The following is a 42,353-nucleotide window of genomic DNA, read 5'->3' as shown; positions in this document are numbered from 1 at the left end:
GCCAGGGCACCGCCAACGGCACCCAGGTGATCATCTGGGACTGCAACGGCGGAACCAACCAGCAATGGAACGTCAACTCCAACGGCACCATCACCGGAGTGCAGTCCGGACGATGCCTCGACGCCAACGCCGCCGGCACGGCCAACGGCACCAAGCTCATCCTCTGGTCCTGCAACGGCCAGGCCAACCAGCAATGGACCCTGCGCAGCTGATCAACCGCGACTTATGGACTCGATCTCGATCTGGGATCAGAAACGCCATCGCCGACTTGTTCGACTGCTTCGAACGGGCGCTGCGTACCACATCCAGCCCGCCATGCGAAAGGATCGAATGAACGTGAAGAAAAGGCTGCGCCGCCTCATGGCCGCCACAGGGATCCCGTTGCTCCTCGCCGCCGCCAGTAGCTACGTGATCTTGGACGCGTCATCAGCCGGGGCCGCCACCACCGGCCCGTGCGACATCTACGCCGCGGGCGGCACGCCGTGCGTGGCGGCGCACAGCACCACCCGGGCGCTGTACGGCGCCTACAACGGGCCGATGTACCAGGTGCGCCGCTCCTCCGACAACACCACCCGCGACATCGGTGTGCTGGCCGCGGGCGGCGTGGCCGACGCCGCCGCCCAGGACGCGTTCTGCTCCGGCACCAACTGCGTCATCACCGTCATCTACGACCAGTCCGGACGGAACAACCGCCTCACCCAGGGCCCCGGCGGCGCCGTGCCCGGCCCCGGTCCCGGCGGATCGGACAACCTCGCCGACGCGAAGGCGGCCCCGATCACCCTCGGCGGCCAGAAGGCATACGGCGTCTACATCGCTCCCGGCACCGGCTACCGCAACAACACCACCAACGGCGTCGCGACCGGCGACCAGCCCGAGGGCATGTACGCCGTCCTCGACGGCACGCACTACAACGGCGGGTGCTGCTTCGACTACGGCAACGCGCAGACGAACGGCCAGGCCGACGACATCGGCATCATGGAGTCCATCTACTTCGGCAACAACAACTGGTGGGGCTACGGGGACGGCAGCGGCCCCTGGATCATGGCCGACATGGAGTGGGGCCTCTTCTCCGGGGTCAACGCGCGATACAACCCCATGCCGTCCATCAACCACCGCTTCGTGACCGCCATCGTCAAGGGCGAGCCGAACCACTGGGCGATCCGCGGCGGGAACGCCCAGTCCGGCGGCCTGACGAACTACTTCGACGGGCGGCGCCCCAACGGCTACCACCCGATGAAGAAGGAAGGCGCCATCCTGCTCGGCATCGGCGGCGACAACAGCAACGGCGCCCGCGGCACCTTCTACGAAGGCGTCATGACCTCCGGCTACCCGACGGCCGACACCGAGAACGCCGTACAAGCCAACATCACCGCCGCCGGCTACGCCCCGTCAGGCGGCGGCAACCCACAACAAGGCGTCCAGATCGTCGGCGGCCAATCCAGCCGATGCGTCGACGTACCCAACTCCAGCACCACCAACGGCACCCAAGTGCAGTTGTGGGACTGCGGCACCGGCACCAACCAGCGGTTCACCTCCACCTCAAGCAGGCAGCTCCAGGTGTACGGCAACAAGTGCCTGGACGCCTACGGCCAGGGCACCGCCAACGGCACCCAGGTGGTCATCTGGGACTGCAACGGCGGAGCCAACCAGCAATGGAACCTCAACTCCAACGGCACCATCACCGGAGTGCAGTCCGGACGATGCCTGGACGCCAACGCGGCCGGCACGGCCAACGGCACCAAGCTCATCCTCTGGTCGTGCAACGGCCAGGCCAACCAACGATGGACCACACGCAGCTGACCTGTCGGCAGCGAGAGCGCGGATCAGATGAGATCCGGCCGGGCGCCAGCCGTGGCGCCCGGCCGGGCTGACGCGAGCGACCGCTCACGGTGGTGAAATTTCAGCTGGCGGCCCGGCACCAGGTAGGCGGTCGGAATCTGTGCGGCACGATGCTTTCTGGTCTCTGCCTCCGCACGGGGGAGCCGATCGCTCGCTCAAGGGCGGACGGTCACTCTTTATCTGCGCCTCTTCTGATAGTTAGCGCTAACAAACAATGTCTCGAGGAGGCCCTATGTCACTCCCCCCGCTCAGCCGCCGCCAGCTTTTCCAAGCCACCGGCGTGGCCGTCGCCGTCTCGGCCGCGGGACCGGTGCTCGACGTCCCGGCAGCCGCGGGTGCGGCGGTCCGGCCCGATGTCGGGGTGGCGGCGTATGCGTTCGAGCTGGGACAGGTGCGGGTGACGACCGGCCGCTGGCTGGAGAACCAGAACCGTACGCTGTCCTACCTGCGGTATGTCGACGCGGACCGGTTGCTGCACACATTCCGCCTCAACGTCGGCCTCTCCAGTTCGGCCCAGCCGTGTGGAGGATGGGAGGGACCGGCCGTCGAGCTGCGCGGGCACTCGATCGGCCACGTGCTGACAGCCCTGGCGCAGGCATACGCCAACACCGGCGATTCGGCCTGCAAAGCCAAGGGAGACTACCTGGTCAACGCGCTGGCGGCCTGCCAGGCGGCCTCGCCGAACCGGGGATACCGCACCGGCTACCTCTCGGCGTTCCCGGAGAACTTCTTCGACCGGGTGGAGAGCGGCCAGCAGGTCTGGGCACCGTGGTACACCCTTCACAAGATCCTGGCCGGCCTGCTCGACCAGTACGTTCTGGCCGGCAACGGCCAGGCCCTCACCGTGGTCACCAACATGGCCGGCTGGGTGGACTGGCGCACGGGCAGACTCAGTTACTCACAGATGCAGTCCTCCCTGAACCAGGAGTTCGGCGGCATGAACGCCGTCCTGACCGACCTCTACCAGCAGACCGGCGACGCCCGGTGGCTCACGGCGGCGCAGCGGTTCGACCACGCCGCGGTGTTCAACCCCCTGGCGTCGGGCAGCGATCAGCTCAACGGCCTGCACGCCAACACCCAGGTGCCCAAGTGGATCGGAGCCATCCGGGAGTACAAGGCCACCGGAACCACCCGCTACCGCGACATCGCCACCAACGCCTGGAACATCACCATCGGCGCGCACACCTACGTCATCGGCGGCAACAGCCAGGCCGAGCACTTCCGGGCGCCCAACGCGATCGCCGCGTACCTCACCGCCGACACCAGCGAGAACTGCAACACCTACAACATGCTCAAGCTCACCAGGGAGTTGTTCGTCCTCACTCCCGACCGGGCCGAGTTGTTCGACTACTACGAGCGGGCGCTGATCAACCAGATGATCGGCCAGCAGAATCCCAACGACGGCCATGGCCACGTCTGTTACTTCACCCCGCTCAACCCCGGCGGCCGCCGCGGTGTCGGCGGTGTCAACAGTGGCTACAGCACGGACTACACCACGTTCTGGTGCTGCCAGGGCACCGGCCTGGAGACCCACACCAAGCTGGCGGACTCCATCTACTTCTACGCCGACACCACGCTGACCGTGAACCTGTTCGCACCGTCGGTGCTGAACTGGACCCAGCGCGGCATCACCGTCACCCAGACCACCTCCTACCCGGTCAGCGACACCACCACGCTGCAGGTCAGCGGGAACGCGGGCGGGTCGTGGTCCATGCGCGTCCGCATCCCCTCCTGGGCCACCGGGGCCACGATCGCCGTCAACGGCACCCAGCAGAACGTGGCCACCGCTCCTGGCACCTACGCCACCTTGACCCGCACCTGGGCCTCCGGCGACACCGTCACCGTCCGCCTGCCCATGCAGCCCGTCACCCGCCCGGCCAACGACAACGCAGGCATCGCGGCGATCACGTACGGCCCGGTCGTCCTCGCCGGCAACTACGGCAACACCACGCTCAGCTCCCCGCCGGTGCTAAGCCCCTCCTCCATCACCCGCACCAGCAGTACCGCACTCACGTTCACGGCCACCGCCGGCGGATCCACGGTCAACCTGATCCCGTTCTACGACGCCCACGGCGTGAACTACAACGTCTACTGGAACATCGGGGGCGGAAGCACCCCCACCGGCTGGGTGCGGATCAGCAACGTGACCACCGGCCTCGTCCTCGACAGCGGCGGCAACGTCGCCTCGGCATCGGCGCTCAAGCAGTGGAACTGGGACGGCAGCACCAACCTGCAGTGGCAGCTTGTGGACCTCGGCAGCGGCTGGTACCGCATCGTCAACCGCACCAACGGCATGGTCGCCGACAGCTGGGGCAACTCCGCCAACGGCGCCAACTGCCTGCAAGGGCCCTGGAACGGCGGCAACAACCAGCAGTGGCGCCTCAACAGCACGGGCAACGGCCGCTACCAGATCATCAACCGCGGCACCGGCACCGCCCTGGACGGCGCCGGCACCACCACCGTCGGCTCCACCGTGAAGCTGTGGACTCCCAACGCCAGCACCAACAACCAATGGACCATCACCTGACACAGCACGCTCCCACAACCGAGGAGTGGCGACGACCGATCGAAGCCGCCGTTGTCCGGGCTGGAACTTTCCGACATTCATCATCGGATTGGCCGTCGAATCGATTCGTATCAGAGCTTTACATAGCAGAACATCGCCGTGGCGTGCCCGCTCGGCCCGTGAGGAGACGAGCGGAAATCTCCTGTGCCACGAGCGATTGACGGCCGACGACGCCGCTTCACCGAGACTCGTTGACACATTGCGTTCTCCTGATGATTCTGACACCACGCAATCGAATCGGTTCGCTCAGTCCTCGTGTTGTGAGGACTGTCCGAGCGCCGGGCCCCGCCGCTGTCTCCCCGCCCCACCCCGCGGCCGCTTCGAACAACCGCACGTCCAGAAAGGACCGCACATGCGAAACGCAGATCGGCGTAGATCCGTGCCGTGGACGCGTGCCCGCGCCAGAAAGGCGCTGAGCGTGCTGTCTGTTCTAAGCCTGGTCACGGTCGCCCTGGCTCCGGCCGGTGCCGCCCTCGCCGCCACGGTCCAGGTCGCGCCCGTGTCGGCGTCGGACTCCCCTGCCACGATCATCGCGAAGGCCGCGGACGTCGTGCCGTCGTCGCGCCAGCTCGCCTGGCAGCGGCTGGAGCAGTACAACTTCATCCACTTCGGCGTCAACACCTTCGACGGCAGGGAGTGGGGCACCGGCACCGAGGACCCCGACATCTTCCAGCCCACCGGCTTGAACACCGACCAGTGGGCCTCCTCGCTGAAGCAGGCGGGGTTCAAGGGATCGATCCTCACCGCCAAGCACCACGACGGCTTCTTGCTCTTCCCCTCCAAGTACAGCAACTTCGGCGTGGCGTCGTCCTCGTGGTCCGGCGGCCGGGGCGACGTGGTGAAGAGCTTCACCGATTCCATGCACAAGTACGGGCTGAAGGCAGGCCTCTACGTGTCGCCCGCCGACCTGCGCGAGAACCAGCCCGGCGGGCGGTTCGCCAATGGCAGCGCCTCCCGGCAGGTGACGATCCCCTCCGACTCCTCGGAGATCGTCAACGGAGTGACGTTCCGCTTCAACTCCGACGACTACAACACCTACTTCGAGAACACCCTGTACGAACTGCTGACCCGCTACGGCGGCATCGACGAACTGTGGTGGGACGGCGCCAACCCGACCGGCCGCAACCAGCCCTACAACTTCAGGGACTGGGCCACCATGGTCCGCACGCTGCAACCCAACGCGGTCATGGAGAACGACGGCGGGCCGGACGTGCGCTGGGTAGGCAACGAGAACGGCTACGCGCGCGCCTCGGAGTGGTCGGTCGTGCCCGCCACCGGCGACCCCGCGACCGGCGCGGACTCGGTGCTGGGCGTGCCCGGTGGCAACGGCGCCGCCGACCTCGGCAGCGACAGCGTGCTGTCCCAGCGCAGATCGGACGGCACCAGCGCGTGGAACATGCTGCGCTGGTTCCCTGGGGAGTGCAACGGGACCCTGTCGGCACGCCACAACTGGTTCTGGCAACCCGGCGAGACCTGGAGACCCGCCTCCGAACTGATCGAGATGTACTACGGCTCGGTGGGACGCAACTGCAACATGCTGGTGAACGTCTCCCCGAACCGGCAGGGACTCCTGGACCAGTCGGCGGTGGACACCCTCAACCAGTTCGGCACCATCGTGTCGTCGACCTTCGCCACCAACCTCGCGAGCGGCGCCGTCCCGGCCAACGACAGCGGCACCTCCAACACCTCCGGCCACACCCCGGACCTCGCGGTGGATGGCGACCTCGACAGCTCCTGGCAGCCGACCGGCACCACCGGCGCGCTGGTGCTGACCCTGCCCGCGTCACGGACCTTCGACGTCATCTCCACCCAGGAGGACCTGCGCGTCGGCCAGCGCACGAGATCGTTCGCCGTCGACTCCTGGAACGGCAGCTCCTGGACCCAGATCGCCACCGACACCACGATCGGCCACAAGAAGCTGATCCGCCTCACCTCTCCCGTCACCACCAGCCGGGTCAGGCTGCGCATCACCAGTTCCCGCGCCGCTCCCGCCATCGCCGAGTTCGCCCTGCACTGTCGCCCCGCCGGCAGCACCTCGCCGGCATCCACGATCCGCGGCGTAGGTTCGGGCCGATGCCTGGACGTCAACGGCAACACCCAGACCAACGGCACCCAGCTGCAGATCTGGGACTGCAACAGCGGCACCAACCAGCAATGGTCGTCGACCAGCATGAACGAACTGCGCATCTACGGCACCAAATGCCTGGACGTCAACGGCTCCGGCACCGCCGACGGCACCCCGGTGATCATCTGGGACTGCAACGGCCAGAACAACCAGAAATGGCGCCTGAACACCGACGGCACCATCACCTCCGTCAGCGCCAGCAAGTGCCTGGACGTCTCCGCCGCCGCCACAGCCAACGGCACCAAGGTCCAAATCTGGTCCTGCAACGGCCAGAACAACCAAAAATGGACCCGCCCCTGACCCTCTGACCGCCATCCCGGCATGGCCGCGTTTCCGGGAATCAGCATCAAAGTGGTCCTACCTCGAAGTACGGGCAGCCGGCGGACTGGCCGGTTGATCTGATCGCTTGATGGGTGGTCCGGGAGGTGGCTTCCCCGGACCATCCGTTCGGGTTTAGATGATCTTCGTTTCGGCCCGTTCGATGATCGCCCCGAAGTCCGCACCGGGGGGAAGGCCGCCGTATGCCAGGCTCCGCTCCGGCCCGAGGCGAGAGGCGCAGAAGGCGTCCGCGACGGCCGGTGGGCTGTGTCTGACCAGCAGCGACGCCTGCAGCACGAGGGCCAGGCGTTCCACCACCTGGCGAGCGCGGTATTCGAGGGTGGCGGGGTCGGTGAGGGAGTCCTTGGCTTCGCGCACGGCGGTGTCCAGGTGGGTGTCGGCGCCCTTGGCTTGGTCGACCTCGCCGAAGAAGGCGTCCAGATTGTCTGGTTCCTTCGCGACGGATCTGAGCAGGTCCAGGGCGGCGACGTTTCCCGAGCCCTCCCAGATGCCGTTCAGGGGGGATTCGCGGAACAGGCGGGGCATCTGGGATTCCTCCACATAGCCGTTGCCGCCAAGGCATTCCAAGGACTCGGCGGCGTGGCCGGGGGCGCGTTTGCAGACCCAGTACTTGGCGGCGGCGAGGGCGGTGCGGCGTAGGGCGCCTTCGTTGGTCTGGCCGCGGAGGGCCTTGTCGGTGGCGCCCGCGAGGCGGATCATCACGGCGGTGGCGGCCTCGGATTCCAGGGCCAGGTCGGCCAGGACGTTGCGCATCAGAGGCTGGTCGACCAGGGGTCTGCCGAAGGCGGAGCGGTGGGTCGCGTGGTGGACGGCGCGGGTGACGCCGAGGCGCATGCCGCAGGCGGAGCCGATCACGCAGTCCAGGCGGGTCATGTTCACCATCTCGATGATGGTGCGGACGCCGCGGCCCTCCTCGCCGACGAGATGGGCCGTCGCGCCCTCGTACTCCACCTCGGCGGAGGCGTTGGAGCGGTTGCCGAGCTTGTCCTTCAGGCGCATGATCCGCATGGCGTTGCGGGTGCCGTCGGGGAGCACGCGGGGGAGCAGGAAGCACGACAGGCCCCGGGGGGCCTGCGCCAGCACCAGGAAGACGTCGCACATGGGGGCGGAGTTGAACCACTTGTGGCCGGTGATGGCGTAGGTGCCGTCGGCGAGCGGCTCGGCGACGGTGGTGTTCGCCCGGACGTCGGAGCCGCCCTGCTTCTCGGTCATGGCCATCCCGGCGAGCACGCCCCGCTTGGCGGACGCCGGGCGCAGGCCGAAGTCGTAGCTGCGCGACTCCAGCAGCGGCTCCCACTCGGCGGCCAGGGCGGGGGAGTGGCGCAGCGCCGCCACGCTGGCGTACGTCATCGACACCGGGCAGCCGTGGCCCGCCTCGACCTGGGACCACACGTAGAACTTGGCCGCCCGCGCCACATGGGCGCCCGGCCGCGCCGCGGCCCACGGCGCCGCGTGCAGGCCGTGCTCGACGGCGACCGCCATCAGGTCGTGCCAGGCCGGATGGAACTCCACCTCGTCGATGCGGTTCCCGTAGCGGTCGTGCGTGCGCAGCACCGGCGGGTTGTCGTTGGCGAGGCGGCCCCATTCCTGCGCGCGGGCCGACCCGGCGAGGGTGCCGAGGCCGCGCAGCTCCCCGAGTGCCCAGTCCGCGCACTCGCGCCGCAGTCCCTCCACCAGCGCCGGGTCGGCCGACACGTCGTGGCCGGTATGCGGGGGGACCTGGTTGAACACGTCGTGCGTCAAGGGAGCCTCCGGACATTCTGGTCATTAACCCACGCTTCGGTCGCTCATCCGATGCGTGCTTCGCCATCCATCTCAACATTTCCTGAGAACAATGAAATGCTCGGGTCGCTGACCGAAGGAGGGGGGAGGCCGTTGGAGGCGGTGGGAACGACCGATGACCGGTCGCTGCACCAGCGCGTCGTGGGCGGTGACGAGAGCGCGCTCGGGGAGTTGCACGAGCGGCTGTACCCCCTGGTGCTGGGGCTCGCCCTGCGGGTGACCCGCGACCGGCTCGTGGCCGAGGACATCGTGCAGGAGGTCTTCGTCACCTTCTGGGAGCGTCCGCTGGCCTTCGATCCCGACCGGGGATCCCTGCGGTCCTGGCTCGCCACCATCGCGCACCGCCGCGCCGTCGACCACGTCCGCGCCGAGGAGCGCCGCCGCGTCTCCACCATCGGCCCCCGCCTGGCGGACCCCGAGCCCAGCCCCCTGGAGGACTGGATCCTCGCCGCCGACGAGGCCGCCCGCGTCCGCGTCGCCGTCAGCCGCCTCCCGGGGGGGCTTCGCGAGGCCATCGAACTCGCTTACTACCGTGGCCGTACCTACCGCCAGACGGCCGAAGAACTAGGACTCCCCGAAGGAACCGTGAAGTCCCGCATCCGCCTGGGCCTGCGCAAGCTGGCCGACGCACTTGCCGACGAGGAGGTGTGACCATGGCCGCCCCCACCGACCCCCCGACACCCGGCCCCGGCACATCCCCCGGCGGGCCCCACCCGATCCCCGCCGATCCAGTGACGCGGCTGGTGCTGCACGCGTTCGCCGAGGTGGCGGCCGAGCCGCCCGCGGGGGCGCGGGAGCGGCTGCTGGCCGCCGCGAGGAGCAGGCGCAGGCCCGCGGTGACCGACGGGTTCGCCGCCCCGTACGCCGCGCGGGTCGCCGCGATGGACGCGCTGCTGGCCGGCGCCGGGCCCGCCGACTGGGCGAAGAAGATCGTGGAGGGCTGGACGCTGCAGGAACTGGTCGCCCACTTGGCCGCCACCGACAGCCTGGTGGCCGCCGCGATGGGCCTGCCGGTCGCCGGGCCGCCGCTCGCGGCCGACGAGGTGCTCAGCCGTACCGCGGACATGATCGCCTTCGAGCGGGAGCGGGCACCCGAGCTCACCCGTGCCGGGTGGCGCGCCCAGGCCGAGGCCATCTGCGCCCGCGCCGCCACGATGGACCCCGCCGGCCCGGTCGCCCCCGGCGGCTTCAGCCTGCCCGCCAAGGACCACCTGCTGGCCCGCATGCTCGAGACCTGGATCCACACCGACGACGCCGCCACCGTCATCGGCGTCCCCCTGCCCCGCCCCCTCCCGGCCCACATCCACCCCACGGCGGACCTCTGCGCCCGCCTCGTCCCCTGGACCATGGCCCTGTCCGGCATGACCCCCGGCCCCCGCGCCCTCCGCCTGGAACTCACCGGCAGCGGCGGCGGCACGTGGCACGTGCCGCTGGACCTCTCCGCCGAGGCCGCTCCCGACGACGGCTCCCCGGCCGACGTCGAGATGAGCTGCGAGGTGAAGGCCTTCTGCTTCCTGCTGGGCGGCCGCGGCGCCCCCGATACCTTCCCCGCGGACGTCACCGGCGACGACGCCCTGGCCCGCGACATCCTCACCGCCGCCCCCGCTCTCTCCGGGCCCTGACCCTTCCGCGGTACATGATGGTGTTTCCTCCCAAGGGAGGATCGATGGGCGGTTGTGGCGCGCTAGATTCGGCTCATGACCGATGCGGGTGGTATGCGAGCTTCGGACGCCGAGCGGGAAGCGGTGGTGGAGCAGCTGCGGGAGGCGTCCGTCGAGGGGCGGCTGACACTGGCCGAGCTGACCGAGCGCACTGAGGCCGCCTATCTCGCCGTCACCCACGCCGAGCTGGCGCAGGTCACCTCGGACCTGCCGGGCGCGGCCCCCGTCCGGGCGCCGTTCCCCGCCGCCCCCGCCGGCCCGGCGCGTCCCGGCAAGAGCCGGCGGTGGTACGTCGCGGTGATGGGGGACACCAAACGGCGCGGGAAGTGGCGGGTGGACCACGAGATCGGCGCGGTGGCGGTCATGGGGGACGTGACCATCGACCTGCGTGAGGCCGAGGTGCGGTCCAACGAGGTCGACATCGTGGCCACGGCCGTGATGGGCGACGTGAAGATCATCGTGCCGGACGGGGTGGACGTCGACCTGAGCGGCATCGCCTTCATGGGCGACAAGAAGGTCAAGGTCATCGAGGCCCCGCCGGGGCAGAACGTCCCGGTCGTCCGGGTGCGGGCGTACGCGGTGATGGGCGACGTCAAGGTGATCGGCGACTCCAAGGCCAAGCCGATCAGTCGCGGCTGGTTCGCCTGGAGCGAGTGGTGGCTGGAGCGCCGCGCCGAGCTGCGCCGGGGCTTCGGCGAGGAACTCCACGACACCCGCAGGGAGCTGCGCCACGAGCTCCGCGAGGCCCGCCGCCACCTCCGGCACGGCGGCCTCCCCTTCCCCCCGCCGCCCCCGCCCCCGGACGTCCCCCCGCCTCCCGGCCCCCCGTACCGCTGACCCGCCACGCGGATCGCCCACCCCGCGGACGGGGTGGGCGGGCGCGGGGTCAGCCCGCGGAGGCCTCCGCGGCCTCGATGGTCTTGTGCAGGGCGCGCGGGATCGGTGCGACGGTCTCCCCGAGCGCGTCCACCCGGCTCCGGGCGGCACGCCAGTCGGACCGGGACAGGCCGGCGCGCAGCCGCGACTTGGCGGCGAGGGCCACCAGCGCGGCGTCGCGGCGGTCTATCCGGGCGACGGGGGTGCCGCCGCGGACGCCGCTCGACACGGTGGTGAGCAGGCTGCGCACGACACGGGTGTCGCGCACGGTGACCCTGGTCCAGGGGAAGATGCCGAGGAAGTGGTTGCGCTCCACACGGATCCGGCGGTCCTTCTCCAGGCGGTCGCGCACCTGGGTCAGTGCCTGGCGGTGGCGCTTGCCGACCCAGTGCTGCCAGCTGCGGCGCCGGGAGGACGCGATCTGCTGCAGCACCTCGTCGAGCATCGGGTCGGCGAGCACCTGCGCCCGTGCCTCCGGGCCGCCGGTCGCGTCCGCGATGTGGCCCTGGATGAGCAACTCGGCCAGGATGCCCGCGCGCATCAGGTAGCCGAGCCGCGAGCGGTTGGTCAGCCGCCGCCGCTCGATGTCGTAGGAGAGCAGGTAGAGCCGTTCCGGCAGGGACTTGGGCAGGTCCATCGGTCATTCCTCCGGTGCGTACTCGGCCTCCGCCGGTTCGTCCCCGGCGCCGCCGTTCTGGTCGTTCTTGGGGGGACGGCCGCGCCGGGGCATTCGTCCCACGTCGCCCGGCAGGCGCCCGGCGGCGGCCAGGGCCCGGCGGAGCAGGAACTCGATCTGGGCGTTGGTGCTGCGCAGCTCGTCGGACGCCCAGCGGACGAGGGCGTCGTGTACGGCCGGATCGAGCCGCAGAAGGAGCTTCTTGCGCTCGGTCACCGGTACAGGGAACCGGTGTTCACGACCGGCTGCACGTCGCGGTCGCCGCAGAGGACGACGAGCAGGTTGCTGACCATTGTCGCCTTCCGCTCGTCGTCGAGGTCGACGACGTCGGCCGCGTCCAGCCGGTGCAGCGCCTCCTCGACCATGCCCACCGCGCCCTCGACGATCTGCCGCCGGGCGGCGACCACCGCGCCCGCCTGCTGGCGCCGCAGCATGGACTGGGCGATCTCGGGGGAGTACGCCAGGCGGGTGATCCGGGACTCGATGACCAGCACGCCCGCCGACTCCACCCGCGCGGAGATCTCGGCCGACAGCTTGCCGGTGATCTCGTCGGCGTTCTCCCGCAGCGAGAGCAGCGCCTCGTCGTTGGAGTCGTAGGGGTAGTTGCCCGCGATGTGCCGGACCGCGGTCTCGGTCTGGATCGCGACGAACTCCACGAAGTCGTCGACCTCGAACGCCGCCTTGGCGGTGTCCTCGACCCGCCACACCACGACCGCGGCGATCTCGATCGGGTTGCCGTCCACGTCGTTGACCTTGGACACCCCCGTCTCGTGGTTGCGGATCCTGGTGGAGATCCTGCGGTGCTGGGTGAACGGGATCGTCCACCGCAGCCCGTCCGTCCGCACCGTCCCGAGGTACCGCCCGAGCAGCTGCACCACCCTGGCCTGTCCCGGCGCGATCGCCATCAGCCCGGTGGAGAGCACGATGGACAGCAGCACCAGCAGTATCCCGAGCACTCCGAGCAGCGGCCACTCCCACATGATGAGCAACGCCACCCCGCCCGCCAGCACCAGCAGCGTCAGCACGAGCATCGGCCACCCCGACATCTCAGGGGCCCGCTGCTCACTGACCCGCGCCGCCGGCATCTCCACCACGACACCCTCGACTTCTCTCGCGACCATGTCCTTCTCCCCGCTCGTCGATGTCATGGCACAACCATAGCAAAGTGATATCACTTTGCAAGCCCTCGCCCGGAGGGCCGTGGTCATGGCGGCCGGGCCCTGGCTCGCGGGCGCCGGCGCGTGCGCGCGAAATATTGATATCCGTTGTGCTATATCCAGGGTGATATCCCGAAAACGGCGGCCATGGCGGTGTCCATGGTTTTCGGATCCCGTAACCATCTCATTTCGCTCGCCGTGCGGCGCCTGATCGGGTGAGGAGACACGTGGCCGCTTCCGGCTGCTGGCATGCCAACCGGGATCGTGAAATATTCTGTGCGTGATGTCCGGAGTCAGGCTCCTTAGGTCTTCCCGTGTGAATGTCCGCCGACTTCCAGGTGTGGCGGGCAATAGGAGGGCGCAATGGCACCATTTCTGGATCATCTTCCCGAAGATGCGTGGAGTTCGTCCGTCGAGCTCCTCACGCCTCGCCAGCTCGATGTGTTCCTCCTGCTGGGGAAGGGGCTGTCGACCAGGCAGATCGCGATGCGGCTGGCCGTCACCGAGCACACGGTCAAGGCGCATACGGCGAGAATTCTCCATGTTCTCGGGCTGGAGTCCCGGCTGCAGGCCGGATTGGCCGCGTATGTCTACGAGACATCTGTGCTGGCCAGGAATCACGACTCGGCGAATACGTAGCGCGAGATCTTTTCGTGTGACTTCTTGATCGGCTGTGCGAGGTTAGCCAAAAGGCTAATTGATATCCACTTCCCGGAGGCGCATTCTCGTTCTGAGTCACTCGGGCGTGTTCGAACCGAATAACGCTCGACTGGGTGACACGGGGTCTACGGGGATCGCCGGTCTTTCTTCGTCACGGGAAAGGGAAGCGCGTGAAGATCAGAACCATGCTGGGGGTGGCCGCGACGGCGGTCGTCGTGGCGATCGGCGTCCTGCCGCCCGCCGGTGCGTCGGCCACGGCGGGGACCGCCGCCGCACCGACCGCACCCGGTGCGACCGTGGTCAGCGTCTCGGCCACCGACGGCACCACGACCGCCGTCTCCCGTCACAGGACGCGGTCGAAGTCCGAGGGCAGCGGGGCGCTCGCCGGTTCCGAGGTGGCCGCCCGCGCCGCCACCTGCTACGACGGCTTCGTGTCCGGGCCGGATTTCTACGTGACCTGCACCGGCGACGCCGAGGGCTACCGCCTCTACATCGACTGCAGCGACGGGTTCCGCTACTACTTCGACCCGCTCTACGTCGGCACCTGGGAGCACGTCCTGACGTGCCCGGCGGGCACTCTCGCGGTGTGGGGCGGCTGGTGGCTGTGATCGCCCCGGTGGGACATTGACGATCAGAGAGGGGCTCCGGGGACCGGGGCCTCTTCTCTTTGGGCCCGCCGGGCGGTACCGCCCGGCGGGCCGGGGGATACGGCCTCCCGGGGAACCGGCGGATCCCTGGGAGGCCGCGGTTTCAGGAGCCCGCCGGGGTTCCCGGGCGCACCTCGCCGGGCCGGATCGGGACGACCTTGACCGCACCGTCCCCGGCCGGGCCGGGGACGGCCGTGCAGCGGGCCGCCCGACCCTCGACGACGCTCATGGCGATGCTCCCCGCCCGCGCCGGGTCGTCCGCGGCGAAGGTCGCCACGATGACCAGCGTCTGCCCCGGCCGGAGCCGGTCCGGAGGGATCCGGAAGGTGATGCCGGAGCCGTCCGGCGGCCACTCCAGGGCCAGGCCGGCCGTGGCGGGACGGACGCCGCGCGGCCCGCGGCAGGTCTGGCCGGCCGGCAGGTAGTCCACCTCGGCGGGGACGCCGGCCTCGCGGAGGCTCGCCTGGAGTCTCTTCGGCTCCAGGAACTCGTGGATCCGCACGGTCACCGTTCCGTCCGGGAGCCGGTCCACCGCGTAGGCGGGGGTGCCCAGCGCCAGCGGCACGGCGACGGCGGCGACGGCCGCGGCGGCCCCCGCCAGGACCGCGGCCCGAAGGCCCCGGCGGCGGGGGGTTCCCCTCAGGACCGCGCCCCGGCGGCGGGTGGGTGCCTCGGGACGGGCGGCCCCGGCCTGTACGAGCAGCATGTGGTGGACCCGGCCGCGCGCCGCGTCCGAGAGCGGCGGCACGTCGTCGCCGATCTTCGCGAGCAGGTCGATCTCGTTCATCGTGCGGGCAGGCCTTCCCAGGTCGTGGTCATGATGGCGGCGCGCAACCGCGCGCGGGCCCGATGGATGCGCGATCGGACGGTGCCGACCGGGATCTCCAGCGTCGCGGCGATCTCCTCGTACCTGAGGTCGGCCCAGGCGTAGAGCAGCAGGGCGTCGCGGTCGCCGTCCGTCATGGCGGCGAGGGTCCTGGCGATCGACCGGACCGTGGCGCGGGCGTCGGCCCGGTCGGCCGCCAGCTCGGCCGGGGACGGCTCGGCGAGGCCGAGGTCGACGGGTGTCCGGATCAGCGCCTTCCAGCGCCGCGCCTCCGCCCGGCCGTGACCGCGCAGCAGCGTGGTCGCGATGCCGAGCAGCCACGGCAGCGCCCCGGTGGGGCTACGGTCGGGCGAGAAGCGGTGCCGTTGCTCGAAGGCGGTCAGGAAGGTATCGGACACGAGATCGTCCGCCGTGTCCGGGCCGGCGCGCCGTGCCAGGTAGCGATGGACCTGATCGGCGTGGCGGGCGAACACCTCGGTGAACACCTCCGGCGACCCGAGCGATTTCTCGATCAGGGCCGCGTCGGTCAGCTCGGTCGTCATACCTCACCAGATCACTCGTCCCGGCGTTCTCTCACCACTTATTGGTACGGCGCGCGGATCTGGTTCACGGCCGCGGCCCGATGCCCGCTGTGCGCTCGGGAACCGGTGTCAGGACGACAGGAGGCGATGACCGGTGTTGAGCCGCACGACGTCGGCGTACCGGTCGAGCAGCACGCCGGCCAGCTCGGACGCCGGGCCCAGGGGGTCGGCGACGACGTCCGCCCCCGCGGCGAGGGCGTCCCGCCGGATCTTCTCGGCGAACAGCCCGGCCGCCAGCAGGTAGGGCGCCACGACGACCCGCCGCGGCGGCACGGGGCCGGTGGCCGAGGGGCGGGGAAGGGCGAGCAGGCCGCGCACCGCCTGGCCGGGGGTGGGGGAGGCGGCGGAGGCGTAGGCGGCGGTCACCGAGTGCCAGGGGCGGATGCGGGCCCAGCGGCGGGCCGTGCGGGCGATGACGGCGTTGGCGTGCGGGTCGCTGGAACCCGCGGAGACGAGCACCACGGCGGTGGAGGGGTCGCCGAGGGGAACCCCGGCCTCGGCCAGGCGCCGCTCCAGGGCGGCGAGGAGCAGCGGATGAGGGCCGAGGGTCGCGCCCTGGGTCACGCGGAGCGCGGGGTTCTCCCGCCGGGCCTCGGCCAGTGCCGAGGGGATGTCCACCCGGCTGTGGTAGGCCTCGGTGAGCAGCAGGGGCAGCACCACGGCCTCGTCCAGCCCGGATAGCGCCTCGCCCAGCGCGGGGCGCGAGTGGTCCAGGTAGGCGGCGCGCACCTCCAGCGAGGGACGGGCGCGGCGCACCTCGGCGAGCAGGGCCTCCACCGTGGCGGCGGCCCGGGGGTCGCGGGAGCCGTGCGCGACGGCGACGAGCGGGGGAGTGCGGCCGGAAGGCCCGGACACCGGGTCGCCGGGACCGGACGGCCGATGGGCGGGCGGGTCGCCGGGGGACGGCCGCTGGACGTCGCCGGGGCCGATGGAGAGCCGCTGGACGGGGAAGCCGGGGGACGGGCGCCGCGGCCCGGCGGCGGTGCCCGCCGGGTCCGCGACGTCCCCTGGGATGCGAGGCCGAGTGGTCAGAGGTGGATTCCGCATTCGGTCTTGCCCATGCCGGCCCACCGGCCGCTGCGGGGGTCCTCGCCGTCGGCGACCCGGCGGGTGCAGGGCGCGCACCCGATGGACGGGTAGCCGTCGTACTGCAGCGGGTTGACGATCACCCCGTTGTCGGCCATGTAGTTGTCGACGTCGTCCTGGGTCCAGCGCGCGATGGGGTTCACCTTGACCATCTGGCGCTTGGCGTCCCACTCGACGACCTTGGTGCCCGCCCGGGTCGGCGACTCGTCGCGCCGGATGCCGGAGACCCAGGCGAGGTACGGCTCCAGCGCGCGGTTCAGCGGCTCCACCTTGCGCAGGAAGCAGCACAGGTCCGGGTTGCGGCCGTGCAGGCGCGGGCCGAGCTCGCGGTCCTGCTCGTCCACGGTGCGGGACGGCTTGATGTTGATGACGTTGACGTCGTACACCTGCTGCACGGCGTCCCGGGTGCCGATCGTCTCGGCGAAGTGGTAGCCGGTGTCGAGGAACAGCACGTCGACGCCGGGCTTCACCCGGCTGACCAGGTCGATCAGCAGGGCGTCGCTCATGGAGGAGGTGAGGCACAGACGGTCGCCGAAGGTCGCGGCGGCCCAGCGGATGATCTCGCGAGCCGGCGCGTCCTCAAGGAACCTGGCGGCCGAGTCCACGATCCCTCGCAGGTCGAGGACGCCTCGCTGTCGCTCTAACGTTGACTCGATCTCCAGCAGTGTCATGACTGGCTCACTTCTCTCCTCGTGCGTCTGGCGTTGCCTCGGTGAAATCAGGGTCAGGGGGAGCGGCCGCCCGGCCGGCGGTCGTGACCGCCCGGCCGATGCCGAGGAACCTCAGCTTGAAGGCGCGGACACAGGAGCGGCAGTACCACCCGCCGTCGCCCTCGAAGGGTTCGAGGTCCTCGTCGCCGCAGTACGGGCAGTGGAACGGGACCGCGCGCTCGGTCACGTGGTCACCTCGCCCCCGGTGGCCTGCCTCATCGCAGGTCCGCCTCCTCGGCGCGCTGCACCCAGGTGGCGAAGGTCTCGCCGTCGTCCTTCTGGCTCTGGAAGTTCTTCAGCACGCGCTCGATGTAGTCGGGCAGCTCCTCGGCGGACGCCTTCAGGCCGCGGATCTTGCGGCCGAAGCCGGGGGTGGTGCCGAGGGAGCCCCCGAGATGGATCTGGAAACCCTCCACCTGCGCGCCGCTCGCGTCGGTGACGAGCTGGCCCTTCAGGCCGATGTCCGCCACCTGGATGCGGGCGCAGGAGTTGGGGCAGCCGTTGACGTTGATGGTCAGCGGGTCGGTGAAGTCGGGAAGCCGGCGCTCCAGCTCGTCGATGAGGTCCGCGGCCAGGGCCTTGGTCTCGACGATGGCCAGCTTGCAGAACTCGATGCCGGTGCAGGCCATGGTCTGGCGCCGGAACGTGCTGGGCGTGACCCGCAGCCCGGCCGCCTCCAGGTCGGCGACGGTGCCGTCCACCTCGCCGGGGGCGATGTCCAGGATGACCATCTTCTGCTCGACGGTGGTGCGCACGCGGTCCGAGCCGTGCCGCTCGGCGATGTCGGCGATCAGGTGGAGCCGCTCGCCGTCCAGCCGCCCCACGGTGGGCGCGAACCCGACGTAGAAGTTGCCGTCCTTCTGCGGGTGGACCCCGACGTGGTCGCGCCGCCCGCCGCGCGGCGGCTCGGGCGCGGGCCCGTCCGGCAGGGTGTAGCCGAGGTATTCCTTCTCCAGCACCTCGCGGAACCGCTCCGCGCCCCAGTCGTTGACCAGGAACTTGATCCGGGCGCGGTGCCGCAGCCGCCGGTAGCCGTAGTCGCGGAAGATGCCGATCACCCCGGCCCAGACCTCGTGCACCTGGTCGGGCCGGACGAACGTGCCGAGCCGCTTGCCGAGCATCGGGTTGGTGGACAGGCCGCCGCCCACCCACAGGTCGAAGCCCTTCTCGCCCTGCTCGTCCACCACGCCGACGAACGCGATGTCGTTGATCTCGTGCACGGTGCAGTGCGCCGGGCAGCCGCTCATCGCCGACTTGAACTTGCGGGGGAGGTTGGAGAAGGCCTTGTCGCCGATGTACCGCGCGACGGTGTCCTCGATCTGCGGGGTGGCGTCGATGACCTCGTCGGCGTCGATCCCGGCCAGCGGGCAGCCCAGCATGACGCGCGGGGTGTCGCCGCACGCCTCGGTGGTGGACAGGCCCACCGCCTCCAGCGCCTCCCAGATGGCGGGCACCGACTCGATCTCGATCCAGTGCAACTGGATGTTCTGCCGGTCGGTGACGTCGGCCGTGCCCCGGGCGTAGCGGTCGGCGATGTCGGCGATGGTGCGCAGCTGCGCGAGGTTCAGCTGGCCGCCGTCGATGCGGACCCGCAGCATGAAGTAGCGGTCGTCCAGCTCCTCGGGCTCCAGGATGGCGGTCTTGCCGCCGTCGATCCCCGGCCGGCGCTGGGTGTACAGCCCGTACCACCGCATACGGCCGCGAAGGTCGGCGGGGTCGATCGAGTCGAACCCCGCCTTCGAGTAGACGTCGATGATCCGCTGACGGACGTTGAGTCCGTCGTCGTTCTTCTTGTTCTCCTCGTTCTTGTTCAGCGGCTCGCGGTACCCGAGAGCCCACTGTCCTTCACCACGCGGGCGCTTGTGGTGGCGGTTCGCAGGCCGGGGCGGGCTGGTCATGATGCGTCCTTTGCCGGTAACGGTGGTCGGTGGCACGGACACGCGCGCAGGCCGCCGCCCGACTCGCCGATGTGGCCGATGAGGGGGGGCATGAAAAAGCGCCCGTCACGCGCCCTTGCCGTCAGGGATTGAACCTGGCCGGAGTCAACAGGGTGCGGAGATCAACGGGCGTTGCAACAGATGGCACTGCGGACACGCAGGAAGTCGACGTGGCGTCGCACGACGAGTAGCGGGTCCGCTGGCATGTCCTAAACGATACCCGCCCTGTGGGAGATGTCCAATATCGGGTCCACACTCTGGGACGCGGCACCACGTCCAGGCGGCCTGCGGGCCCCCGCTGCGGCGTTCCCGTCAGCCCTGGCGCGGCCAGACGAGAGGCGGCTCGGCGGGCTCGACGGCCGGGTGGTGCTGGCAGTCGCACCACGAACCGCCCCGGCAGTCCTCGTGCCGGCGATCCTTGCACTCCTCGCAGATCACCCTCCCATTCTGCGCCCTTTTCCCCTGCCTAGCCGAGGCGCGGCGGATATGGCGTGAACTGCGGCGACGTCCGGCGTGGGCCTGTCTTACGGGCGTCCGAAATGGCTAGTATGGGAGCTTGTGGCCGTCGCACCGGATAGCGCGGCCGTCTCGGGGGTAGTCGGACCGAACGCGATCGTTACCCGCTGGGCTCGTGGTGAGGCCATGTTGCGAATACCTTTGGATCCCATGACGTCCACCGACGCGTCGGCCAGGAACGGCACCCGGCGGATCCCTCGGTGGAAGTCCAAGGCCAGGGCCCGCGTCTCCGCCGTGCGCGCCTCCCGCCCGTGGCGGGCCGTCGGCCGCTCGCGGCTCTGGGCGCTGGTCCGCGCCACCTCGATCGCCGGGTTCAACTTCCGCGTCACCGGCCTGGCCGGCGAGGCCGCGTTCTTCGCGCTGCTGTCCCTGCCGCCGTTCGTGCTCGGCCTGATCGGCCTCCTCGGCAACCTCAGCTCCGTCGTCGGCGCCGCGACCGTGGCCGAGAGCCGCGCCTGGCTGCTCAGCCAGTCCCGGCTGCTGTTCAGCGACAACGCCGTGGACCGCGTGGTGCGCCCCCTGGTGGACGACGTGCTCAGGGGCGGCCAGGTGTCGCTGATCTCCGTCGGCTTCCTGCTCGCCCTGTGGTCGGGCTCGCGCGCCCTGTTCGTCTACGTCGACCTCATCTCCATCGCCTACGGCCTCGGCGAGACCCGGGGGATCATCCGCACCCGCATCCTGTCGTTCGGCCTGTACATCGCCGCGCTGCTCATCGGGCTGATCGTCATCCCGATCCTGGTGGTCGGGCCGACGCTGCTGTCGGACACCTTCCCCAGGTACGGGGGACTGGTAGGGGTCCTCTACTGGCCGGTGGTCGTCCTAGGCTCGGTACTGGTGCTCACGCTGCTGTACCACCTGAGCGTCCCGGTGCGCACCCGCTGGTGGCGCGAGGTGCCCGGAGCGCTGCTCGCGCTGGTCATCTGGATCCCCTGCGCGGCCGTGCTCCGGGCGGTGCTGGCCGCGTGGTTCACGCCGCTGTCCATCTACGGCTCGCTGGCGGCGCCCATCGCGGTGCTGCTGTGGCTGTACATCACGGCGCTGGCGGTGCTGATCGGCGCCACGCTCAACGCCGAGATCGACCGGCTGTGGCCCGCGGGCCGCACCGGCGGCAACGACGATTCGGCTATCGTTTAGGGATACGTGACTGGCGCGTGCGGGTGGGACACCACCGGGGAGCGAAAACTGCGGAGGCCGGGCGCCTGGGTCTTCGTGAGAGCCGACGTAGTCTTCGCGAGAACCACCGAAGGAGTTGTGCCATGAGTTCTCTTTCCCACGTCGACCCGGAGATCGCCGAGCTGATCAAGGCGGAGGAGCGCCGCCAGGCGGACACCGTCAAGCTGATCGCCTCGGAGAACTACGTGTCCAAGGCCGTACTCGAGGCCACCGGCACCGTTCTCACCAACAAGTACTCCGAGGGGTACGCCGGCAAGCGCTACTACGAGGGCCAGCAGGTCATCGACCAGATCGAGACCCTCGCCGTCGAGCGCGCCAAGTCCCTGTTCGGCGTCGCCCACGCCAACGTGCAGCCGTACTCCGGCTCGCCCGCCAACCTCGCCGTCTACCTCGCCTTCGCGAACCCCGGCGACACCGTGATGGGCATGGGCCTGCCGTTCGGCGGCCACCTCACCCACGGCTGGTCGGTGTCGGCCACCGGCAAGTGGTTCAGCTCGGTGCGGTACGGCGTGCGGCGCGACACCGGCCGGATCGACCTGGACGAGGTGCGGGCCCTGGCGCTGGAGCACCGTCCCAAGGTCATCTTCTGCGGCGGCACCGCCATCCCGCGCACCATCGACTTCCCGGCGTTCGCCGAGATCGCCCGCGAGGTGGGCGCGGTGCTGGCCGCCGACATCGCCCACATCGCCGGTCTCGTCGCGGGCGGCGCCCACCCCTCGCCCGTGGGCCACGCCGACGTGATCACCACCACCACGCACAAGACGCTGCGCGGCCCGCGCGGCGCCATGGTGATGGCCTCCTCCGACGAGCACGCCAAGGCCCTGAACAAGGCCGTCTTCCCCGGCCTGCAGGGCGGCCCGCACAACCACACCACCGCCGCCATCGCGGTCGCGCTGCGCGAGGCGTCCACCGACGAGTTCAAGGCGTACGCGCACCAGGTGGTGGCCAACGCCAAGGCGCTGGCCGAGGAGCTGTCGAGCCGCGGCTTCTCGCTGGTCTCCGGCGGCACCGACAACCACCTGATCCTGATCGACCTGACCTCCAAGGGCGTCGGCGGCAAGCCCGCCGCCCAGGCCCTGGACCGCGCCGGCCTGGAGACGAACTACAACGCCGTCCCCTTCGACCAGCGCAAGCCCTTCGACCCCTCCGGCATCCGCATCGGCACCCCCTCGGTGACCAGCCGCGGCATGGGGGAGTCCGAGATGCGCCAGATCGCCGCCTGGATGGACGAGGTCGTCACCGCCCTGTCCAAGGAGGACGCCGACCACGCCGACACCGTGATCGCCCGCGTCCACGCCGAGGTCAGCGAGCTGACCGGCAAGTACCCCACCCCGGGCCTGGACTGATCCCCGCCGGCGCCGGCCACGGGTGCGCCCCGCCGGCACCGGTCGACTGAGTTCCGCGGGCACCGGCAGTCGGATGCCCCGCCCTCGCTCGAACCGGGCGCGCGGCCACCCGCGCGCCCGGCGCTGTGAGTGAACGCGGGGGCGCGTGACCACCCGCGCCCCCAGTACCCCGGCCGTGACACGCCAGGCGGAAAATGCGCTTGCGGGCGGGGGTGGGGCGCGCGATATCGTGAGCGCATTCCGCCGCCTCGTACGGAGGCGGCCCTCGGTTTCACCAGGAGGTGAGGACGACATGCGGGTCTTTCTGATGAGCATGCCCAAGTCCGATTTCTCCTGGGTGCCGATCACGCGCTGACGTCGCGGGCACCCGTTCCCGAAGGGTGCATGTAGTGACCACCACCGGTCATGAGCTTTCCTCTCTCGGCTGGCGCGACTCTCTCGCCGCCGATCTCCCGGGCGGCGCCGTCCCCGCCCGCGTGGCCCGCGTCGACCGCGGTGCCGCGGACGTCATCACCACCGACGGCCACCAGCCCGCCCAGTACGCCGCCCGCCTGCGCCGCGCGGCGGCGGAGGACCCGGTGGCCCTGCCCTGCGTGGGCGACTGGGCCGCGCTGACGTGGCTGCCCGAGGGCCGCTACGAGCTGGAGACGATCCTGCCGCGCCGCACCGCCCTGGTGCGCGGCGGCGTCAGCCGCGGCTCGCGGGGCGGCCTGTCCGGCGACTCGCAGGGTCAGGTGCTGGCGGCCAACATCGACGTCGTGTTCGTCGCCGAGCCGGCCATGCACGGCGACGACTTCGCCGACCTCGGCCGCGTCGAGCGGCTGCTCGCCCTGGCGTGGGAGAGCGGCGCGCGGCCGGTCGTGGTGATCACCAAGGCCGACCTCATGGGGGAACACCTCCCCAGCCTGCTGGACGACGTCGCCGCCGCCGCGCCGGGCGTGGATCTGCACGCCGTCTCCGCCGTCACCGGCGAAGGCGTGGCGGAGGTGCGCGAGCACCTGGGTGGCTCGGGCACCGCCGTGGTGCTCGGCCCGTCGGGCGCGGGCAAGTCCACCATGGTCAACGCGCTGGCCGGCGCGGAGGTCATGGAGACCCAGCAGGTCCGCGCGGGTGACGGCCGGGGCCGTCACACCACCGTGCACCGTGAGCTGGTGACCCTGCCCGGCGGCGGCCTGATCATCGACACCCCCGGCATCCGCCGGGTCGGCATGTACGAGATGACCCAGGGCGTCGACATGGTCTTCAGCGACATCGAGGACCTGTCGGAACACTGCCGGTTCGCCGACTGCGCCCACGAGACGGAGCCCGGCTGCGCCGTCCTGGCCGCCGTGGAGGACGGCGAGCTGCCGGAACGTCGCCTGGCCAGCTGGCGCAAACTCCAGCGGGAGGCCGCCTGGATGGCCCGCCGCGGCGACGCCCGCCTGCGCGCCGAGGAAACGCGCAAGTGGAAGATCATCCACAAGTCCGTCCGGGGCAGATCCCGTCCCTGACGGCCGGCCGTCCCTGGGCCCGCCGTACACGCTCCGTGTACGGCGGGCCCACGCTTCGTACGGCGTCCGGCCGGGCCGGGTGGGGAGCGGGGTGGGGGGTACTGGGAGGGTATGGGCGCTAGTCGGCGGGTGTCTCTTCCCTTCGCCGATCGGGCGGAGGCGGGGGTTCTGCTCGCCGAGATGCTCGTGGACACGGGGTTGGCGGATCCGGTGGTGCTGGCGTTGCCCCGTGGCGGGGTGGCGGTGGCGGGGCCGGTGGCCGAGAGACTGTGCGCGCCGCTGGAGGTGCTGGTGACCCGGAAGATCGGGCATCCGGCGCAGCCCGAGCTGGGGCTCGGGGCGGTGGCCGAGGGGGGCGAGCCGGTGTTCGACCTGGCGCTGCTGGACCGGTTGCGGATGACCGAGGAGGATCTCGGGCCGGTGGTCGAGCGGGAGCGGCGGGAGCTGGCGCGGCGGGTCGCGGTCTACCGGGGCGAGCGGTCGCTGCCCAGGCTGACCGGGCGGGACGTGGTCGTGGTGGACGACGGGCTGGCCACCGGCGGGACGGCCCGCGCGGCTCTGCGGGCGGTGCGGAGCGCCAGGCCGCGCAGGCTCGTGCTGGCGGCCCCGGTGGGCTCGCCGAAGACGGTGACCGCGTTGCGCGACGAGGCGGACGAGGTGGTCATGCTCGTCACCCCGCCCGGCTTTCACGCCGTCGGCCAGTGGTACAAGCGCTTCGAGCAGCTGTCCGACGCCGACGTCCTGCGCCTGCTGGGGCGGGGGACCGGCGGATGGTCGCCTGCGTAGGAGACGGGGGGTCGGCGGGCGCGCCCGCGGAGAGGACCCGGGGGGCACCCGCACGATCATGCGGCAATTTCGACCCTGGAGGCGTACAGGAGCGGAGAAGCCGCATGATCGGGCTGGTTAGGAGCATGCCGGTGGAGGTTGGTCAGGCGGCGCTGATCCCGGCGCTGGCGGCACGCCGCATGCGGCGGCGACGCTCGGACGCGCGCTCGTCCTCGTTGAGCCCGCCCCACGTGCCGTACTTCTCGGGACGGGACAGGGCGTAGTCGAGGCACTCGGCGCGGACCGGGCACTGGGCGCAGATGGCCTTCGCCTTGCGCTCGCGGATGTCGCGCTCCGGCTGACGCTCGCCGTCGGGGCCGAAGAACAGCACAAGGTCCTCTCCACGGCACGCGGCATCATCCTGCCAACCCCAACTGGGGCGGGGGCGGGCGATCTGCCGACGTACCTGAGACATGAGAAACCACCTTAGGTGAGATGTATTTCGTGTTTGGGCCGCATTGGACGCTTTTGGCATCCTCATTTGCCAACGCCGTGACAGGCCGTGGTGTTCCCGGCTCGTTACGGAGCCCTCAGGTCAGTACGGGCGAGCCGCACCGGAGTTGCTCCAGTGCAGCCAGCCGGTAGGTTGTGACCGTGTCGGCGCACGAGGTGCCGCACGGCGCGGTGAACGTCGTCCGCTCGACCACAACCCGGAACCGCGCGTCTCCGCGGCGTGCGAACGCCTCGGTGACGTCACCGTCCGACCTGGTGGATTCCACGGCCACTCCGCCTACCGACAACTCGCCCGTATGGACCCGGACGAAATGTTCGGCGGCCTGCGATGGCTCAGGGATGCCCGCGCGTCCCCGGTAGCGGTCGAGAACGATCTCGCCGTGCCGGTACGCGTTTGCCACCGCGATGGCGGCAGCCTGAGACATGCTGCCGTAGTAAAGGCCGTGTGGCAAGCACACGAGGTTGGCGGCGTAGCGATCGCCGCCCACATGGGTGGTTTCCCAGACTCTTCCCGGGCCCGCATCGGCCAAAACGCGGGCGATGGGCAGACCTTCGCGGGCACAGCACGCGTTGCGCTTGGCATGGGTGCAGACCAGGAACACCGGCTCCTTCACCAGTATGCAGGACCCTGGCACCACTCCGCGCACGAGAGATCGCAGGTCAAGATCCCTTGGGTCCCGGAAGAAGCCTCCGGCGATCCAGGGGACGGCCGCGGTGGTGTCGGCGACGAGGATCCGGCGGTGCCCCGAGATGGGGGTGCGGCGGCCGGGGCGGCGGATCAGCTGGGCGCGTACGCCCAGCTCCGCGGCCAGGTCGAGCAGTTCGTGGATCTCGGGGGGGAGCTCGCATTCGGGCAGGTGGGAGGCCCAGGGACCGTTGTGCTCGATGAGCAGCCAGAAGCGGGCGCCCACCGTGGCGCTCGCACGTACCGGAATCCCGTTCGTGTGAGCGCCGACGGGGTGATCGCACCCGCGCGGCCGGTCCCTCATCACGTTCCCTCCCATGTCCACTTAGGTAAGACTAACCTAATCGTCCAGGGGAGGTGGTGGCCTGTTTTTCCAAATCCTCACGATGGCCTTATATGGCCTGATTAACGTCATGTCGGTGTGAGGAAAATCACACCCGTGGGCTTGCTGGGAAAACTGGTATGAAACGGACTAACTTCCGGAAACCTCGCGGATGATACGTTCAGCGACCGGCAGGGCGGCGGCGCGGTCCTCCGGCACCAGCCCGATGCGCGTGCGCCGGTCCAGCAGGTCCGCCGCGTCCAGCGCCCCCTCGTGGCGCACCGCCCAGACCAGCTCGGCCGCCGTCACGCCGAGCGGCAGCTCCCCGGCCGCCCAGGGCTCCTCCAGCGCCAGCCGGCGCACGGCCGCCGCCTCGTGGCCGTACCGCTCGGCCAGGCGGCGCGGGACGTCCCCGGGAACGGGCTCGGGACGCCCTCCCGGGACGGACGAGGCGCCCACCAGAGGCAGCCGCGCCGTGCGGCTCCGCGGCGCCTCGGGGACGGCCGCGTCCACCGCGTCCTGCGCCATGCGCCGGTAGGTGGTCAGCTTGCCGCCCACGATCGTCACGACGCCGTCTGGGGCCGTCAGGACGGTGTGCCGCCGGGAGAGGTCGGCCGTGGGCCCGCCGCCGTCCAGCAGCGGTCTCAGGCCCGCGTAGGCGCCCGCCACGTCGTCGCGGCCCAGCGGGGCCTGGAGCACCGACCCGAGGACGTCCAGCAGGAAAACGATGTCGGACTCGGGGGCCTCGGGCACGTCCGGCACCGGGCCGTCCAGGGGCTCGTCGGTCAGGCCCACGAGGACGCGCCCGTCCTGCTGAGGGAGGACCAGGACGAACCGGGCCACCTCCCCGGGGATCGGCACGTGCATGCCGGTGCGCAGCGGGCCGAGAGCCCCCTCGCGCAGCACCAGGTGGGTGCCGCGCGACGGCCGCACCCGCACGGAGCCGGACAGCTCGCCCGCCCACACCCCGGTCGCGTTGATCACCTTGCGGGCGCGCAGCGTGAAAGTCTCACCGGTCAGCTCGTCGCGGGCCTCGGCCCCGGCCCCGGACAGCGACAGCGCCCGGCAGCGGGTGAGGATCCGCGCCCCGTGCGCCGCGGCGGTGCGGGCGACGGCGACCACCAGCCGGGCGTCGTCCACCACCCGGCCGTCGAACGACACCAGCCCGCCGCGCAGCCCGGCTTCGCGCAGCGCGGGGACCAGCTCCCTGGCCCGGGAGGCGGGTACGCGCAGCGGACCGGGCAGGGTGCGGCGCGGGGTGCCCGCCGCGGCGCGCAGCGCGTCGCCCATCCGGTAGCCGGCCATCATCATCGCCGCCTGCGCGGCGGGGACCTCGGGGGTCAGCGGCAGCAGGTAGGGCTGGGCCCGCACCAGGTGGGGCGCGGTGTGCCGCAGCAGGGCGCCGCGCTCCACCGCGCTCTCCCACGCCACGCCGACCTGCCCCTTGGCGAGGTAGCGCAGGCCGCCGTGGATCAGCTTGGAGCTCCACCGCGAGGTGCCGAAGGCGAGGTCGTGGGCGTCGATCGCGACCACCGACAGGCCGCGCGCCGCGGCGTCCAGCGCGACGCCCGCGCCGGTGGCGCCGAGGCCCACGACGAGGAGATCGGCCACCGTCTCCCTGGACCGGCCGAGCTCCGCGGCCCGGCGCGCGGCGTTCAGCGAGGAACTCACGATGGCGTACCCCTTCCGGCCGGGCGACCTGCCCGATCGTCGGCGTGTCCCCCTCGCGAAGCGGGGCGCCGCACGAGCCCCGGCGGGGCGTGTCACAGTGTAGGGCGTGGAGACTCCCGACACTCCCGCCGAACCCATGCTGTGGTCCGGCTGGGGCGACCCCGCGAAGGCGGCCGAACTGCCCGCGCCCGTGCTCAAACTGCTGCGTGAGCTGCTCGGCGTCCGCGAGCCCGTGCGGCGCGCGGCGACCTTCGGCGAGGTCCGGCTGGATCCCGTGGCACTGACGGCGCAGATCCTCGCCGACCTCGGCGCGGTGGCCGGGGCCGCCAACGTGCGGATCGACGACGACGCCCGCATCCGCCACACCCGCGGCAAGTCCACCCCCGACCTGCTCCGCATGCGCGCGGGCGACGGGTCCGACGCCCCGGACGCCGTGGTGCTGCCCGGCTCGCACGACGAGGTGCTGGAGCTCCTGCGGGTCTGCGCCAGGCACCGCGTCGCGGTCGTCCCGTTCGGTGGCGGCACCTCGGTGGTCGGCGGCCTGGTGGCCAAGCGGCGCGGCTTCGCCGGGGTGATCGCGCTGGACCTCTCCCGGCTCAACCGCCTGCTGTCGGTGGACACCGAGTCGCTGGTGGCCGACGTGGAACCCGGCCTGCGCACCCCGCAGGCCGAATACCTGCTGGCCGGGCACGGGCTGACCCTCGGGCACTTCCCCCAGTCGTACGAGTACGCGACCCTCGGCGGCTACGCGGCGGCGCGCTCCAGCGGCCAGGCGTCGGCGGGCTACGGCCGGTTCGACGACATGGTGATGGCCGTCACCGTGGCCACGCCGCGCGGCACGATGGAGTTCGGCAGGGCGCCCAAGTCCGCCGCGGGGCCCGACCTGCGCCAGCTCGTCCTCGGTTCCGAGGGGGCCTTCGGGGTGATCACCGCGCTGCGGCTGCGGGTGCGCCGGATTCCCGCCGAGCGGGTGTACGAGGGCTGGCGGTTCTCCTCGTTCGCCGCCGGGGCCTCGGCGCTGCGCCGCGTCGTCCAGGACGGGCTGGCGCCGACCGTGCTGCGCCTGTCCGACGAGGCCGAGACCATGGTGGGGCTGGCCAAGCCGGGGGAGATCGGCGGGTTCCAGACCGACGCGGGCTGCCTGGCGATCGTGGGGTACGAGGGCGAGACCGGCGACGTCGCCCACCGGCGCGAGAAGACCGCCGAGACGCTGTCCGGCCTAGGCGGCGTCTACCTCGGGCCCGAGCCGGGCGAGGCGTGGGCGCGCGGCCGGTTCGGCGCGCCGTACCTCCGCGACGGCCTCCTCGCGGCGGGCGCCACCGTCGAGACGCTGGAGACGGCCTGCTTCTGGTCGGGCGTGCCCCGCCTGTACGACGCGGTGCGGCTGGTGCTGAGCGTGGCGCTCGGGCAGACCGGCCCGCCGGGGCAGGAGGGCAACCCGCCGCTGGTGATGTGCCACATCTCGCACGTGTACCCCACCGGCGCCTCGCTGTACTTCACGGTGGTGACCGCCCAGACGAACGACCCGCTAGGGCAGTGGGACACCGCCAAGCGCGCCGTCGGGGAGGCCATCGGGATCGCGGGCGGCACCATCTCGCACCACCACGGCGTGGGCAGGGACCACAAGCACGCCTACGCGCTGGAGATCGGCGAGCTGGGGGTCGAGATCATGCGCGCCGTCAAGGAGCGCCTGGATCCGGCGGGCATTCTCAACCCGGGTGTGCTCATTCCGTGACCCGTCGTTTTCTGTGATCGGCCGCGCGTCCGGGCAAGATCACGGCGAAAATGGGGTCATGGTCGACGTGGATCAGGCCGCAGCGCGCGGGAAGCAGCTGTCGTCCCGGGTGTCGGAGGAAGGCGCCGGATGGGCGTGCCAGCAGATAGGCACGTTCCAGGACCTGCGCCCGGACAAGGCCGGGTTCTCCTGGCTGCGGCCGTCGGTGCTGCTGCGCTCGCGCAACGAGATCCTCGCGCAGCTGTTCGGCGATCCGTCCGACGAGGTGCGGCGGCGGTGGCTGGCGGTGCGCCGGGAGCACGGCGTCGACCCCGATCTCCGGATGAAGCCCGATCTCGGGCCGGAGTACAGCTTCCTGCTGATCGGGGACACCGGCGAGGGGGACGCCTCGCAGTACGCCGTGGTGCCCGGCCTGCTCAAGATCGGCGCGGACACCGCGTTCGCGGTCGTGGCCAGCGACGTCATCTACCCCACCGGGGCGGGCGACGATTACGAGAACAAGTTCTTCCGCCCCTACCAGGAGTATCCCGCGCCGATCTACGCCATCCCCGGCAACCACGACTGGTACGACGGGCTCGGCGGGTTCATGCGGGTGTTCTGCGACGAGCCCCCGCTCAAGGCCGAACGGCGCGGGTTCTCGCTGTCGCCGTCCGGGCTGCGGGGGCTGCTGTGGAAGAAGCCCGAGGTCATCGACGAGGCGCGGCTGGCCAAGGCGCGCGAGCGGCGCGCCGCCCCGGCGCAGCGGTCCGCGCAACCCGGGCCGTACTGGGTGATCGACCTGCCGGGGCTGCTGCTGGTGGGCATCGACAACGGCATCAGGGGCGGCATCGACCGGGAGCAGGGCGCCTGGCTGCGCCGCGTGTCGGCCGACCCCCGGCCCAAGATCCTGATCACCGGCAAGCCGATCTACGACCGCAACGAGTACCACCCCGGTCCCATCGAGGGCGGCGGCACCGTCGACGAGATCGTCCGCGACCCCGCGCACAACTACGTGGCGGCCGTCGGCGGCGACACCCACAACTACCAGCGCTATCCCGTCGTGGTGGGCGACCGGGTGATCCAGTACATCGTCTCCGGCGCCGGCGGCGCTTTCATGCACGCCACCCACACCATCTCCCGGGTGGACGCGGGCGGCGTCCACGAGGACGCGTTCAAGTGCTATCCCCTGCGCGGCGACTCGCTGTCGTTCTACAGCAAGCTCTACGCCCGCCGCCTCCACATGCCCTGGCTCTACCTGACGCCCGACCAGGGCCTGCTGCTGATGTCCCGCCAGATCGGCAACGCCCCGCCCCGGCCCGTCACCACCACGCCCGAGCCCTCCACCACCCCGCCCGCCGCCGAGGACGACCCCGGCGTGCCGCAGGTCAAGATCACCTCACGGATGAAATGGGCCGCCCGCATCCTCGGCGGCTGGCCCATGCCCTTCCACCTGCCGGTCGGGCGCACCTTCCACCGCTGGTTCTCCGAGCTCTCCGACTGGGACGACCCGCCGTTCTTCAAGAGCTTCCTGCACGTCTCCGTCGAGGGCGGCACCCTGCGCATCCGCTGCTTCGCGGCCACGGGCTGCCGCCCCCAGGAGGAGGAGCCCCCGCTGGAGGACCAGGTCACCATCCCCCTCGCCTGAACGGGGTTCAGGCGGAGGGCTTGAAGGTGTTCCAGAGGACGGCCAGGGCCTGGCGGTTGTCGGCCTGGTCCCATTCGGCGTCGGGGGCGGTGAAGGTGACCTCGTAGGCGGTCTCGCCGTTCACGGTGATGTGGCGGGTCACGGCGTGGGTGGTGACGTTGGTGAGGGCGGTGTAGGTGTACTCCCAGACGCTGGCCTGGTAGTCGCCGAAGGAGGAGGACTCCAGGCGGGTCTGGGCGTAGTCGGTGAGGGTGGCCTCGTCCTTGGTCTTGGTGAGCGCGGCCAGGCCGTCGTCGCCGGTGGACGCCACACGCTTGATCTGGATGCGGCGGCCGGAGCTCTTCGGGCCGATGTAGGTCACGGCGGCGTCGGAGACCGAGGCGGTCCAGTCCTCGGGCACGGCGACCGAGACGCCGGCGGCGGTGCGTGCCCGGAAGCCGGACGGCACGTCCGCGGACCCGCCGCCCTCCTCGGGCCCGGCGGCCGGCGGCTCGCCGGTCGCGGCGTTCGTCGAGGGCTCGGCGGACGTCGCGGCGGGCGGGGCGGGGGCGGCGTCGTCCCGGGGGGCCGGGTCCGACGGCCACAGCACGAACAGCAGGGCCGCCACGACGCCGACGATCCCGGCGCCCGCGAGGATCATCAGCACGGGGGAGCGGCCCTCACGGGTGTCGTCCCGCCCGTCGTCGCGCACGTCGTCCACGCGCACCCGGCGCGGGGCGTCGTTCCTGCCCCGGTCGCGCCGGTCGTCCCGGGTGTCCCTGCGACGGGGCTCGGGCCCGCCGAACGGATTCTCGATGTCCCTGGCCAGCCGGTCGGCGAGGTTCGGCGACCGGTCGCGCGCCCCCGGCACCCCCGCCACCAGCACGTCGCCCGCCGAGCGGCCCCCGTCCCCGGGCAGATCCCGATCAGGACCGGAAGGACCGCGCAGCGCGTCGTAGGGGTCGGGCCGGGACCCTCGCGGGTCGTCGGCCCTGGGGCCGGACGGGCTCCGCAGCGCGTCGTACGCCTGCGGCCCGGACGGGCTCCGCGTCGCGTCGTACCCCTGCGGCCCGGAGGGGCTGCGCAGCGCGTCATAGGTCTGGGGTCCGGACGGGCTCCGGAGCGCGTCGTACGGGTCCGGCTGCGGGCCCGAAGGGCTGCGCAGCGCGTCGTACGGGTCGGGCCGGGGTCCGGACGGGCTCCGCAGCGCGTCGTACGCCTGCGGCCCTGAGGGGCTCCGTGTCGCGTCGTACCCCTGCGGCCCCGACGGGCTGCGCAGCCCGTCATAGGTCTGCGGCCCCGTAGGGCTCCGGAGCGCGTCGTAGGGGTTCGGCTGCTGCCCTGAAGGGCTGCGCAGCGCGTCGTACGGGTCGGGCTGCGCCCCCGAGGCACCGCGCGGCGCGTCGTACGACTGCGAGCCCGAGGGGCTTCTGAGCGCGTCGTAGGTCTGGGGCCCCGAAGGGCTGCGCAGCGCGTCGTAGGGGTCCGCCGGGCCGCGTGAGGTCTCGTAGGGACCGGTCGCGCCGCGCAGGGAGTCGTAGGACGGGGGCCGGGGTGGTTCGGCACCGAGGGCGTCGTAGGCCGCGGGAGCCGCGAAGGGCATGCCGGGCTCGCCGTCGCGGCGGCGGAACCGGTCGGCGTCGTCGCGGGACGGCGCCGGGGACGGCTCGGCGGGGACCCGTACGGGGCCGGACGGCGTCTCGATGATGCGGGAGGGCAGGGGACCGGAGGGCGGATCGAGCGGCGGAAGCATACCTACCGGGGTGGAGTCGTCGCGGGTGGGCAGCGGGGTGGACGTCAGGCCGTCCAGTCCCCGCACGGGCAGGCCGGAGCCGTGGGTGCGCAGCACCCGCTCCAGCAACTCGGCCGCCTGGACGGCCGGCATCCGGTCGGCGGGGTTCTTGCGCAGCAGGCCCTCGATGACGGGCAGCAGCGCGCCGGCCCGCTGCGCGCGGTTCGGCTCCTGCGTGAGCACCGCGCCGAGCACCGCGACCGCGTCGGGGCCCTCGTACGGCGGGCGCCCCTCCACGGCCGCGTACAGCGTGGCGCCGAACGACCACAGGTCGGCCGCGTGGGTGATCGGGCGGCCCTGGAGCCGCTCGGGCGGGATGTAGGCGGGCGAGCCCATCAGCAGGCCGGTCTGCGTGATGGTGACGTCGCCCTCGATGGCGGCGATGCCGAAGTCGGTGAGCACGACGCGGTCGGCGGTGAGCAGCACGTTGCCGGGCTTGACGTCCCGGTGCAGGATGCCCGCCGCGTGCGCGTGCCGCAGCGCGTCCAGCACCCGGACGCCGATCTCGGCGGCCTGCACGACGGGCAGCGGCCCGCTCTGTCGCACTGCCTGCTCCAGGGACCATGCGCGGACCAGCTCCATGACGATCCAGGGCCGGCCGTCCTCCTCGACGACGTCGTGGACGGTGACGATGCCCGGGTGGCTGAGGCGGGCGGCGGACCTGGCCTCGCGCAGCATGCGCCGGTGGGCGACCTGGGTGCCCGCGTGGTCCAGGCCGAGGGGCAGGATGAGCTCCTTGACGGCGACGTCCCGGTCGAGCAGCACGTCGTGGGCGTGCCAGACCATGCCCATGCCGCCGCGGCCCACCGGTGAGAGCAGGCGGTAGCGCCTGCCCACCAGTCGGCCTTGACCCTCGGGTGCCACCCCCGCGCCCAACGGGTTCCTACCCTCTGACATGGAGGGCGTACTCCCGAGCACGCGATCGGCAGTCATCCCGCGGCCCCCAATTCACGCTTGTCCGCGCCATATCCCTATTTATGGGTCATCGACTGATCAAGTGCGTCATCAACGACAGTGAGTCTTGGCCAACGATATTAGGGTCAAAGAGGGGTCAATGGGAATTCGGTCTTCCTTTACTCTTCCGCGAGCGCGGTCAGAGCCGCGACGAACGCCTCGGCGGGCGGGCTGACCAGACCCGCTCCCACCTGGCCTGTTCCGGCCACCCGTCCGGCGATCCCGGTGTTGACGACCGGCAGCACGCCGGTGCGTGCCACAAGGGTCACGTCGATACCGGTGGGTGTGCCGCGGAACCCGAGCCCGGGGATCTGGTACGCCGGGTGCTCGGCGAGCGTGATCTCGTACATCGAGCGGGTCGCGGTGATGGCGTCGGAGACGTCGCCGCCGACGAAACGCACGATCGCCGGGGCCGCCGCCATGGCGAACCCGCCGAGCCCGCACGTCTCGGTGATGGTGGAGTCGCCGATGTCGGGGTTGGCGTCCTGCGGGCCGTAGGCGCCGAGGTACAGGCCGTCGGGCACCCCGGCGGGGCCGGTGAACCACCGGTCGCCGAGCCCGGACACCTGGATGCCGAAATCGGTGCCGTTGCGCGCCATGGCGACCACCATGGACGAACCGGGCACGCCGCGCGCCGCGTCCGCGGAGACCTTGCCCGCGGCCATGCCGGCGTTGAGGAAGAAGTGGTCGTTGCCGTTGACGAAGCGCAGCACCTCGGCGGCGTACCGGGGGGAGGCGTCCACGATGGCCGGGGCCAGCTCGCGCACCAGCAGCGACGTGGCCGCGCGGTTGCGGTTGTGCAGCTCGTCGCCCATCTGCAGGGCCTGGGCGATCAGCGAGCGCAGGTCGATCGGGCCGCTCAGCGCCAGGGCGGCGGCCAGCACCGGGCCGAGCACCTCGCCCATCCAGCGCAGCCGCTCCACGACCTCCGGCCCGTAGGCGCCGTACCGCAGCACCTTGCCGAGGCCCTCGTTCAGCGAGCAGTAGGCGGTGCCGCCGTGCTCCTCGTCGGCCACCTCCAGCATCCACATGGACGGGCTCACCACGCCCGCCATCGGGCCGACCGTGCGGTGGTGGTGGCAGGAGTCGAGGTTCACCCCGCCCGCCACCAGCAGCCGCTCGGCCTCCTCGGCGTCGGCGGCCAGCCCCTCGAACAGCGCCGCGCCGATCAGCGCGCCGCGCATCGGCCCGGAGGCCCGCTCCCAGTCGACCGGCGGCCCCGCGTGCAGGAACGTGCGCGGCGGCAGCTCCAGCACCTCGGACGCCGGGCGCGCCCCGACCAGCCGGGGCCGCGCGGACATCATGCGCGCGACGGCGGTGGCGTTGGCGTCCGCCAGGCGCGGATCGGCCAGCACCCTGGCCAGGGCCTCCGCGGTGCCGGCCATCGGAGGCCGCCAGTCCACCGCCAGATGCGGCACGGCCTGCTGCCCGAGCGCCTCGGCGAGCACGGCGGTCCCCGCCGTGATCACCCGCGCCTCGCCGTCGAGCATGGACAACGTCACGGCGCACCCCCGATGAGGCTCCCGGCGTGCCGGACGGCAGCCGTGGTGAGGACGGACACCGGGGTCACGACGCGCTCCCGATGAGGCTCTTGGCGCGCCGGGCGGCCGCCGCGTTGGACACGAAGACCGACGCGCCCGCCTGGTGGAGGGCCTCGGCCTGGCGGCGCAGGCCCTGGGGGTCGACGTCGGTGCCGACCAGGGCGACCACCACCGCGGCGCCCCGCTCGACGGCCTCACGGACGGCGGGGGCCAGCCGGGCGGCGGGGTCGGGGTCGGCGCCGTGGCCGAGCACGACGTCGAGCAGGATCACGCCGGACGCCCGCGACAGGGCGTCCAGCCGCATCGCCGGGTCGATCATCGGGTGCGCGCGGCCCCGCGTGTACTCGTCGTCGCCGAAGTCGGTGAACTGGCCGCCGCCCGCGATCAGGGCCGCCTCGGCGCACAGCGTGCCGCCGGAGTACAGCCCGCACAGCCCGGCCGCCCGCGGCTCCTGAGGCACCGTCCAGGACGCCCACTCCGGCACCGCCCGCCCGAGCGCGTGCAGGGCCTTCTCGACCGCGGTGGTCAGGTCGTCCTGGCCGGGCCCGAGCAGGGCGCTCACCACGGGGGTGCTCAGCTCCTGTACGGCCTGGCGGACGGCTTCTGCCACCTCGGGCGCGGGCGGCTTGGAGATCAGCACGATCAGCTCGGTGGCCGGGTCGGCGTCCAGCGCCCGCAGCGCGACCAGCGTGGAGCGCCCGCCGACCGCCGCCGACAGGTCGCGCCCGCCGACGCCGAGCACGTGGCTCACCCCGGTGCCCGCCTGGTCCAGCAGGCACATCACCTGCTGGGCGCCGGTGCCCGACGCGGCGACCAGGCCGACCGTCCCGGGGCGCAGCACGTTGGCGAAGCCGAGCCCGGCGCCGCCCACCACGGCCGTGCCGCAGTCGGGGCCCATCACCAGCACGCCGCGCTCGGCGGCGCGCTCCTTCAGCGCGATCTCCTGCTCCAGCGGCACGTTGTCACTGAAGATCATCACCGAGAGCCCGGCCTCGACGGCGTCCATGGCCTCGGCGAAGGCGTGGTCGCCCGGCGTGGACACCAGCGCGAGCGTGGCGTCGAACACCTTGGCCGCGGCCCGGGTGGTGCGCGGCGGGTACTCGGTCGCCGCGCCGCCGCCGTTCCGCCCGGCCCTGCCCAGCTCCTCGAACTGCCGCTCCAGTTCCTCGCCGGCCGCGGCCAGCTCCGCCCCGGAGTCCGCACGGATCGCGACCAGCAGGTCCGTCGGCCCGGCCGCGGGCACCTCGAACCCGACCTCACGGGCCAGGCCGACGTTCAGCTCGGTCGCCATGGCCACGATCGCCACGGTGACGCCCTGGCGGGAGCCGAGTGCCTGGCTGACCCGCATCAGGCTGACCGAGTCGTGGTAGACGCCCGCGCGCACCTCAACCTGATCGGCGCTCGTGGTCAACCGTCGCTCACCGCCTCTCTCCTGCATTGATGGTGATGCCTGCCCTGCTCTTCGACGCATCCGGGGGGTGGCGTGCCGGTCATAATGCGCGGGAGGCCCCGGCCACCTGACCGGCGGTGGCGCCACCTAGGGCGATCACCGCGGACATGCCGGTGCGCATGCCCCAGGCGAGGTCGGCGCCGGAGGTGTGGCCGATGCGCAGCAGGCGGCGCAGCGCGGGCTCCAGCGGCTGGCGTCCGGCGACGCCGCGCAGCACGGCCAGCGCGTCCACGCAGGCCTCGCCGCGCGCGGCGCAGTGGAGCAGGGTCGCGGAGATCGGCGTGGTGCGGGTGCGTGCGTCGAAGGCCACGGTGGCGGCCAGCCAGTCGGCCAGCCACACCGCCCTGCGCACCCCCGCGGACCCGCCGAGGTGGCGCAGCGCGACCAGCAGCCCGGCGAGCATGTCGTCGCCGCTCGGCGTCAGCCCGGGGCCGAGGCCCATGAGCTGCTCGGCGGCGGCGATCGTGATGGCCAGCGACCCCCGGTGGCAGCCCTCGGCCAGCATGTCCCCGGCCCCGCCGGGAGGCAGGCCGGGACGGCGCCCGGCGGCGTCGCAGATCTCGACGAAGCGCGGCAGGGCCCGGGCCAGCCGTACGGCGTCGACCGGGCCGAGCGGGGGAGCGGGATCCCACCAGCGGCGCACGCGCACGGTGACCCGCCCGATCTCGACGCAGCCGTCGCCCACGGCGGCCTCGTCGCCCGCCGACGCCGGCGGCAGGGGGTCGGTGAGCACCATGGCGTTGGGCAGCCGGGTCGCCTCGCCGGTGACCACGGCCACGACGGACGGCTCGGCCTCGGTGCGGATCTCCAGGTACATGCCGAGCGGGAACACCGCGAGCACTCGCGCGGGCCGCCGCGGCGATTCGAGCGCCGGGCGGAGCGCGGTGCTCGCCGCGCCGAACGCCTCGGTGTTCGCCGGCGTGCGGTGGCGAATCCTTGTTCCCGTCCCCAGTGTCACCCAGCCTCCAGCGAGTCTGGGGAGACCGTAAAACGGCGCCGGGAGCCGCCGTACGGAGAAAGATGCCAACAGTTCTTCAATGAGTTGGCTCTTGTTGACAGAGATGTCATTCCGTCAGAATCACCGAAACGGCTTTTCACCCGGGAGCATGACCATGACAGCTGACCCATCACCCCCGGCGATGCGCTTGGCCTCCACGGGCACCATCATTCACGGCGTGTCCGTGGGGGAGGTGCTTGGCGTCTCCACACTGGCCGGAGCCCGCCTGATCGGCGGAAGGAACGGCCTCGACCGCATCGTGCAACGGCTGAACGTCATGGAGGTGCCGGACATCCTCGCGTGGGTCAAACCCCACGAACTCCTGCTGACCACCGGCTACCCCCTGCGCAACACCCCGCAGTCCCTCGGCAGGCTGGTGGCGGACCTGGACGAGCGGGGCCTGGCGGCGCTCGGCATCAAGCTCGGCAGGTACGTCGACGAACTGCCCGCCGAGATGGTCGAGCAGGCCGACCGCCTCGGCTTCCCCCTGATCCTCCTGCCGAACGACGTCGGCTTCGACGACATCCTCAACCAGGTGCTCACCGACATCCTCAACCGGCAGGCCGCCCTGCTGGCCAGGACCGAGGAGGCCCACCGGGCGCTGGTGCAGATCGTGCTCGCCGGCGGGGGGCTGCGCGAGGTGGTGGCCGAGGTGGCGGGCCTGCTCGACGTCGGGGTCGCGGTGGTGGACGCGGCCGGGCACGTGCTGGAGGCCGCGGGCGACTGGGTGGCGCTGCGCGGCGCGCCCACGTCGTCCGGCGGCGACTACACCGTGGTCCCGGTCGTCGCGGGCGGCCACCACCACGGGCGGATCATCGCGCACAGCCCCGCGGGCACCATCCGGGAGGGCGACGTCGGCATTCTGGAACGTGCCGCCACCGTCGCGGCCCTGGTGGTGACCCGGCAGGAGGCCGTCACCGCCGTGGAGAGCAAGTACCGCGCCGACTTCCTGCGCGACGTCCTCACCGGCCGCGGCGGCACCCGGGTCGCCGCCCGGGCCCGCGCGTTCGGCTGGGACCTGGAGCGTCCCGTCGGGGTGCTGGTCGCCGAGATCGACCCCGAGTTCGACATCCCGCCCGACCGCCTGCTCACCGCCTGGACCGCCGCCGTGCGCCGCCACGACCCCCGCGGCGCGGTCGCGGGGTTCTCCCACGAGGTGGTCGCCGTCGTCGGCTCCGAGGCCGACATGACCCGCCTCGCCAAGGACGCGGTGAGCGCCTTCGCCGACTCCCGTCCCGCCACGTTCTCCACCGGCATGAGCCGCGTGGCCCAGGGCGTCGAGTCCCTCCCCGACGCCTACGGCCAGGCCCTGAAGGCCGCCCGCGTGGGCCGCCAGCTGCACGGCGCCGGCGCCGTGGCCCACTTCGACCAGCTCGGCGTCTACCGCCTGCTGTCCCTGGTGAACGACACCGCCGAGCTCCACGCCTTCGTCCGCGAGACCCTCGGCCCTCTGGTGCTGGACGACGACGCCGAGAACGCCGACCTGCGCCGCACCCTCCACGTCCTGCTGGAGACCAACCTCAACGTCGCCGAGACCGCGCGCCGCCTGCACTTCCACTACAACACGCTGCGCTACCGCATCGGCAAACTGGAACGCATGCTGGGCAACTTCACCGAGGACGCCCACCTGCGCCTGAACCTCACCCTGGCCCTGCACGTCCTGCGCATGCGCGGCATCTGATCCCGCGGCCCGCCCCCGCCTCGGGCCGCGAAAACGCGGAGGGCTCGGACCGGGGGGTTCCCTTCCCCGGTCCGAGCCCGTACGAGCGGGCCGGTGGTGCCGGCCCGCTCGTGCCGCTTCTCCTCGGTGTCGCGGCCGTTGCGGCGACCGCGACACCGATGTGTTCTCCCTGGCGTGGAACCCGGCTCTATCGCTGCCGGGCCGCCGTCAGGGGCTGGTGCAGGTGGCGGTCGGGGTCGCGGCGCTGCCGTTGGCGGTGAAGCCGAAGGTCGTCGACCCGTTCGCCGCGACGCTGCCGTTGTAGGCGGCGTTGCGGACGGTCACGCTGGAGCCGGACACGGTCTGCTGGCCGTTCCACAGGCTGCTGATGGTCTGACCACCCGGCCAGGTCCACCGTACGGTCCACCCGTTGACCGACGAGGTGCCCGCGCGGACGGTCACCGTCGTCTGGAACCCTCCGGGCCAGCTGTTGACCGTCGAGAGCGTCGCCGAGCACGCCCCCGGGACAACGGTCGGGGTGACGGTCGGCGTGACCGTCGGGGTCACGGTGGGCGTCACCGTCGGGGTCACGGTGGGCGTGACGGTCGGGGTGACGGTCGGGTTCGGGCCGGCGGCGTTGAGCGCGTTCAGGACCGAGGTGTAAGCGGGCTTCTTGCTGCTGCCGCTGAACAGGAGCGGGGTGTCGCCCGAGCGCCAGGAGTCCTGGTCGCGGACGCCCCAGACGGTGATGCCGTTGCAGCGGGGGACGGCGAGGCAGTCGTTGGTGACGGCTGCGTAGGTCTGGGCCGAGGCGCCCTGGATGTCCAGCTCGGTGATCTGCACGTCGACGCCGAGGGCGGCGAAGCTGGAGATCGTGGTGCGGAAGTTGCTGTTGTAGGGGCTTCCGCTGTTGAAGTGCGCCTGCAGGCCCACACAGTCGATCGGCACGCCGCGCGACTTGAAGTCGCGGACCATGTTGTAGACGCCCTGGGTCTTGGCCCAGGTCCAGTTGTCGATGTTGTAGTCGTTGTAGCAGAGCTTGGCGGCGGGGTCGGCGGCCCGCGCGGTGCGGAACGCCACCTCGATCCAGTCGTTGCCGGTGGCCTGCAGGTTGGACTGGCGGCGGCCGCCGTTGCTGTCGTCGAAGGCCTCGTTGACGACGTCCCAGGCGTAGATGTTGCCCCGGTAGTGGGCCATCACGCCGTTGATGTGGTCGATCATCGCCTGGCGCAGGGTGCTGCCGCTGAGGGACTGCATCCATCCGGGCTGCTGGGAGTGCCAGGCCAGCGTGTGGCCCCGGACCCGCTTGCCGTTCTGCCTGGCCCAGTTGAAGACCCGGTCACCGTTGGTGAAGTTGAACTGCCCCCGGTTCGGCTCGGTGGCGTCGATCTTCATCTCGTTCTCGGCCGTCACCATGTTGAACTCGGCGTTGGCGATCGAGGTGTACGCCGCCTCGCCGAGCTTGCCGGCGCTGATGGCGGTACCGAAATACCGGCCGCTCTGCGCGGCCGCCGCACCGAGCGTGCTCTCCGCGGCATTCGCGGAATTCGGTGCCGTCAGGAACGTGATCGCGCCGAGGACGCCGAGGGCGCCGGCGACCACGATCCGGAGTCCTTTGACGGTGCGCCGGGTTCCAGGTGGGGGTATGGCGTTCGTGCCCATGCCTGAGCCTCCATTAATGAATCGCGGAAAAAATGCGGGGACGCCCGCGGGATCGACGCCTCGCCCCATCACCAGGGAAACGCACACCACTAGGGCACCGCAGTAGGCGGTCCTCCTGCAGCCGCACCACCGACCTGGCAGGGGAGACCGCCCCAGGGATTGAGTGTGGAAACCCTGTCGAAATGTGTCAAGTCACCCCTGAAACTTTCGGCCATCCCGCACCCCGACCACGCCCCGCACAAGCCGCGATATCCATTTCAGCCCATGAAAATTACGTACTTCCACCCCCAGGAGGTCGAATAGCGACCGGTGAAACTTTCAGTACAATCCTTCATCGATCGACCCCCCCAACCCCCAAAAAGCCACCAGCCGTCCCCTGCCGTCAGCCGTCCCCTGCCGTCAGCCGTCCCCGGCCACCAGCCGTCCCCTGCCGTCAGCCGTCCCCGGCCGTCAGCCGTCTCCGGCCGCCCGCCGTCCCCGGCCGTCAGCTGTTCCCCGGCCCTCAAGGATGTTTCTCCCGGCGCCGGTACGGCGGGACGTTGTACGGCGAACCCGGCGCCGCCTAGCGGCGGACAACCCGGCTGTCTGCGGGCGCCCGGTGAAACGGTCATTGCGGTGGCGCGCTTCGCGCGAAGGCGCAAGGGCTGTGCTCATGCGGGGGACACCCCCGCGCCCCCGGGCCTGCCGGGCTCATGGTCTCTCCCTGTGATGGGGTGTCCCGGTGGAGCTGGGTGTAGCGCCGTACGGCGGCGCCGGGTTCGCCGTACAACGTCCCGCCGCTCCGGCGCCGAAAAGACGATCCGGTCGGTGAACGGGGGGATACGGGGTTGCGGGCCATTCCCGCCGGCGGTGCGGTCCCGTGGTGGGGGGTGATCTGGGGTGTGGTGGCGGGGAGGGCCGGGTTGCCGGGGCAGCCAACGTTGTCGAGGATGGCGGGACTCTACCCATCCCGCCCCTCCCTTAGGTTTCAGCGAGATGAACTCCTGTGTCCGGTTCCACCGAACCCCGGA

Annotated in this window: 35 protein-coding genes and 1 riboswitch; of the genes, 16 read left to right on the top strand and 19 right to left on the bottom strand. The window is 71.6% G+C overall.

The features are described from left to right. The 4 genes from ACFP1K_RS34225 to ACFP1K_RS34210 form a co-directional block, all read left to right on the top strand. Positions 1-212, top strand: a 212-nt coding sequence (locus ACFP1K_RS34225; RefSeq protein WP_380761272.1) for a ricin-type beta-trefoil lectin domain protein, incomplete at its 5' end; no start/stop codon positions are given. Positions 213-330: 118 nt separating this feature from the next. Continuing rightward, positions 331-1,800, top strand: coding sequence for an arabinofuranosidase catalytic domain-containing protein (locus ACFP1K_RS34220; RefSeq protein WP_380761270.1), 1,470 nt, complete (start codon positions 331-333; stop codon positions 1,798-1,800). Positions 1,801-2,071: 271 nt separating this feature from the next. Further along, entirely contained in the window at positions 2,072-4,366 is a 2,295-nt protein-coding gene (locus ACFP1K_RS34215; RefSeq protein WP_380761268.1) for a beta-L-arabinofuranosidase domain-containing protein, read from the top strand. Positions 4,367-4,823: 457 nt separating this feature from the next. After that, the gene (locus ACFP1K_RS34210) at positions 4,824-6,830 is read left to right on the top strand and encodes a lectin (RefSeq protein WP_380761266.1); all 2,007 of its coding nucleotides are present in this window, start codon (positions 4,824-4,826) and stop codon (positions 6,828-6,830) included. A gap of 153 nt (positions 6,831-6,983) precedes the next feature. On the opposite strand, the gene ACFP1K_RS34205 is transcribed toward ACFP1K_RS34210, so the two are convergent. Continuing rightward, positions 6,984-8,612, bottom strand: coding sequence for an isovaleryl-CoA dehydrogenase (locus ACFP1K_RS34205; RefSeq protein ID WP_380761264.1), 1,629 nt, complete (start codon positions 8,610-8,612; stop codon positions 6,984-6,986). Positions 8,613-8,753: 141 nt separating this feature from the next. Between ACFP1K_RS34205 and ACFP1K_RS34200 the strand changes: the two genes are divergently transcribed. The 3 genes from ACFP1K_RS34200 (at position 8,754) to ACFP1K_RS34190 (ending at position 11,149) form a co-directional block, all read left to right on the top strand. After that, positions 8,754-9,302 carry a sigma-70 family RNA polymerase sigma factor gene (locus tag ACFP1K_RS34200; protein ID WP_380761262.1) on the top strand — a complete coding sequence of 183 codons (549 nt, stop codon included), beginning with the start codon at positions 8,754-8,756 and terminating at the stop codon, positions 9,300-9,302. Between the two features lie 2 nt (positions 9,303-9,304). Next, positions 9,305-10,273: a maleylpyruvate isomerase family mycothiol-dependent enzyme gene (locus tag ACFP1K_RS34195; RefSeq protein WP_380761260.1), complete on the top strand. Its 969-nt coding sequence runs from the start codon at positions 9,305-9,307 to the stop codon at positions 10,271-10,273. A 75-nt stretch (positions 10,274-10,348) separates the two neighbouring features. Next, positions 10,349-11,149 (top strand): DUF1707 SHOCT-like domain-containing protein, encoded by an 801-nt coding sequence (locus tag ACFP1K_RS34190; protein ID WP_380761258.1) that lies wholly within the window; start codon positions 10,349-10,351, stop codon positions 11,147-11,149. A gap of 49 nt (positions 11,150-11,198) precedes the next feature. Here the strand turns inward: ACFP1K_RS34190 and ACFP1K_RS34185 are convergent, their stop codons facing one another. The 3 genes from ACFP1K_RS34185 to ACFP1K_RS34175 are packed head-to-tail and all read right to left on the bottom strand — an operon-like array spanning position 11,199 to position 13,012. Next, positions 11,199-11,825 (bottom strand): GOLPH3/VPS74 family protein, encoded by a 627-nt coding sequence (locus tag ACFP1K_RS34185; protein WP_380761256.1) that lies wholly within the window; start codon positions 11,823-11,825, stop codon positions 11,199-11,201. A gap of 3 nt (positions 11,826-11,828) precedes the next feature. Continuing rightward, positions 11,829-12,080, bottom strand: a complete 252-nt coding sequence (locus ACFP1K_RS34180; protein ID WP_380761254.1) for a hypothetical protein — start codon at positions 12,078-12,080, stop codon at positions 11,829-11,831. Beyond that, positions 12,077-13,012, bottom strand: coding sequence for an SPFH domain-containing protein (locus tag ACFP1K_RS34175; protein ID WP_380761252.1), 936 nt, complete (start codon positions 13,010-13,012; stop codon positions 12,077-12,079). The genes ACFP1K_RS34180 and ACFP1K_RS34175 overlap by 4 nt, the downstream gene beginning before the upstream one ends. Before the next feature lie 372 nt (positions 13,013-13,384). On the opposite strand from ACFP1K_RS34175, the gene ACFP1K_RS34170 reads away from it, so the two are divergent. Then, positions 13,385-13,660 (top strand): response regulator transcription factor, encoded by a 276-nt coding sequence (locus tag ACFP1K_RS34170; protein ID WP_380761250.1) that lies wholly within the window; start codon positions 13,385-13,387, stop codon positions 13,658-13,660. 191 nt (positions 13,661-13,851) lie between these two features. Next, the gene (locus tag ACFP1K_RS34165) at positions 13,852-14,289 is read left to right on the top strand and encodes a hypothetical protein (RefSeq protein ID WP_380761248.1); all 438 of its coding nucleotides are present in this window, start codon (positions 13,852-13,854) and stop codon (positions 14,287-14,289) included. A gap of 142 nt (positions 14,290-14,431) precedes the next feature. Here the strand turns inward: ACFP1K_RS34165 and ACFP1K_RS34160 are convergent, their stop codons facing one another. The 7 genes from ACFP1K_RS34160 to ACFP1K_RS34130 form a co-directional block, all read right to left on the bottom strand. Beyond that, on the bottom strand, positions 14,432-15,115 hold the full coding sequence (locus ACFP1K_RS34160; RefSeq protein WP_380761247.1) for a hypothetical protein: 684 nt from the start codon (positions 15,113-15,115) through the stop codon (positions 14,432-14,434). Further along, positions 15,112-15,696 (bottom strand): RNA polymerase sigma factor, encoded by a 585-nt coding sequence (locus tag ACFP1K_RS34155; protein ID WP_380761245.1) that lies wholly within the window; start codon positions 15,694-15,696, stop codon positions 15,112-15,114. The genes ACFP1K_RS34160 and ACFP1K_RS34155 overlap by 4 nt, the downstream gene beginning before the upstream one ends. Before the next feature lie 108 nt (positions 15,697-15,804). Beyond that, a complete protein-coding gene (locus ACFP1K_RS34150; RefSeq protein ID WP_380761278.1) occupies positions 15,805-16,590 on the bottom strand; it encodes a sirohydrochlorin chelatase in 786 nt (261 codons plus the stop codon). 173 nt (positions 16,591-16,763) lie between these two features. Beyond that, positions 16,764-17,492: a phosphoadenylyl-sulfate reductase gene (locus tag ACFP1K_RS34145; RefSeq protein ID WP_380761243.1), complete on the bottom strand. Its 729-nt coding sequence runs from the start codon at positions 17,490-17,492 to the stop codon at positions 16,764-16,766. A 7-nt stretch (positions 17,493-17,499) separates the two neighbouring features. Then, positions 17,500-17,718: a hypothetical protein gene (locus ACFP1K_RS34140; RefSeq protein WP_380761241.1), complete on the bottom strand. Its 219-nt coding sequence runs from the start codon at positions 17,716-17,718 to the stop codon at positions 17,500-17,502. Between the two features lie 28 nt (positions 17,719-17,746). After that, the gene (locus tag ACFP1K_RS34135) at positions 17,747-19,429 is read right to left on the bottom strand and encodes a nitrite/sulfite reductase (RefSeq protein ID WP_380761239.1); all 1,683 of its coding nucleotides are present in this window, start codon (positions 19,427-19,429) and stop codon (positions 17,747-17,749) included. A 351-nt stretch (positions 19,430-19,780) separates the two neighbouring features. Further along, a complete protein-coding gene (locus tag ACFP1K_RS34130; protein ID WP_380761237.1) occupies positions 19,781-19,906 on the bottom strand; it encodes a hypothetical protein in 126 nt (41 codons plus the stop codon). Positions 19,907-20,134: 228 nt separating this feature from the next. On the opposite strand from ACFP1K_RS34130, the gene ACFP1K_RS34125 reads away from it, so the two are divergent. The 4 genes from ACFP1K_RS34125 (at position 20,135) to ACFP1K_RS34110 (ending at position 24,779) form a co-directional block, all read left to right on the top strand. Further along, the gene (locus ACFP1K_RS34125) at positions 20,135-21,118 is read left to right on the top strand and encodes a YihY/virulence factor BrkB family protein (protein WP_380761235.1); all 984 of its coding nucleotides are present in this window, start codon (positions 20,135-20,137) and stop codon (positions 21,116-21,118) included. Beyond that, positions 21,115-21,196: riboswitch (ZMP/ZTP riboswitch) on the top strand. (Overlaps the previous gene by 4 nt.) A gap of 44 nt (positions 21,197-21,240) precedes the next feature. Continuing rightward, the gene (gene glyA, locus ACFP1K_RS34120) at positions 21,241-22,503 is read left to right on the top strand and encodes a serine hydroxymethyltransferase (RefSeq protein ID WP_380761233.1); all 1,263 of its coding nucleotides are present in this window, start codon (positions 21,241-21,243) and stop codon (positions 22,501-22,503) included. Positions 22,504-22,892: 389 nt separating this feature from the next. Then, positions 22,893-23,993, top strand: coding sequence for a ribosome small subunit-dependent GTPase A (gene rsgA / locus ACFP1K_RS34115; RefSeq protein WP_380761231.1), 1,101 nt, complete (start codon positions 22,893-22,895; stop codon positions 23,991-23,993). A 129-nt stretch (positions 23,994-24,122) separates the two neighbouring features. Then, positions 24,123-24,779, top strand: coding sequence for a phosphoribosyltransferase (locus ACFP1K_RS34110; protein WP_380761229.1), 657 nt, complete (start codon positions 24,123-24,125; stop codon positions 24,777-24,779). A 142-nt stretch (positions 24,780-24,921) separates the two neighbouring features. Here ACFP1K_RS34110 and ACFP1K_RS34105 read toward each other — a convergent pair whose 3' ends face one another. The 3 genes from ACFP1K_RS34105 to ACFP1K_RS34095 form a co-directional block, all read right to left on the bottom strand. Beyond that, on the bottom strand, positions 24,922-25,233 hold the full coding sequence (locus ACFP1K_RS34105; RefSeq protein WP_093171423.1) for a WhiB family transcriptional regulator: 312 nt from the start codon (positions 25,231-25,233) through the stop codon (positions 24,922-24,924). 115 nt (positions 25,234-25,348) lie between these two features. Next, positions 25,349-26,275 (bottom strand): sucrase ferredoxin, encoded by a 927-nt coding sequence (locus ACFP1K_RS34100; protein WP_380761276.1) that lies wholly within the window; start codon positions 26,273-26,275, stop codon positions 25,349-25,351. Between the two features lie 153 nt (positions 26,276-26,428). Then, a complete protein-coding gene (locus tag ACFP1K_RS34095) occupies positions 26,429-27,949 on the bottom strand; it encodes a glycerol-3-phosphate dehydrogenase/oxidase (protein ID WP_380761228.1) in 1,521 nt (506 codons plus the stop codon). A gap of 136 nt (positions 27,950-28,085) precedes the next feature. Between ACFP1K_RS34095 and ACFP1K_RS34090 the strand changes: the two genes are divergently transcribed. Together ACFP1K_RS34090 and ACFP1K_RS34085 are read left to right on the top strand one after the other, a co-directional pair. Beyond that, positions 28,086-29,684 (top strand): FAD-binding oxidoreductase, encoded by a 1,599-nt coding sequence (locus ACFP1K_RS34090; protein WP_380761274.1) that lies wholly within the window; start codon positions 28,086-28,088, stop codon positions 29,682-29,684. A gap of 58 nt (positions 29,685-29,742) precedes the next feature. Next, positions 29,743-31,308 (top strand): metallophosphoesterase family protein, encoded by a 1,566-nt coding sequence (locus ACFP1K_RS34085; RefSeq protein WP_380761226.1) that lies wholly within the window; start codon positions 29,743-29,745, stop codon positions 31,306-31,308. 7 nt (positions 31,309-31,315) lie between these two features. On the opposite strand, the gene ACFP1K_RS34080 is transcribed toward ACFP1K_RS34085, so the two are convergent. From ACFP1K_RS34080 to ACFP1K_RS34065, 4 genes are all read right to left on the bottom strand, one after another. After that, positions 31,316-33,916 (bottom strand): protein kinase domain-containing protein, encoded by a 2,601-nt coding sequence (locus ACFP1K_RS34080; RefSeq protein ID WP_380761224.1) that lies wholly within the window; start codon positions 33,914-33,916, stop codon positions 31,316-31,318. 236 nt (positions 33,917-34,152) lie between these two features. Further along, positions 34,153-35,535: a YlbE family protein gene (locus ACFP1K_RS34075; protein WP_380761222.1), complete on the bottom strand. Its 1,383-nt coding sequence runs from the start codon at positions 35,533-35,535 to the stop codon at positions 34,153-34,155. A 64-nt stretch (positions 35,536-35,599) separates the two neighbouring features. After that, positions 35,600-36,985: an FdrA family protein gene (locus ACFP1K_RS34070; RefSeq protein ID WP_380761220.1), complete on the bottom strand. Its 1,386-nt coding sequence runs from the start codon at positions 36,983-36,985 to the stop codon at positions 35,600-35,602. A 79-nt stretch (positions 36,986-37,064) separates the two neighbouring features. Then, positions 37,065-37,982, bottom strand: coding sequence for a DUF2877 domain-containing protein (locus ACFP1K_RS34065; protein WP_380761218.1), 918 nt, complete (start codon positions 37,980-37,982; stop codon positions 37,065-37,067). 154 nt (positions 37,983-38,136) lie between these two features. Here ACFP1K_RS34065 and ACFP1K_RS34060 point away from each other — a divergent pair, with 154 nt between their 5' ends. After that, on the top strand, positions 38,137-39,702 hold the full coding sequence (locus ACFP1K_RS34060) for a PucR family transcriptional regulator (RefSeq protein WP_380761216.1): 1,566 nt from the start codon (positions 38,137-38,139) through the stop codon (positions 39,700-39,702). 207 nt (positions 39,703-39,909) lie between these two features. Here the strand turns inward: ACFP1K_RS34060 and ACFP1K_RS34055 are convergent, their stop codons facing one another. Continuing rightward, positions 39,910-41,343: an endo-1,4-beta-xylanase gene (locus tag ACFP1K_RS34055; RefSeq protein ID WP_380761214.1), complete on the bottom strand. Its 1,434-nt coding sequence runs from the start codon at positions 41,341-41,343 to the stop codon at positions 39,910-39,912. Positions 41,344-42,353 lie beyond the last annotated feature (1,010 nt).

This window comes from Sphaerisporangium aureirubrum, assembly GCF_042658925.1.
In the GTDB taxonomy this organism is placed as follows: Bacteria; Actinomycetota; Actinomycetes; order Streptosporangiales; family Streptosporangiaceae; genus Sphaerisporangium; species Sphaerisporangium aureirubrum.
This window is presented reverse-complemented; position numbering and strand designations above follow the sequence as displayed.

Excerpts from the sequence above, each read along its gene's own strand:
- ACFP1K_RS34220 (WP_380761270.1), top strand. The coding sequence starts at position 331 with ATGAACGTGAAGAAAAGGCTGCGCCGCCTCATGGCCGCCACAGGGATC.
- ACFP1K_RS34215 (WP_380761268.1), top strand. The coding sequence starts at position 2,072 with ATGTCACTCCCCCCGCTCAGCCGCCGCCAGCTTTTCCAAGCCACCGGC.
- ACFP1K_RS34195 (WP_380761260.1), top strand. The coding sequence starts at position 9,305 with ATGGCCGCCCCCACCGACCCCCCGACACCCGGCCCCGGCACATCCCCC.
- ACFP1K_RS34190 (WP_380761258.1), top strand. The coding sequence starts at position 10,349 with ATGACCGATGCGGGTGGTATGCGAGCTTCGGACGCCGAGCGGGAAGCG.
- ACFP1K_RS34185 (WP_380761256.1), bottom strand. The coding sequence starts at position 11,825 with ATGGACCTGCCCAAGTCCCTGCCGGAACGGCTCTACCTGCTCTCCTAC.
- ACFP1K_RS34175 (WP_380761252.1), bottom strand. The coding sequence starts at position 13,012 with ATGACATCGACGAGCGGGGAGAAGGACATGGTCGCGAGAGAAGTCGAG.
- ACFP1K_RS34170 (WP_380761250.1), top strand. The coding sequence starts at position 13,385 with ATGGCACCATTTCTGGATCATCTTCCCGAAGATGCGTGGAGTTCGTCC.
- ACFP1K_RS34160 (WP_380761247.1), bottom strand. The coding sequence starts at position 15,115 with ATGAACGAGATCGACCTGCTCGCGAAGATCGGCGACGACGTGCCGCCG.
- ACFP1K_RS34155 (WP_380761245.1), bottom strand. The coding sequence starts at position 15,696 with ATGACGACCGAGCTGACCGACGCGGCCCTGATCGAGAAATCGCTCGGG.
- ACFP1K_RS34145 (WP_380761243.1), bottom strand. The coding sequence starts at position 17,492 with ATGACACTGCTGGAGATCGAGTCAACGTTAGAGCGACAGCGAGGCGTC.
- ACFP1K_RS34135 (WP_380761239.1), bottom strand. The coding sequence starts at position 19,429 with ATGACCAGCCCGCCCCGGCCTGCGAACCGCCACCACAAGCGCCCGCGT.
- ACFP1K_RS34125 (WP_380761235.1), top strand. The coding sequence starts at position 20,135 with ATGACGTCCACCGACGCGTCGGCCAGGAACGGCACCCGGCGGATCCCT.
- glyA (WP_380761233.1), top strand. The coding sequence starts at position 21,241 with ATGAGTTCTCTTTCCCACGTCGACCCGGAGATCGCCGAGCTGATCAAG.
- ACFP1K_RS34105 (WP_093171423.1), bottom strand. The coding sequence starts at position 25,233 with ATGTCTCAGGTACGTCGGCAGATCGCCCGCCCCCGCCCCAGTTGGGGT.
- ACFP1K_RS34100 (WP_380761276.1), bottom strand. The coding sequence starts at position 26,275 with ATGGGAGGGAACGTGATGAGGGACCGGCCGCGCGGGTGCGATCACCCC.
- ACFP1K_RS34090 (WP_380761274.1), top strand. The coding sequence starts at position 28,086 with ATGCTGTGGTCCGGCTGGGGCGACCCCGCGAAGGCGGCCGAACTGCCC.
- ACFP1K_RS34085 (WP_380761226.1), top strand. The coding sequence starts at position 29,743 with ATGGTCGACGTGGATCAGGCCGCAGCGCGCGGGAAGCAGCTGTCGTCC.
- ACFP1K_RS34060 (WP_380761216.1), top strand. The coding sequence starts at position 38,137 with ATGACAGCTGACCCATCACCCCCGGCGATGCGCTTGGCCTCCACGGGC.
- ACFP1K_RS34055 (WP_380761214.1), bottom strand. The coding sequence starts at position 41,343 with ATGGGCACGAACGCCATACCCCCACCTGGAACCCGGCGCACCGTCAAA.